This window comes from Anaerosacchariphilus hominis (assembly GCF_014290175.1).
GTDB classification, from domain to species: Bacteria; Bacillota; Clostridia; order Lachnospirales; family Lachnospiraceae; genus Laedolimicola; species Laedolimicola hominis.
This window is the reverse complement of the sequence record NZ_JACOOR010000012.1, coordinates 1-52310: the sequence shown is the minus strand read 5'-3', so window position 1 is coordinate 52310 and position 52310 is coordinate 1. Positions and strand designations below refer to the sequence as shown.

Genomic DNA, 52310 nt, shown 5'->3' with positions numbered 1-52310 from the left:
GTGGTAGATGGTTGCCTTGGCAACCATCTACCACTGCGCCGAGTGCGCATTTTTGCAAGCTCTGCTTGCTTTTATGGAATAGGGAATTCTATCGGAATTTCCTATTCCATAAGAAAGCCCTTTGTCCGTTCTGGAAATTCCGTCTTCGGACAAAGGGCTGATTTCTTACTTTTTATGCAACACTTACTTATCTCTCCAGATAATCCGTCCCTTAGACAGATCGTAGGGAGACATTTCGATGGTTACCTTGTCACCCGGCAGAATCCGGATGAAGTTCATGCGGAGCTTTCCGCTGATGTGGGCAAGAACCTGGTGTCCGTTCTCCAGCTCTACCTGAAACATTGCGTTCGGCAGCTTCTCCACTACTGTTCCTTCGATTTCAATTACATCCGCTTTTGACATGTTCTTCCTCCTTTTCGTGCAGCCTGATGGCCCGCTTTACGTCAACATCGGTTATTTTCGTCAGGTCCCGGCCTTCGGGTGTCCTGTACATGGGCTGGATATGCTTTACCTTCTTCTTTTTCGGGTTCGCCATGGGGCGAAGCTTCCCGTCTGTCAGATATACATATTCGCCTTCTGTTTTTAATATGATATATAATTTACCTTTATCATGTCCGGCCTTTGATCTGGCGAACATTCCTGTCTCCACTCTCTCCATAGATTTCTCCATTGGTCACCGGCTTACAGTGTCAGAGTCAGAATTTCCGGCTCACCCTCGGTAATCAGGATGGTGTTTTCGTAATGAGCGGAAAGGGAACCGTCATCGGTAACTACAGTCCAGTCGTCGTCCAGCCAGGATACCTCCCAGGTACCCGCATTGATCATGGGCTCGATGGCCAGGGTCATACCCGGCACCAGCTTAATCCCTCTGCGGTGCTGACGGAAGTTCGGAATCTGCGGATCCTCATGAAGGTGCGTTCCGATTCCGTGTCCTACCAGATCCCGGACAACGCCGTAGCCGAACTGGTCAACGTAATCATTGATTGCTGCAGAAATCTGATGAAGATGATTTCCGGCTTTCGCCATTTTGATGCCCTCGAAAAAGCTCTGTCTGGTCACGTCAATCAGCTTCTGGGCCTCGGGACTTACCTTGCCTACCGCATGGGTCCGGGCCGCGTCGGAATGATAGCCCTTGTAAATCAGGCCCGCGTCCAGGCTGACGATATCGCCCTCCTGAAGAATATGCTCCTCATGGGGAATTCCATGTACGACCTCGTCGTTTACGGATACACAGATGGACGCCGGATATCCGTTATAATTCAGGAAGTTCGGAATACATCCTCTCTCCCGGATGAGCTTCTCACCCAGACGGTCAATGTCCATGGTGGAAATGCCCGGCTTTACAAAAGCCGCAAGCTCATTGTGAACCTCTTCCAGCAGCTTGCCTGCTGTGCGCATCAATTCAATTTCTCTGGCAGATTTAATTGTAACCGACATCATTACGCTCCTAAAATCTTTACAATGGCGTTAAACACGTCTTCCATACTCTGAGTTCCGTCTACCTCGGCCAGCTTGCCCTGCTTCGTGTAGTAGTCGATCAGGGGCTGGGTCTGATTGTGATATACATTCAGACGGTTTTTTACAGTCTCCGGCTTATCGTCGTCACGGAGAACCAGCTTCTCGCCGCAGCGATCGCAGATACCCTCGACCCTGGTCGGTGCATATACAATATGATAAGTGGAACCGCAGGCCAGGCAGGCTCTTCTGCCGCCCATACGGTTGATGATATTCTCATCGGGTACTTCCACATTGATTGCGTAGTCAATGGTCTCGCCCTTCTTTGCCAATGCCTCGGTCAGTGCCTCAGCCTGGGGAATGGTGCGGGGGAAACCGTCCAGCACATAGCCGTTCTCGCAGTCCGGATTCTGAAAACGATCCATAATAAGCTCCAGTGTCAGCTCATCCGGTACCAGCTGTCCCTGATCCATGTAGGACTTTGCCTTCTTACCCAGCTCTGTGCCTTCCTTTATATTTGCTCTGAAAATATCGCCCGTTGAAATGTGCGGAATCTGATATTTGTCAGCTATTTTCTTCGCCTGTGTGCCTTTTCCGGCGCCCGGTGCTCCCAACATGATGATCTTCATAATGTAACTCCTCCTCAGGAACCATATAATTCCGTTGTATTATTGCCATAAAGCCTCCGAAAGCCTGCGCGAAACATAGCCCGCACAGGCCGGAAGCTTAATTTTTCATCTAGTCGTTCAAAAAGCCCTTGTAGTAACGTACTGCCATCTGAGATTCGATCTGCTTGATGGTCTCCAGAACAACACCTACCACGATGATGATGGATGTTCCTCCGAAGGAAACGCTCGCTCCGAATACTCCGTTAAAGAAGATCGGTACGACACATACGATAATCAGGCCGATTGCACCGACAAAAATAATGTAATTCAGAATTTTTGTCAGATAGTCTGAGGTGGGACGACCCGGACGGATACCCGGGATAAAGCCACCCTGCTTCTTCATGTTATCCGCGATCTCCAAGGGATTGAAGGTAATGGATGTGTAGAAGTAAGCAAAGAAGACTACCAATACAATGTAAAGCAGCAGTCCCAGCGAATAAACAGGCTGCTGGGGATTGCACCAGCTGCTGGAGCTTAAGCCGGTGATAATCTTGCCGCCGACTCCGGTTCCTGCGCTCTTGCCCATGAGAGCAAGAATGATTCCCGGAAATGACATCAGGGAAGAAGCGAAAATAACGGGGATAACTCCTGCGGTATTGACCTTCATGGGGATATTGGTGCTCTGTCCGCCCATGACCTTTCTGCCCTGAAGCTTCTTGCTGTACTGAACGGGGATTCTGCGCTCTCCGTCCTGAAGAATGATAACAAATACAACCGTCACAACGATAACAAACAGGATAATCAGTGCTGCCAGAACTGCCATCGCCACGCTCTTGCCGCTCATGAACTTGGTATACAGAGATACGAAGTCATCCGGCATACGGGATACGATGTTGATCAGCAGGACGATGGAGATACCATTGCCCACGCCGTTCTGGTTGATACGCTCACCGACCCACATCAGGAATGCGGAACCGGCTGTCAGCGCTACGACTACCACAGCCATGTTGTACCAGGTCGCATTTTCCAGAAGACCCTGATTACCAAAACCTACGGTCATGGCAATACCCTCGATGAGAGCCAGCGCTACGGTCACGTAACGGGTGATATTCTGGAGCTTCTTCCGTCCGTCCTCACCATCCTTCTGCATTTCCTCAAGCTTCGGAATCGCGATGGTAAGGAGCTGGATGATAATGGAAGATGTAATGTACGGGTTGATACCTAACGCAAAAATGGACATGCTGGCCAGAGAGCCGCCGGTGAAAGCATCCAGAAGGTTGAATGCATCACCGGTCTGAGCTGCAAGCCAGTTCGCAAAGAAGGTGCGGTTCACGCCCGGAACCGGCAACTGGGATCCCAGTCTGACGACAATCAGCATCAGAAAGGTGTAGATCAGCTTCTGCCGGATATCCTTGATCTTAAATGCGTTCTGTAATGTTTTGAACATTAGATCACCTCTGCTTTTCCACCAAGAGCCTCAATTTTTGCTTTTGCTCCCTCGGAAAAAGCATTTGCCTGTACTGTGAGCTTCTTTGTAAGCTCGCCGTTTCCAAGGATCTTTACGCCATCCTTCGGGTTCTTAACGATTCCCTGCTCAAGCAGAGTCTCTACAGATACAACTGCGTCGTTCTCGAATACTTCCAGTGCGCTCACATTGATTCCAACGATAACCTTGGAGTTTCTGTTTGTGAAGCCTCTCTTCGGAAGTCTTCTGTATAACGGCATCTGACCGCCCTCAAAGCCCGGTCTCGGTGCTCCGGAACGAGCCTTCTGACCCTTATGACCCTTACCAGCTGTCTTACCGTTTCCTGAACCGTGTCCACGACCTCTACGGAAGCTTCCGCTCTGCTTGGAGCCTTCTGCATACTGTAAATTTGATAAGTCCATTGTGACACCTCCTATTCCGTAATTTAATTAGATCTCTTCTACCTTTACCAGATGTCTTACATGCCAGATCATTCCTCTGACTGCCTCGTTATCCGGCATCTCAACTGTCTTGTTTACCTTACGAAGGCCAAGAGCCTCTACAGTTGCACGCTGCTTCGGGATGGCTCCGATCGGGGATTTTACCAATGTAATCTTTAACTTACCTGCCATGTCCGTATCCTCCTAGTTCGTAATCTCTTCAACGGATTTGCCACGGTTCTTAGCAACCTCTTCCGGAGTCTTCAGTGCCTTCAGACCCTCGATAGTAGCAAGAACTACGTTCTGCTTGTTGTTGGAACCAAGAGACTTGGTACGGATATTCTTGATACCTGCAAGCTCCAGCACGTTACGGGCCGGGCCTCCAGCGATAACACCAGTACCTTCCGGTGCTCTCTTCAGCAGTACGGATGCGCTGCCGAACTTTCCGATATAATCATGTGTAATACTGTTGTTCTCGTCAATTGCAACGGTTACCAGCTTCTTCATGGCATCCTCTTTGCCCTTGCGGATTGCTTCCGGAATCTCAGTCGCTTTTCCAAGACCGGCGCCAACATGTCCGTTGCCGTCACCGACAACTACCAGAGCGGTGAAACGCATGGTACGACCACCCTTGACAGTTTTGCTTACACGCTTAATTGACACTACCTTGTCAGTTAACTCAAGCTGACTCGGGTCGATAATCTCATGTCTCATCTGTCTTTTTCCTTCCTTTCCTAGAATTCCAATCCAGCCTCACGGGCTGCGTCTGCCAGTGCCTGAACCTTGCCCTGATAGATAAAGCCGCCTCTGTCAAAGACAACGGTCTTGATACCCTTTTCCAGAGCCTTCTCTGCGATTACTTTTCCAAGGTATGCTGCTGCATCAACGTTGTTGGTTTTCTCAAGCTCAGCCTTTACACTCTTTTCCATAGTGGATGCTGCTACCAGAGTATTTCCGACTGTATCGTCAATAATTTGAGCATACATATGATTATTGCTTCTAAACACAGCCAAACGCGGTCTCTCAGCAGTTCCGCTGATATGATTACGTAATTTTCTATGCTTATTTACGCGAACTTCGCTTCTTGACTTCTTACTAACCATTTTTATACTCTCCTTACTTATTTTTTACCAGTCTTACCGACTTTACGTCTGATAACTTCATCAGCATACTTGATTCCCTTGCCCTTGTACGGCTCAGGTCTTCTCTTGTCGCGGATCTCTGCTGCGTACTGGCCAACCTTCTCTTTGTCGATACCCTTAACGGTAATCTTGTTGCCATCAACTACAGCCTCGAGGCCTTCCGGATCGATCATCTCTACCGGATGAGAATAACCAAGAGACAGGGTCAGCTTATTGCCGGACTTCTGTGCTCTGTAACCTACACCGTTTACCTCAAGAGTCTTCTGATAACCCTCGCTCACACCAACTACCATGTTGTGAATCAGAGTTCTTGTCAGACCATGTAAGGATTTCATCTTCTTCAGGTCATTCGGTCTTGTAACGACTACCTGACCATCTTCAAGCTTAATTTCCATCTCTGCGGGCAGTACTCTTACCAGTTCGCCCTTCGGACCTTTAACGGTCACCTTGTTGCCTTCCTCGATGGTTACTGTAACACCAGCGGGAACGGCTACCGGATGTCTACCAATTCGTGACATGCCTTTTTCCTCCTAAAACTTAGATTTTCGGAGAAGCTGCTTATGGCTTCTCTGTTTTCAGTTGCATTGAGCACTTAGTGAGAGCGAGCCTCACGGCGACGCTCGAACTTAGTGCGAAAGTACACCCGGACACTTGGCGGGGTATTTTCGAGCCTAGTGACCGTGGTGTTTCCTATTGAAAGGTTCTCAGCCAACTACAGTACTGATTACCAAACAAATGCAAGTACTTCTCCGCCTACGCCCTGTGCGCGAGCTTCCTTGTCTGTGATTACGCCCTTGTTTGTGGAGATGATAGCAACTCCCAGGCCGCCCAGTACCTTCGGCAGCTCCTCTTTGTTAGCGTATACACGCAGACCCGGCTTGGAGATTCTCTTCAGACCGGAGATGATCTTCTCGTTCTTATCCTTGCCATACTTCAGGGTAATGCGGATGGTCTTGAAGTTTCCGTCTTCTACGAGATCGTATTTTGCAATGTATCCCTCGTCTACCAGAATGTTCGCAATCGCGATCTTCATCTTGGAAGCGGGTACATCAACGGTATCATGTTTAGCGGTGTTTGCATTACGAATTCTTGTAAGCATATCCGCGATGGGATCATTCGTTGTTAATGCCATGACTTGTTTTATACCTCCTATTCTTGTTCATACAAGCGGTAAATCGGTAACAGCTGCAAGGAAGTTCGCTCCACTAACCTCAGGCTGCGGCTATCGCCTTGCCTTCGTTAAGGGTCGCGAACGACCTCGCACTAAGTTCAGCCTTCGCCCTGCGGGCTTGGCTTCACTAAGTTGCTATCGGTCACCAGCTTGCTTTCTTAACGCCAGGGATCTGGCCCTTGTATGCTAACTCACGGAAGCAAATTCTGCAGATTCCGTATTTTCTCAGATATGCATGCGGACGGCCGCAGATTCTGCAGCGATTGTACTCTCTGACTGCGAATTTCTGTTTCCGCTGCTGCTTAATCTTCATTGCTGTCTTAGCCATGAAATTTTCCTCCTATCCTATTTTGTGAACGGCATATTGAATAATGTCAGTAACTCGCGTGCTTCTTCGTCTGTCTTAGCAGTTGTAACGAAGATAACATCCATACCTCTTACCTTGTCTACCTTATCGTATTCAATTTCGGGGAAAATTAACTGCTCTTTGATACCCAGCGCATAGTTTCCGCGTCCGTCAAATGCGTTCGGGTTTACACCACGGAAGTCACGCACACGGGGAAGTGCCAGGTTGATCAGACGGTCAGCAAACTCGTACATTTTCTCGCCGCGAAGTGTAACCTTGCAGCCGATTGCCATACCCTCTCTGATCTTGAAGTTCGCAACAGAGTTCTTTGCTCTGGTCAGAACTGCCTTCTGTCCGGTGATAGTCTCCATATCCTTTACAGCAGATTCCAGAACCTTCGCATTGTCCTTTGCCTCGCCAACGCCCATGTTGATGACGATCTTGTCGAGCTTCGGAACTTCCATAATGTTCTTGTATCCAAATTTCTTTGTCATTGCGTCTACGATTTCATTCGTATACTTTTCTTTCAGTCTACTCAACTTTCTGCGACCTCCTTCCTTGATTAATCAATTACTTCGCCAGTTGCTTTCGCATAGCGGACTTTCTTGTCTCCATCCATCTTGAAGCCAACTCTTGTAGCTTTGCCCTTCAGGCTGTACATTACGTTAGACAGATCGATAGGAGCCTCCTGGTGAATAATTCCGCCATTCTGGTTTGCCATGGAAGGCTTGGTGTGCTTTGTAATCATATTAACGCCTTCTACGATTACAGTGTTGTTTTTATGATTGACGGCAATAACTTTGCCCTCTTTATCCTTGTCTGCGCCGGCGATAACCTTAACGGTATCACCTTTTTTAATCTTAACTGTAGACATTTGGCACCCTCCTATAATACTTCCGGAGCAAGTGAAACAATTTTCATAAACTGCTTTTCACGAAGCTCTCTTGCTACTGGTCCAAAAATACGGGTTCCTCTCGGGTTCTTGTCATCCTTGATGATAACTGCCGCATTCTCGTCAAACTTGATGTAAGATCCGTCTTTACGACGAGCGCCCTTTACTGTACGAACGACTACGGCTTTCACTACGTCGCCCTTCTTTACAACTCCGCCGGGTGTTGCATCTTTGACGCTGGCAACGATGATGTCACCGATGTTTGCATATCTTCTGGTGGAACCGCCCATTACGCGGATGCAAAGAAGCTCTTTTGCACCGGTATTGTCTGCCACCTTGAGTCTGGTTTCCTGCTGTACCATTCCGGTAACCTCCTTACCTTATTTCGCTTTCTCCATGATTTCAACGAGTCTCCATCTCTTGTCCTTGGACAGCGGTCTCGTCTCCATAACCTTTACGGTATCACCTACGTGGCACTCATTGTTCTCGTCGTGAGCCTTCAGCTTGTAAGTATCCTTTACAATCTTCTTGTACAGCGGATGCTTAACGTGCTCCTCAACAGCAACAACGATGGTCTTGTCCATTTTATCGCTTACGACCTTGCCAACACGTGTTTTTCTCAGATTTCTTTCCACGATAATTCTCCTTCCGCCTTATTACGCATTCGCCTGCTGTGCGATAACAGTCTGAATTCTGGCGATGTTCTTGCGAACTTCCTTAATTCTGCTAGTGTTATCAAGCTGATTGGTTGCGTTCTGGAATCTCAGGTTGAACAGTTCCTTTTTCGCAGCTACTAATTCCTCATTTAATTCCGCAGCAGATTTTGCCTTTAATTCTTCAACATACTTATTACTCTTCACTGTTATCACCGCCTTCTAAGTCTGCTTTAGAAACGATCTTACACTTGCAGGGCAGCTTGTGCATTGCAAGACGAAGTGCTTCTCTAGCTGTTTCCTCCGGTACGCCTGCAACCTCGAACATTACACGGCCCGGCTTAACGACTGCTACCCAGTACTCCAGTGTACCCTTTCCGGAACCCATACGAGTCTCGGCAGGCTTTGCTGTAACCGGCTTATCCGGGAAAATTTTGATCCAGACTTTACCGCCACGCTTCATGTAACGGGTCATGGCAATACGGGCTGCCTCAATCTGGTTTGATTTAATCCAACACGGCTCTGTAGCGACGATACCGAACTCGCCCATGGTGATCTTGTTGCCTCTCAGGGCCTTACCAGCCATGGAACCGCGGAACTGTTTACGACGCTTTACTCTCTTCGGCATTAACATTATTTATCGCTCCCTTCCTTGTTTCCTTTCGTCGGAAGTACCTCGCCTTTGTAGATCCATACCTTTACGCCAATCTTGCCGTAGGTGGTATCTGCCTCAGCGAATCCGTAGTCAATATCTGCTCTCAGTGTCTGCAGCGGGATAGTTCCCTCGCTGTAAAACTCGGTACGAGCCATATCGGCTCCGCCAACACGGCCAGCAACAGCCGTCTTGATTCCCTTAGCGCCTGCCTTCATGGTTCTGCCCATGGTGGACTTCATAGCGCGGCGGAAGGACACACGGTTCTCCAGCTGAAGTGCGATGTTCTCAGCAACCAGCTGTGCGTCGCGGTCCGGTCTCTTAATCTCTTTGATGTCTACGATAAGCTTCTTATCGGTATACTGAGCAAGCTCAGCCTTAACCTTCTCAATTTCAGAACCGCCCTTGCCGATAACAACGCCCGGCTTTGCGGTATAGATGATGATCTTTACTCTGTCAGAAGCACGCTCAATCTCAATCTTAGCTACTCCTGCGCTGTAGAGCTTCTTCTTCAGGAATTTACGGATGTTGTAGTCCTCTACAAGATAATCAGCGAAGGAATCTTCTGCATACCATCTGGAATCCCAATCTTTAATAACGCCGACTCTGAGGCCGTGCGGATTAACTTTCTGTCCCATGCTTTACCTCCTATTTCTCATCAAGCACGATAGTGATGTGGCTCATTCTCTTCTCGATTCTGTAAGCCCGGCCCTGTGCTCTCGGTCTGATTCTCTTCATTGTCGGTCCCTTGTTTGCGTAGCACTCTGCCACATAAAGGTTATCACGGTTCATTCCGTTGTTGTTCTCAGCATTTGCGATTGCTGACTTTAATAATTTCTCTACCAGTGTGGAAGCGTAACGCGGATTGTACATTACAATACCAAGTGCTGTCTCCACATCTTTGCCACGAATGGCATCTAATACGAAGCATGCCTTCTGAACAGATACGCGAGCGTAGGAAAGCTTTGCTGACGGTCTTGTATCCTTCTGGGCATTTCTTTCTCTCTTAATCTGACTTCTATGTCCCTTAGCCATTTGGATGAGTCTCCTTTCTTTCCTGATAAACGATTAACGCTTAGATTTCTTCTCGTCTTTTCCGTGTCCACGGTAGGTTCTGGTCGGAACGAACTCTCCGAGCTTATGTCCTACCATATCCTCTGTGATGTATACCGGAACGTGTCTTCTTCCGTCGTGAACTGCGATTGTATGACCAACCATCTGCGGGAAGATAGTGGAGCGGCGGGACCAGGTCTTGATAACTGCCTTGTCGCCTGCTTCATTCATTGCGTCTACCTTTTTCAGTAAGCTCTCATCTGCAAATGGTCCTTTTTTTAATGAGCGAGCCATGTGTTTTCCTCCTTACTTGAATGTTCTGCCGTCTCTTCTTCTAACGATCAGCTTATTGGACTTCTTGTTCTTCTTTCTCGTCTTCAAACCAAGAGCGGGCTTGCCCCACGGTGTGCAGGGACCAGGACGACCAATACCGGTCTTTCCTTCTCCACCACCATGCGGATGGTCGTTCGGGTTCATTACGGAACCGCGGACTGTCGGACGGATACCCATGTGACGCTTGCGTCCAGCCTTACCGATGTTGATCAGGTTGTGCTCTGCATTTCCTACAACTCCGATAGTAGCTCTGCAATTTAAAGGAACCATTCTCATCTCACCGGAGGGCAGACGAAGTGTTGCGTACTTGCCTTCCTTAGCCATGAGCTGTGCGCTGTTTCCTGCGGAACGAACCATCTGTCCGCCCTTGCCCGGATGCAGCTCGATGTTGTGTACCTGTGTACCTACGGGAATCTCAGAAAGGGGCAGGCAGTTTCCTACTCTTACCTCGGCTTCCGGTCCGTTCATGACCTTCATGCCATCCTTCAGGCCCTGAGGTGCAAGGATATATGCTTTCTCGCCGTCTGCGTAGCAGATCAGTGCGATGTTTGCTGTACGGTTCGGGTCATACTCTACACCGATTACAGTTGCGGGGATACCGTCTTTATTTCTCTTGAAATCGATGATTCTGTATTTTCTTCTGCTTCCGCCTCCGCGGTGTCTTACAGTGATTTTACCCTGGTTGTTACGACCTGCGTTCTTGCTCAGGGATACCAGCAGTGCCTTCTCCGGCTCCTTCTTGGTAATCTCAGAGAAATCAGAACCAGTCATGTGTCTTCTGGAAGGTGTATATGGATTATATGTCTTGATACCCATTACATTTCTCTCCTTTCGTTCTGTTCAAATTATTAGTTGTCAGGCGGTTGGAGCCGCCTATAATCCACAGTTTATCGGGGACGTTCGCTCAACTAGGCTCGAAAACACCTCGCCAAGGTTCGCGAACAGGGTCCGACTAAGGCTCAACTATCGCCTTCGGCTCTGTTTCGCCAAGTCTTATAACCCTTCGAAGATCTCGATATCTGCGCTCTCTGCGGTCAGCTGTACGATAGCCTTCTTGGTCTTAGCGGTCTTTCCTACTGCTGTTCCACGTCTCTTCTTCTTTCCGTCCAGGTTCATGGTGTTGACGCTCTTTACCTTTGTGCCGGCAAACATCTTCTCAACAGCCTCTTTAATCTGGGTCTTGGTTGCATCTGTGTGAACCAGGAAAGTATACTTCTTATCGCCCATAGCCTCCATACTCTTCTCGGTGATAACCGGCTTCTGGATGACATCATAGTACTTTACGTCTGCCATTATGCGTACACCTCCTCGATTGTTGCTACAGCTGCCTTGGTTACGATAACGGTGTTGTACTTCAGGATATCGTATACGTTGATGGTATTGGTCAAAGCAGTTTTAACTGTAGGAATATTTCTTGCGGATAATACTACGTTTGCATCGTTCTCGTTCAGAACTACCAGAGCTTTAGAAGCCTTCAGGTTGTTCATTACGTTTGCGAAATTCTTTGTCTTAACTTCGTCGAACTTCAGCTCGTCTACTACGATAAGCTTGTTCTCAAGAACTCTGGAGGTCAGAGCAGACTTAAGTGCCAGTCTCTTCTCCTTCTTGTTCAGACGAATGGTATAATCTCTCGGTGTGGGTGCGAATACAACGCCGCCGCCAGTCCACTGGGGAGCTCTTGTTGAACCCTGTCTTGCATGACCGGTTCCCTTCTGTCTCCAGGGCTTTCTTCCGCCGCCGGATACTTCAGAACGGGTCTTTGCTTTCTGCGTTCCCTGACGCTTATTTGCAAGCTGTGCTACAACCGCCATGTGTACCAGGTGCTCGTTTACGTCTACACCGAATACAGCATCGTTTAAGTCGATTGTGCCAACTTCATTTCCTTCCATATTGTAAACAGATACTGTTGCCATCTGTAAGTCCTCCTTTCCGCTAAAGATTATCTATTAACCTTTACTGTTTCCTTGATAGTAACCAGAGACTTCTTGGGGCCCGGTACTGCGCCTTTTACCAGAAGCAGATTCTTCTCTGCATCTACGCGGACAACCTCAAGGTTCTGGATGGTGATCTTCTTGTGACCCATCTGGCCAGGCATTCCTTTTCCCTTGAATACCTTGCTCGGATCGGAGCAGGCACCATTGGAACCAGCGTGACGGTGGAACTTGGAACCGTGAGCCATGGGTCCTCTGTGCTGACCATGTCTCTTGATAGCACCCTGGAAACCTTTACCCTTGGAAATAGCGGTTGCGTCAATCTTGTCGCCAGCGGCGAAGATGTCAGCCTTAATCTCCTGTGCCAGAGCGTAGCTCTCAGCATCCTCAAATCTGAACTCTCTCACATATCTCTTGTAAGATACGCCTGCTTTGTTGAAGTGACCCTTCTGAGCCTTGTTCACAAGCTTCTCTCTCTTGTCTGTGAATCCGACCTGTACTGCGCTGTATCCGTCGTTCTCAACAGTCTTAACCTGAGTTACCACACAGGGGCCTGCCTGAAGAACTGTAACCGGTGTCAGTACGCCGTCTTCATTGAAAATCTGCGTCATTCCGACTTTTGTTGCTAAAATAGCTTTCTTCATTTCTTTTCCTCCTTATTTCTCTACAGCGGAACGCTTAAGCGTTCATTCTAGCTGAAGGATTACTTGTTTTTCATTTTGATATCGATGTAAACACCAGCCGGCATCTCCAGTCTGGACAGTGCGTCTACTGTCTTCTGGGTCGGGGTAATGATATCAATCAGTCTCTTATGAGTTCTCTGCTCGAACTGCTCTCTGGAGTCTTTGTACTTGTGTACAGCTCTCAGAATGGTAACTACCTCTTTCTTAGTGGGAAGGGGAACCGGTCCGCTCACCTGTGCTCCATTCTTCTTTACAGTTTCGATGATCTTCTTTGCGGATGCATCCACCAGCTGATGGTCATACGCTTTCAGTGTGATTCTCATTACTTGACTTGCCATAAAAAAAGTCGCCTCCTTTTCGTACTTTTAAAGACCAGTACGACAAGCGGTGACTGTACACTCTCCCGTGTGTATCCTAACTCTTAAAGAAAACATCACGTTGTTTCCGTGGCTCTGCACGGACAGTTATTTTGTACAGTGACTTGTCGCCAGTTTCCTAACTTGACATTCGCTCCACGGAAAACCTGCCTCATGGGCAGCAACCTCACGCTTCACAGCTATCAATGTCACAACAGTTGCAATTATACAGGATGTTCCGGGGAATTGCAAGGTTTTTTTCAAAAAAAGTGGAAGAAAAGTTTTTATAAATTTCACAAACTTTTCGCCCACTTTTTAGTGATTTTAACCAATTTCCAGTTTCCATTTTTTGTTCTGCCGCCAATACATCACGCCCAGGCAGACAGCCGTAGTCATCCAGGTGATCGGATAGATTCCTGCCACTCCTTCCGCGCTGTGATAATGCCGCATCAGGAACCAGAGACTCAGCATACGGATTCCGCACATATTTACAAGGATAACCGCCATCGGCCCCATTGTTTTTCCCGTTCCCCGCAGCGCTCCGGAAAAACCCTCCAGAAATACATATATAAAATAGAAGGGAAAGGTTACCTGCGCAATGCGGATCCCCAGCTCTATCACTTCCGCATTTTGGGAAAACAGGCTGAATACGCCATATCCGTGCGTCAGAAGGAGCGTGCTTACGGTCACGGTAACAAGGATTCCCATCAGAATGCTGACTCCCGTTCCCTTCCGCATTCTTTGCCATTTCCCCGCTCCGTAGTTCTGTCCGCAGAACGTTGTGTTGGCCTGCCCGAACGCCATGATGGGAAGATATACAAAATTTTCCACCTTGAAATAATCAGTGAAGGCCGCAATGCTTACGATTCCGAGGCTGTTGATCTGCGCCTGGACAATCAGGTTGCTCAGCGTAATCACCATAGACTGAATTGCCGCCGGAATCCCGATTTTCAGGATTCTTCCGCAGACCTGCTTCTTAAGCGCAATATCCCTGATCCGCAACCGGCATTCGGAATCCGGCTTCATCAGATGGCCTACTGTAAATACAGCCGCCATCATCTGCGATACCAGGGAGGCCAGCGCCACTCCTTCCACTCCCATGTGCAGCACACACAGGAAGAACGCGTTTCCCGCCACATTGGCAATTCCGCCTATCAGCTGATAATTCATCGGCGAGCGCGAATTTCCGAAAGCTCTTAAGATTCCGGAACCGATATTATAAAAAACCATGGGAAGCATACTGAGAAAATAAATTCTGATGTAGGCAACGGCCAGCTCCATAATATCTTCCGGCGTATTCATCAGACGCAGCACAGCCGGCGTGAGAAATATCCCGAACAGAATCAGCAGGGCAGAAGCTGCCAGCGCCAGTCCCGCCGCGCAATGAATCAGATCATGCAGTTCTTTCTGATTTCCTGCTCCGTACGCATGGGATACCGACACGCTTACTCCCACGCTCATTCCGGTAAAGAAGCCCAGGACCAGGGTAATCAAAAGACTTCCCGCGCCGACGGCCGCCGCCGCGTCCGTGCCCAGAAGCCTTCCCACAAATATCAGATCGACGGTATTATACAGCTGCTGAATCAGGCTGCTCCCCAGAAACGGCAGTGCAAACAAAAGCATTCCTCTTCCAATGGAGCCCTGTGTTAAATCTCCCCGCTCAGCCTGCCTCATCTGCTATCATATGCTCCCTTATTCCATACGCGACCAGGGCTGTACCTTCTTCCACAGACAAGCCTGTATTATAATAGAAGACAACCCCATCCTCTTCCGCGTAATACTTCTTGATTACTTCTCCGTAAAAATCCATACAGTACCCCAGAAGCTCTCCCCGGGCCACTTCCATATTTTCATGGAGATCCGTATGCCAGATTCCCCTGGTATCCGAGGTAAGATAGGTGGTTCTGGGAACTACCGTCTTTTTACACACCTGTTCCTCTGTTTCAATATCTCCATACATTTCCAAATGCTTTAAAAGCAGGAAGATATCTCTGTAATAAGCGTCTACCCACTCTTTTTTACAGAATCCGCCATATCCGCGCTCCACCAGAAGTCCGGGAACCTTATGATAATTCGCGGCATAAGAATACTGCCCCGCCGTAGCCGTCGAAGCTATCAGCCATGGGATATCCAGAGCGCGCGCCGCAGCCAGCGCTTCCTCCGTCACAGCCTCCGCCAGCGGATAGAAGAGACAGGGCGTCAGGGGCTCCTGCTGCCCCCCGGAATGCATATCCATCATAAAATCAATCTCATCGAAAAAATGGCGCACAAAATAATCCGCAATCCGTTCTCCCGTGGTTCCGCCCTCTTTTCCCGGATACTGTCCGTTCAGATTGAAGTCGTCCTCCGGAATCAGGCCAAAGGTTCTCTTAAAAAATCCGCTGGTATTGACGCAGTGAATAAAAATCAGGTTTCCGTTCAGCTCCTCCGGCTGAATCTCCCCTGCTGCCCGTATCACGGCCGGAATAGCCGGGTATTCTCCCGCATGGATTCCCGCTGTAATCAGAACGGTCTTTCCTTTTCCGCAGCCGCAAATCAATGTCGCCGGCATGGGATACATTTTTTCCTCTCCTGCTTCTTCCACCGGGATTTCTATCGTCACTCTTCTTTTTTCTCCCGTCTGCAAAGAAAATCCTGCAATCTTCCACATGATATAGTCCTCTCTTTCTTGTCATGCATACAGATGACAGGCAATCCAATGCCCTTTCTCCACCTCCCGGAGCTGCGGCCTCTCTGCGGCGCAGATCTCCATGCATTTTTCACAGCGGTTCCGGAACGGACAGCCTGTCGGACGCTCCAAGGGGCTTGGAATCTCGGAATCCAGGCTTTCTATCTCTTTTTCAAAATCCATATCCAGGGAAAATACCGCGCTTTTTAACGCCTCTGTATAAGGGTGGCAGACGCCGCGGCCCAGCTTCTTTCCTTCCGCAAGCTCCACCACAAAGCCCAGATACATAATTGCCGTTCTGTGGGACACAGAGCGGATCAGCGCCACGTCATGGCAGATAAAAATAATCGACGTATGCTTCTCTCTCTGAAGCTTTACCAGCAGCTCCACGATACTTTTCTGAACCGATACGTCCAGCGCCGATGTGGCTTCATCGCAAATCAGGATTTCCGGCTCCAGGGCCAATGCGCGCGCAATCGCCACACGCTGCTTCTGACCGCCTGACATACTGCGCGGATACCGCTCTGCAAATTCCTCCGGAAGCTCCACCATCTTCAGAAGCTCCCTCGCCTTCGCCGCTTTTTCCGACGGTTTTATAAGCCCATAATTTTCCAGCGGCTCGCACAAAATATCCTTTACTTTCATTCTGGGAGAAAATGAGTCCGTAGGATCCTGGAATACCATCTGAATATGACGGCGCATTTTCCGCTTCTTCTCCCCCTTCAGACCGGCGACATTTTCGCCGAACAGGAGAAGCTCCCCATCGGTGGGCGGCTCAAGCAGCGACAGCACGCGCACCAGCGTACTCTTGCCGCATCCGCTTTCCCCGGCAATTCCCAGGGTCTCGCCTTCATAAAATTTCAAAGATATATCGTTGTTTGCGTACAAAGGGCGTCCGTCTGGGGCTGTAAATACCTTATTTAAATGACGGCTCTCCAAAATTGGTGTTTTCTCCTTACACATAGCCTTCTCCATACATATTCGGAACCGCAGCCAGCAGTTTTCTGGTGTATGCGCAGCCCGGCTGTTCCAGTATTGTCTTCCGGTCTCCCTCTTCCACAATGCTTCCATTCTGCATAACCACAATCCGATCTGACATATATGCCGCCACGCCCAGATTATGGGTTACCAGGATAATGGAGGTTCCGTGATTTTTCCGCAGCTCCATCATCTGACGCACGATCTGCGCCTGTGTCGTCACGTCCAGGGCCGCCGTAGGCTCATCAGCCAGCAGCAGCTCCGGCTCAAAGGTCATGGCCATGGCAATTCCGACCCTCTGACGCATACCGCCGGACAGCTGGAAGCCGTAGCTCTTCATAATGCGTTCCGGCTCCGACAGCCGCATGGCTTCCAGCATAGCCACCGCCTTTTCTTCCGCCGCTTTATGGCTCAGCTTTTCATGCTTCTGAATGTATTCTATATACTGCGAGCCGATTTTTCGTATCGGATTCAGCATGGCTCCGGAATCCTGGAAAATCATGGATATCCTGGAGCCCCGGAGTTTCTGCATTTCCTTTTCGCTGTATTCAGGAAGAGACTTTCCCTCAAACAAAATATCGCCGGATACCAGCTCTCCTTCCTGTGGCAGAAGTCCCAGAATGGAACGTATCGCCGTAGTCTTTCCGCTTCCGCTTTCACCTACCAGGCTGATAATTTCCCCTCTTTTCATATGTAGGGAGAAATCCTGCAAAAACGGCTGTCCATGATATGCAACTGTTATGTTCTGTATATCCAGCATGGGAAAGTCCCCTTTTCTATATATTCTTCTTTATGACGCCGGTGTGATATCCTTTGTTACCCAGTAGTAATCGCACACATAGCTGTGAACGCCTTCTACGGAAGCCGCGGAGCAGAGATTGAAATTATAGGCGCCGCTGCAGATGGTCGCCACGTCTTCCATCAGGATTTCCTGCATCTGTGTAAAGATTTCCGTCCGCTTTTCCGTATCAAATTCACCAATCAGCTGTTCATACAGCGCGTCGTATTCTTCATTATGATAATTTCCGTAATTAAAGCTTGTATCGGTAATCTTTCCGTACCAGTGCTTCAGGAAGTTCTCCGGATCTCCGGTAGGTGTGGTTACTTCATTGTTGAACATCAGATCAAAGCCCTGGGACACCCGCAGGTCTACCGCGTTTTCCGGCATGGAAATCGTGGTCTTGATTCCGATTGCTTCCAGCTGAACCCCATACGCCTGCGCAATCACGTCCTGCTGACGGCTGGTTGTCGCTACAATATTGATGTCGATATTTTTGCCGTCCAGTTCGCGGTATCCGTCTCCATCGCCGTCTACGATACCGGCCTCGTCCAGCATGGCCTTGGCAGCCTCCGGATCGTAGCTGTACGGGTTATCCAGATCATAACCGGGCACTGGCACATTGTTGGTGTAAGTATAGGACCCGCCTGTGGATACATCGCACACGGTCTGGCCGTCAATTGCCGTTATCACTGCTTTTCTCAGGGTATCATTGCCCAGCACTCCGTCAAAATTGATAAACCAGTTGCAGACACGGTTTCCACCGGTGACGTCAATCTGATAGGTACCCGCATTCTCCAGAACCGCTCTGTCAGACGCCGCAATGTTGATTCCCATGTCTGCAGAACCGTCCTGCAGGGCCATTGCGCGGGCAGAAGCCTCCCCAAGCTTCATGACATTGACCGTCTCAAAGGGTACTTCGCCGTCCCAGTAATTGTCATTTTTTACCAGCTGAATATCATGCTCCGGATCATTGGATACAAAGCAGTAGGGTCCTGTACAAATCGGTCCGTCCGCAGCAATATCGCGATCCGCAGAGCCAGCCACATCGATAATGCCATACCAGGGATACGCAAGGCAGCCCGGCAGGTCTACGGTCGGCTCACTTGTTACAATCGTCACAGTCCAGGCTTCATCGTCCGCACTGATGCTGTCATACGTGAAATAATTCCAGGGGTTTCCATTTCCGCCCTTATTGGGATCGGTCACCTCGAATAATCTCTCCAGGGATTCCTGAACCTTTGTCGCGGTCATAGGTTCTCCATTGGAGAAGGTTACATTTTCTTTCAGCTTTATGGTCCAGGTCAGCTGATCGTCCGCTACAGACCAGTCTTCTGCCAGCCACGGCGACACGGTGCCGTCGTCCTCAAAACGGGTCAGCGTTTCCAGCGCTCCCCAACGCATTACAAACCAGCTGTTCCAGTCATCTGCCGGATCCAGAGTTGCGCTGGTCAGCTCTGTCGCCACATTCAGCTGTGTTTTCGCGCTTCCTCCGTCTGCCGCCGCTTTCTGCTCTGTTCCTGTGCTGCCGCCGCACGCTGTGATACTGCCCGCAAGGCACAGGCTAAGGGCAAGGGCAATCAGTTTTTTTCCGTTCATCTTCTCTTTCTCCTCTTTTTTCTTCGTTTTTCTGTTGCATTTGGATCTATCATATCTCTAATACAGTCACCCCAGAGATTAAAGATGACTACCGTAATAAAGACCGCAAGTCCCGGACAAAACAGCAGCCACGGGCTGCTCAGTATATAAGTTCTTCCCTCGCTCAGCATATATCCCCATTCCGGTGTGGGGGGCTGGATTCCAAAGCCAAGGAAGGACAGGCTTGCCAGCGACAGCATGATGGTGCCGATATCCGTCGCCGCCGTAATGATCATCGTAGGAAGCGCGTTGGGCAGCATATATCTCATCAGGATTCTGCTGTGTCTGGATCCCGATATTTCCGCCGCGGATATATAAGTCCTGTTCCGTATCTTCAGCACCAGGCTTCTGGATAGTCTGGCGTATCTGGTCCAGCTTACTGCCGCGATTGCAATCATGGAATTTTTCAGGCTTGGCCCAAGAATTCCCGCGATTGCCATAGCCAGAATCAGATCCGGGAAGGCGATCATCATGTCGCCCACTCTCATGATTACCGCGTCTGCCGCTCCGCCGAAATACCCGGCTATGATTCCAAGAAAGGTACCCACAACCAGGATTACCGCCACAAGAATCAGCACGCTGTATACGCTGGTGGTCGCCCCGCAGATTACCCGGGAGAACACGTCCCGCCCCAGCGCGTCGGTTCCAAAATAGTGTTCTTTTCCGGGCGCCTGGAATGCGTCGCTCAGTGACGCGCTCAACGGATCATAGGGAACGATTTTGTCCGCCAGGAACGCCACTGCCAGAATAAGGAAAACCAGAATGGAAAGCACCGCAAATCTTGTATTCTTTTTCATCCGTTCTCCCCCTCCCTGGTCCTCGGATCAATATAATGATAGGATATATCCACCAGCAGATTTACCACCATATAGATCAGGGCTATCCATAACACGAAGCCCTGGATCAGCGGATAATCCCGTGCCTTCACCGCTCCCACCGCCAGGATACCCAGTCCCGGGTAAGAGAAAATAATCTCCACCACCGAGGTTCCTCCGAGAAGCGAGCCAAAGGAAAGCCCCAGCATGGTAACCAGCGGAAGCATGGCGTTGGGAAGAACCTGGCGGAACAGTATTTCCCACTGATTCATTCCCCGGGCTCTCGCGCCTGTCACGTAATCCTGGTGCAGCTCCTCCAGTACCGCCGTGCGCACCTGTCTGGAATATTTGGACGCCATGGCAATGGCCAGCGTGATGCCCGGCAGCAGCATCTGTTCCATTCCGACGGAGCTGCTCGCCACCTTTACCAGTCCCAGCTTTAAAGCGAAGACATATAATAAGATCAGGCCAATCAGGAAGCCCGGAAGCGAAATACCCAGGAAAGAAAGAAAGCGAACGATATAATCCGCTATCCCGTCCTGTCTGACCGCCGAAAGGATTCCAAGGGGAACCGAAACAATTAACATCAGTCCCAGGGAAAACAGGGCCAGCCGGAACGTTGCCGGCAGCCTTTTCATCAGCAGATCCAGTACCGGGGCGCTTTTACTGAATGAGGTTCCAAAATCTCCGTGAAAAATACCGCCTATCCAGTCCACATATTGCTGTAAAAAGGGTTTGTCCAGTCCCATGGACTGCCTGGCCTGCTCCAGCATTTCCGGACTCGGGGTAATTCCCAGGGAATCATACATGGCTGTGGCCGGATCGCCCGGCGCAAGGTAGGTTAATAAAAAGGTCAGAAAGGAAATGCCTATCAGCACTACGCACATCTGGATAAGTCTGGATACGAGCCTGTTCTTTTTCACTGTTTTCCTCCATTTCAATAAGAAAAGCGACTTAATTACACAAAAAAAGCCATGGATGCTTTTGCATCCATGACCGATTTTACATGGGAAATAAGCCTTCGCAAATAGATCGTTCGCTAAGGGTGCTGCATAGCAGTTCTCCTGACTCACATATTCAGGGAAGAAGCCCAGCGAACTCTCCTCGCCTTCTCAGGTTTACCCCAATGGCGGACTTTCATCTAAGGATCATTCTTTATGTATACAGTGGCGGTACCGTCCATGATTTCCACATGATTCTCTATTCTTTATCAGCCGCCGTACGCGACTGACAACACTATGCTTGTCTATTTTACTTGATTCCTCTATATCTGTCAAGATTTTTTCCCATTTTTTGTCTGCCAAGGGAATATGCAGCATAAAAATAGGAATGCAGAAGCCGAAACGATTTCTGCATTCCCATTTTTCTATAGATTCAGAAGGTATCCGATAAAATTAATATTCAGGTACTATCCATCTACCTTCAGCCGCACCGAAGTCTCGATTTCCCGAAGACACTCCTCCACCTGCCCCTTATCCAGGCGTTCCACGCCCGGGTTCCAGTACTCCATGCCCAGATAGCGGTATTTGTTTTCCGCGTAGCGGTGGTAGGGCAGAAAATTGATTTCTTCTATATTAATAGTTTCCGCGAAACGGAGGATTCCCGTCAGACTCTCCCTGTCAAAATTAAATTCCGGGATCACCGGCACCCGAATAATCACCTGTTTTCCTGCCTCCCGCAGTCTTCTGCAATTCTCCATGATCCGCTCGCATCCTGCGCCTGTGTAGACTTTGTGCTTCTCTGTATCCGTGCTTTTGATATCATACAGATACAAATCCATGGAATCCAGCACCGCCTCAAAGTTCTCCCAGGGCACATTTCCGCAGGTCTCTACGGCCGTTCCGATGCCCTCCGCCTTACAAAGCCGCAGAACCTCCGCCACAAACTCCTTCTGAAGCAGGGCCTCTCCGCCGCTGAAGGTGATACCGCCGCCTGTGCGTTGATAAAAGGACAGGTCCTTCCGTACCTCCTCCATCAGCTCTTCGGCTGCCAGAAACCGGTCTCTTTTGTATTTCGCCTCGGCGTAACATACCTCCGCGCAGCTTCCGCAGCCGGTACATTTCTTCCGTTCCACGCCGATATGCTTTTCCGTTCCGGACGCCCCCGTGGGGCAAACGGAAATGCAGGCCCCGCAGCCGATACAGAGCTGTGGGTTAAACATCAGAACCGGCTGAGGCAGCATGGCCTCGGGGTTACAGCACCACCGGCATCGGAGAGTACAGCCCTTTAAAAATACCACGGTACGGATTCCCGGCCCGTCGTGGACTGAGAATCTCTGTATATTTGTAATCCGACCTTCCATAGGCTAAAGTTCCATCAGGCTGGTACGGTCAATGATATCGTCCTGCACTTCTTTGCCCAGAGCTGTGAAAAAGGCGCTGTATCCGGCCACACGCACCACCAGTCCACGGTACTCGTCCGGATGCTCCTGGGCCCGCCGCAGATCCTCTTTGGTCACCACGTTAAACTGCGTCTCCCAGACGCCGCAGTCCACGATACTACGCATATATTCTCCGAATATCCTATCACAGCCCTCTCCCTTGAAAATGGACGGATGCAGCAGTTGATTCAGGACAGAGCCGTGTCCTGCCCGGACATTGCAGAGCTTTCCAGCTGATTTGAAGATGGCCGTAGCTCCCATCTTATCGTCCCCATGGGTGGGAGATACGCCTCCGTCATTCAGGGGCTCTCCCGCGTGGCGGCCGTTGGGGGTCGCCGCCGTATGCTTTCCGTTGGGTACATTAGCGGTCAGATAATAGATGCCTGCAGTGAAGATGCCGCCTCTGGCGTTCCGGTAGCCCTCCAGGGCGTCGCAGAATACCGACACCGCGAAGTCGCTCATCTGATCCGCCTCATCGATATCATTTCCGTATTTCGGCGCCCGATTTTTCAGCATGAGACGTAAGGGCTCTTTTCCTGCAAAATCGCTCCGAAGGGCCTCCACCATTTCCTGCATGCTCAGCTTTTTCTCGTCAAATACAAATTTCTTCAGGGCCATCAGGGAGTCGCCCACGGTAATGGGGCCCACGCCCAGCGGGGAGGAGAAGTTATATTCGGCTCCGCCCTGCTCGAAGTCCTCGCCGGTCTCCAGGCAGTCCTGAATCACGCTGGAGCAGAAGGGCAGATGCAGGTACATCTTATGGCACATATCCAACACCCGATCGTATTTCACAAGAACATCCGTAAAGTAGTTCACCTGGGCCCGGTATGCTGCCTCTACCTCTTCGATGGAAGTAAAGCCTGCCGCATCACCCGTATGAGGACCCATCTGCACGCCGGTCAGCATACACGATCCGTCGTTCAGGGCCAGCTCCAGACATTTGGACAGGTTGATGTGACCGCTATTGCCCCAGCTGTTGGTCTTTCCGTCGATGACCGGCTCGCTGCAGCCCAGGAAGCTGAAATTGTATACATCCTCTTCCTTCACGCCGATGCCCCGTACTGCCCGTGTAATCAACTCGTCATTGTAGATCTTCACCTTATTCAGGCCCATCTTTACATTCTTTGTCACTTCATCAATCAGACGCTGGGAGGTTCCCGCGTGGATCCGCACCGCAATATCCGGCTGGGCCAGAGCAATTCTCCGATCCGCCTCCAGAACCAGGATTGACACCTCGTTAGTGATGTCGCTTCCGTCCGCCCGGACGCCGCCGATGGTGATGGTCTGTCCGTGGGCCGGTCCCGTATTGACCGCCGTAGATTCATTGGATGAGATCTTGTCGATCTCGCCCAGCTTCAGATACAGGCATTCCATCAGCTCCAGAGCGCTCTCATGGGTCAAAAGTCCCTTTTCCTCATCCGCCTTATAATAAGGATATAAGAACTGATCCATTCGTCCGATGCTAATGGCCAGGCCGTTGCCCTCCATCTGGATAGCCAACTGAACGAAGTATAAGAACTGCAATGCCTCCCAGTAGGAAGATGCTGGTTTTGCCGGAACATTTCTACAGTTGGACGCGATCTGCAAAAGTTCTTTCTTCCTCTTCCCATCCGGCTCCTTCTCCGCCATGGTCTCCGCCAGATTCGCAAAACGGTTGGCATAGAGAATCACCGCACCCATAGCCTCCGCACAGGACATATAGAATTCCCGCTTTTCCACGTAATCGTCTTTTTCAATATCCAGATTCTGTAGCTTCTCCTGACAGCGCGCAATCAACGCCTCAAAGCCGGTTCCCAGAAGTCCCATGTAGTCCGGCACCAGATGGCCCGGGGACTTGGACGCGTAGCTGGCATTATAGACTACGCCGTAGCCAATTACCTGATCCAATTCTTTCGGGATGCAGGAAGCCACCCGCTCATCCAGGGCGCGGCCTTCCCAGTATTTCAGGCATTCCCGTAAGGTCGCTTTCTGCTCCTCGGTGATGGCAAACCGATCGCCCGGTCTGGTGGCAAAATCATCCATCTGTTTGGATATCCAGCCTGCCGCGTACTCCGGAAACAGCGGCGTGCTCCGTACCTTTTGGGCATGGCAGCCCACGATCAGTTCGTTATCATGAATGGCAATGGTCATACGCTCCAGCACATGGCGCAGCGCCAGCGCCTTTTTCATGGCCTCGGAACGATTCTCGTTCAGCTTATAGCTTTCTGTCACCAGAACCGCCCTCTCCGTATCTGCCGCCCGGGTGGCCTGCAAAAACGCGTTTCTGAGTTTTGTAATTCTGTCTTCCATCCTCTGCCTCCTTATCCACTTCTGTTACGATTCTTTCTGCCCTCATTATAGGAAATTCTCCTGTTTTCTAAAAGTCACAAAGCTGTCCGTCCACGTGGAAAGAAATTGCACAAAAACAGGACCCCGTCCGGGGTCCCGTTTCGCATACACTGTCTGTATTTACCACTGTGCCGGAAGGAAGTCCTCCACGTTGTCCGCGTTGATGACTGCCGGCTCCATGAACACATAATCGTCGATGGTCTCACCGTTGAACCATTTTGCTGCCAGAAGCACCGGAAGCGCGCCATCCTGCATGGGCGGCTGATTGGTCGCACAGGTGAGCTTGCCCTCTTTGATATAGTTTAACGCTGTCTCGCTGTTGTCGATTCCGCCGATGAGGATATCGCTGCGGCCTGCTGCCTCGCACGCCTCGATGGAACCGGTGGCCTGTACGGTGGTCTCAGAGGTGAAAATCACATCCAGATCGTCGCCGTATTTTGTGATCCAGTCAGATACTACCTGCTTTACATTCTCTGCTGAATCCGTTCCCGGAGACTGAATATCCAGGCATACCATATCCGGAGCAATCTTTGCCAGTTCGGTAATCACGCCGTAAGCTCTCGCATAGTATGCAGATCCGCCCGGATTGTGGGTAATCACGCAGTAGTTTCCTTTGTAGCCGGCCTTCTCTGCCATGTACTGTGCCAGCAGCTTACTCTGATCCCAGTCCGCCGGTCCGCAGAAACTCAACAGATACTGGAAGCCCTCGTTGCTGGGCATAACGTTGGAGCCAATCACCGGGATTCCCGCGTCATACATTTTCCGCAGATGTGTTACAGAGGTCTCCTGGTCAACCGGGTTGTAGATAATCAGATCCGGCGCCTCGTTAATGGCCTGATCCACCTGCTGGGTCTGAATATTCACATCCCAGTTGGCAGACATGACTTCCACTTCCATGCCGAAGATCTCAGCTGCCTGCTTGGTAGCCTCGATATATGCAGTATGGTAGGGATGATCGCCGTTCTTCAGAAGAATCAGCTTCTTACCGATACAACCGTCCGCCGGTGACGCAGGCTGCTCCAGCTTCTGGATCTCCGCGTAAGGATACTCGAAGTTGAACCAGTGAAGCTCGTCCGTCTCCGGAAGCGAGTCCGGATCTGCAGGCTTCTCCGGGGTATCTGGAACAAAGGTATCGATGAATAAAGGATTGCCCGCATTATCCTTTGCGGACTGCCAATCGATGGCTTTGCTCTTCTCCAGATTGTCTCCTCCGGCATCCGCCGTCTCGGTACCGGTGGCTGTCTGCGTATCCGAAGCAGCTCCTCCGCCGGAGCCGCAGCCTGCCAGCAGACTCACTGCCAGCGCTCCTGTCAGCAACAGACTTGTCAGTGTTCGTTTCTTCATGTTGTAAAACCTCCCTTTTTGATTTTTAGTTTTGCGCTTGTTTAAATAAATCGCTTTTTGATCCAGCGAGCTTATTCTTCCGATACAGGCTGACCGCTTCCATCAGCACCACGATCATCAGTACGATTCCGTTTACAAAGATCTGCATCTCATACCCCAACTTAAAGCAGGTGAGACCGTTATACAGGGCAGTCAGCGTCAGCACTCCGAAAAAGCTGTGAAGTATGCTTCCCCTTCCGCCCGCCAGGCTGGCTCCTCCCAGTACAGAGGCCGCAATCAGCATGTTCAGTGGGCTGACGCCCATGGCTCCGATGTCCGCCATGGCTGAAGCCAGATAGCAGGCATACAACGCGCCACCCAGAGCCGCGAAGGCTCCGTTCAGGGAAAAGGCCCCGATCAGGTAATGCTCCGGACGGATACCCGCGTACCATGCGGATTCCACATTGCCTCCCACCAGATAAAAGTTCTTTCCCATGGTGGTACGGCTCATGAAGAAATGTACCAGCAGCACGATGATAATCGCGATCAGCGCCCGGTTGGGCACAATAGGAATCAGCTTTTTATCCAGAAAATCCGTCATGGTAAAATCCGTGATGGAACGGGTGGCCGCATTGTTGGAGTAGCTTACCAAGCCCTGCAGCAGGGTGGACATACCCAGGGTGGCAATGAAAGAGTTGATCTTGGCCCTTGTCACAAGCAGGCCATTTACGATTCCAATCACAATGCCTGCCACCACCGCCGCCAGGATGCCTGCTCCGAAGCTTCCGGTCTTCTGTACCATATAGATGGCCAGATTTCCCGCCACATTGATAATCGCCACCGTGGACAGATCCAGATGTCCGCAGATGAGTACAATAGTAAAGCCGATGACCACGATTCCGTTCAGCATGGCTGTTCCCAGAAGCGTCCCGATATTATAGGTATTGAAAAACCTCGGAGCAAACAGGCTCATCAGTACAAAGACTGCCGCAAATATCAGATAAACCCGATTGGCGCTGCAAAACGCCATCCATTTCTTTCTGTCCTTATCCATTGAGCGCCTCCAATTTCGTCTTCGTGTAGTTTGTAAACCAGACAATTACGATAAATACGATTCCAGTTACCACATCCTGCAGGAAGCTGTTCAGACCCAGCAGGGTCATGATGTTGTTCAGAAGTCCGATGGCCAGAACGCCGCCCAGAACTCCCGCGATACTTCCCCGGCCTCCGTCCAGGACCATTCCACTTAATACCACCGCCGTAATCGCCCGGAACTCGTAGCCGGTTCCGTAATTATAGCAGGCTGATTTGGAAAGGGACGCGATAAACAGTCCCGTGATGGCCGCTGCCATGCCGCTTCCCACAAAGGAAAGGGTGATAATCCGCAGCACATTGATTCCGCTGTAGCGGGCCACCAGCTCCGAACAGCCCACCAGCTTCAGCTGCCGTCCGATTCTGCTCCGGGATACGAAGATATGAAGTCCTATCATCAGAGCTACCATCACCACCACGCCCAGAGGAATCCTGCCGCTGATCCGGTAACGGGATATCTGTTCAAAAGCTCTGGTGTTGCCTGTGGTCACGTAGATATTGGCGCTTCCGAAAATCACACGGATCAGTCCGGCGAATACAAAGCTGACTGCCAGAGTCCAGACCACCGTGTTAATCCGGAACTTTCCCACAATCAGTCCGTTGAAAAGTCCGATCAACGCGCCGCTCAACAGGGTACACAAAATCATCGGAATCATGCCGAACCGCAGGGTCAGGATTGACACGAAGCTGGCCACCGCGATGGTGGAGGGTGTGGACAGGTCCACGCTCTGGCCGCAGTAGGTCACCAGGGCCATGCCGCTGGCCAGAATTCCCAGATAGGAAACCGCGTCCAGAATATTGATCAGATTGGTGGTACTCAAAAATTTATCGGATATGACACAGCCAAGTCCCACCAGAATAATTACTATCATATAGGTTCCGAACCGGCTGACAAATTCCAGTATATTAGCCTTCTTCATACGCTTTTCCATCCCCATTCGCCAGCATCAGAAGCGATACCTCTGAGCAGTTATCTTTGTCCTTTTCTATAATGCCACGCTGCCTGCCGTGATACAGCAGCAGAACCCGGTCGGACAGACCGCCCACTTCCATCAGATCCGAGGAAATGATAATAGCCGCGTTTCCTTTGTCCACATGGCGCTTGATGGCCTCATGAATCATACTCTTCGCGCCCACGTCCACGCCTCTGGTGGGCTCGTCCAGAATCAACAGCTTCGGATCCGTCAGCAGCCATTTTGCCAGAAGCACCTTCTGCTGATTTCCACCGGAGAGCTGACCCACAATCTTCTTCACATTTCTCGGATTCACCTGAAGCTCTTCCATCAGCCCGTCCACGGCATTCTTTTCCTGTTCCTCCTGACACCAGAAGCTTCTGCTCTGGCAGATGGCCTTTGCGCTTGTGATATTTTCACCTATGGGAAGATTCAGCATCAGTCCCTGCAGCTTCCGATCCTCCGCCAGATAAGCGATATTCCGCCGGATGGATTCGGTATAGGAATGATTCCGGATGGACTCTCCCTCATAGAAAAGCTCTCCCTCGTCCCACTGGTCGATTCCCACCAGGGCTCTGGCCAGCTCCGTTCTTCCGGCTCCCGACAGTCCGCAGATTCCCAGGATCTCTCCCTCATGCACATCAAAGGAAATATTCTGAAAGAAACCGTATCTGGTCAGGCTTTTGGCTTCCAGAACGGTGCTGCCCACCGTCGTCTTCCGCTCCGCATAAAAATCCTTGATATCTTTTCCCACCATATGGTAAATGACTTTTTCCGGCGTGGTCTCTGTCTTTGCCTCTGTGGCCACATGGCGGCCGTCCCGCATGGTAGTGATATAATCGGATACTTCAAAGACCTCGCTCAGGAAATGGGAGATATACAGAATCGCCAGTCCCCGCTTCTTCAGATCCTCGATAATCGAAAACAGACGTTTTCCCTCTTCTCTGGAAAGGGCCGATGTGGGCTCGTCCATAATCAGGATTTTTGGATCGTTGGACAGGGCCTTGGCGATCTCCACCAGCTGGGCCTCGTGCTGACTTAAAGCGGAAACCAGGGTCTCCGGTCTCACGTAGGACAGGCCTACCATTCCGAGATATTTCTTCGCATCCTCATAAAGCTTCCTGCGATCCAGCAGGATTCCCTTTTTCCGCGGCAGGTTCCCGGCAAAAATATTCTCCGCCACCGAGATGGGGCCGGCCAGTCCCAGCTCCTGATGGATAATGGCGATTCCGCATCTGCGGGCTGTGGTGGGGCTGTCCAGCTTCACCTCTGTTCCGTGAATGGAAATCCTGCCCTCATAATCCGGATACTCTCCGGCCAGCACCTTCATCAGTGTGGATTTTCCAGCTCCGTTCTCTCCGCAGATGGCGTGTACTTCGCCCGGGCGAACCTGGATACTGATATCATTGACTGCCAAAAAGGAAGAAAAGCGTTTTACAATATGCTGCATTTCCAGTGCATATACTTTATTCCCCATATTCTTCTCCTTCTCTGCCTTTCATCTTATTATCTTAAATAGATGGTATCACAAGTCTATTTTTTAAAAAAGTAACAAAGCATTCCCCTTTTATCGTATATTTTTTCACTTTTATCACAATAGTTTGATGTTTTCAGGCATTGGAAATGTGTTTCAGCAGATAAGAAAGCTTCTCCGCGGCGTCCTTTTCATCCCTGCCGGATACCCGAAGCTCCACGCTCTCTCCCGCATCCACTCCCAGAGCCAGGATACTAATACTCCGCTTGGCGTCCGCGCTCTGGCCATGGTATAAGATCTGAATATCTGACTCATACTTTTCCGCTTCCATGGCAATCATCCAGGAGGGATGCGCGTGTAGGCCGATATGATTCCGAATGATAATGGTCTCTGTAATCATGCTTTTCTCCTTTATTCTGTTATTTTATGACATTCAATACCACGCTCAGCAGACAACCCAGGATCCCGTACTCCGTCTCTCCCAAAGCCATGCCGTATCCGACGCCCATTCCCGACAGAAGCACCAGGCCGCTAGTCAGAAGAATCACCGCGATTCCGGTCACTGCCCCTGCAAGGGCTGCGCCCTGTTTTCCGCCTTCCATATTGCCGAATACACCTGCCACACCTCCTGCGAAATAGAGACTCGTAAAGCCCGGCAGCGCCGCAAAAGGACTGCCCGTGACAAACAGAAGCAGCGAGGCTATGGCCGCTGTCACAGACGCCGCACAGAATCCGGCCTTCCAGGCTCCCGGCGAATAGGACACTATCGCCGTAGAGTCAAGCCCCGTCACCAGATCCGGCACATACCGCTTGCCAAGTTCCCAGAACATCTGAATCACATTTCCCAGCAACATCCGTAACCCGTACACGATGGCCGACAGTGCTGCTCCGTACATGAGCGCACAGCGGGCCGCTTCCGAAAGGCTCTTCCCCGTTCCCGGCATCACAAGATACAGCACAAATACCGTAATCACGCCAATCGAAGTCACAAAGCTTGTATTTCGTCCCTCTTTTCCATAGTACTCCAGCTTCTTTTTCTTCCGAAAACAGCGGCCCGCCACCGTTCCTATGACGGCCGCGCCGGAAGCGGAATTTCCAAGGCCCGCCCTTGCTCCGGGCTTCAGCTTTTCCATACAGCCCGCGCTGGCCCCTACGCAGAACCAGATATAGATTCCGGTAATCATACCGCCCAGCGCTGCCGCTGCCAGCGGTGACAGCTGTATTTTTTCCCGGATCACGAAACAGGTCATCAAGCTCAGAAACAGTAAATGATGGCCTGTCAGAAACAGATATCCCTTTTTCAGTTTTCTTGCCAGCAGAAGATTCACGGCGAAGGCCAGCAAAAATGTCAGAAATCCTGCGTTTCCGCTCTTTTCAACCAGCACCGCTCCCATCAGCTCCGTATTCAGGATCCCCACATGGGTCCCGGTGGCACCATATATCCGGGCGTCCAGCGGCGACATCGCCTCTATGGCCAGATAGGCTCCCGCGCAGATCAGATAATAGCCCAGCATGGCCTTTACGGTATTTTCTATGATCTCACTGGGACTTTTTTTCTTTACCGTCAGATAAGCTGCCGTCGTGATCGCCGGCAGCCAGGGTATCGTTATAAACCAGTTCACTTCCATGGATATCCACTCCGTTTCATATTTTCAAAGCTCTCTTGCAGCTTCTTTTCTATCTCCTCTGTATCCAGCACGTCTTCAATGACCAACACCCCAAAGCCGCCCAAAGAGTTCACATCGACATCCAGGCCGTAGGGCACCACATACAGATCCGCCGCCTCAAGAAAGCCGCTGCTCAAATCGCAGGGAAGCACCTCGCAGCTCAGCCCCAGACTCTCCAGTACCTCTTCCACCTTTATTTTCAATGCAAAGCAGGTTCCCAACCCACACGTACACAGTGTTACTATCTTCACGTTTTCCTCCTGTCTGTCTCCTGAAGCCGTATCTGATGCACGATTCTCAGAATCTCTTTTTCATTCTTCGCCTCAAGGACTTCCTGCACTGCTTTCTTGTTGCTGATAAACTGTATCAGACGGGACATTTCCCGCATATGCTCCTTTTTATTCACGGTCGCGATGCAGATCATCAGTTTTACCGGATCGTTCATCTTATTGCCGAAGGAAACCGGTTCCTTCAGCGTAGCCAGACTAATGCAGGAACGGTTTACTCCGTCCGTAGACGGCGCATGCGGCAGAGCGATCCCCTTGGTAATCACGATATAGGGACCCATCTTTTTCACGGTCTGCACCATACTGTCCACGTATCCGCCCTCCACGCTTCCCTGCCGGACCAGGGGCTCCGCGCTCTTTCGGATAGCCTCTTCCCAGTCAGACGCCTGCACCCCCGTCTGTATCACCTCTTCCGTCAGCATGTCCAGCAGCTCCGGGGACCGCTCCTCCTGGGGGAACAGCCGTAGCAGCTGGCGCTCCAGGGTCTCCGCATCTCGCACCTCACAGGTCGCCCTTATGACGTCCATCACCCGGGAATAGAGATCCGATACCGGCACTCTTTTATTCTGCCGCGCGTTTCCCGTAAGGAACTGACGGATTTTCTTCAGATCATCCTCTGTGGGCAGCGTATTGACATGAATCACCGGAATATTCGGATGCTGAAAGGGAATCGTAGAGATCAGGAAATCCGGCTGTTCCTCCTGAATCTCCCGGGCCGCGTTCCGGGCTGCCGTGGTGGTGATAATCCGAATCTGCGGAAAATACTGCTTGATCCGTGCTGACGCGATCTTGGCCGTTCCCACTCCGTTGTTACAGATAATCACCGTACTGTAGCCTGTGGTCGCTTTCAGGATCCTCCTCTCGTCTGCCGCCAGGAAATGTAGCATCAGAAGGGCGCTTTCTTCCTCCCGGTTCCCGTAAAATTCCGCCTCCGGGTACTGCTCCAGGCAACTCAGGATGCACTCATACAGGGCACGGTTTTCCCGCACGATATGCTCCATTCCCTTCTGTTCCATACCGCAGCCCATAAAGCTGTTCTCAATCAGGGAAATCAGATGCTTCTGGAGACTGCTCCGCAGTTCCTCGTCCCCGAAATAGGGTTTATCCAGCCGTTCGCTGGTCTCCAGCAAAAGCTGTTCCGTCATGGCCATGGAAAGGCTCTCGGAACGCTCCATATTCTCCAGGTGGAAGATGCGGTCCAGCTCATTTAAGATCCAGACCTGTTCCTCCAGCCCGAAGCCCGGAAGGATCTCTTCCAGCTTTTCATAGTATGCCTTCAGGTACCGGGGCGCTTCCATACACGCCGTCTCCGGCAGGGCCTCTTTTCCCCGTTCCCTTCTGGACAGCACAAAGGCAGACAATCCGATGACCATATAATACTGGGCATCAGTGACCGTCTGCTTCACTTCGTTTTCCGCTTCCCGCAGGCATTTTTCGCACAGCACCACATGCTCGCTGCCGGCAATCTCATTCCAGGTTTTCTCGATGATACTGCTTTTATTGGGGTAGATGTCCCGCAGGATCTCCCACAGCTCCAGTGGGGTGAACATACCAAGAAGGCTGTCTGTCAGGCAGCTCCTCCTGGCGTTTTCCGTTCCCAGGCTTTTCAGCCCTTTCTTCGTTCCGGTCACCCGGATCTCCCAGGCCTCGCAGTCCTCCTTCACCTGATGGACATCGTCGATAACGGTCTTTCTGCTGACAAAGAGAGTCTCCGACAGTTGATCGTAGGTCAGATAATCCTCCGCCTCGAACAGCAGCATTTTCAGGTACAGGATGCGCTCTTCCTTGGAAAACACATAGGTTTCCCGGTTCATCTGCAGTAGCTTCTTTTTGGCCGCCTCCAGCTCCTCCCGGGGGATTCCAAGCAAAATGCCGAATTTCCGATCCCTCTCCAGGATCGGAAATCCGTTGTTTTTCAGGTAATCATCTATCCGCTCCAGATTGTTGCGCACGGTCCGCACCGAAAGTCCCAGCCGCTCTGCCAGTTCTTCTATGGAAACCCGTTTTTCTTTCTCCGCCGCTTCAAGCAGGAGGACTAATATCTTCAGATCCTTCTGGCTAATCATTTCTTATCCTCGATATGGTTTCGTAATGCCGCTTTACATCCCCGTATAATTCCCGGTACACCGCAAAGTATTTTTCGTAAATCTCATGCTGCGCCGCATCCGGATGATGGGTCTGATCCACTTTGATAAAGTTCTTTGCCACATCAAAATCCGGGAACAGTCCCACTGCCACACCTGCGTTGATCACATTTCCCATGGGCGCGCCCTTGGCGTTCTTCATGTAATCCAATTCCACATTCATGATATCGGAAGCGATCTGCCGCCACAAGGGGCTTTTGGAACCGCCCTCGCTGACCAGAATCGGCTCCTTCAGAACCAGATCATTTTCCTTCATGATCTTCAGGCAGTGATAGATGGCGTAAATGCCGCCCTCCATCATGGCCCGCACCCAATGTCCTCTCGTATGGGAAAAAGACAGGCCGAATACCAGGCCTCTGGCCTTGGGATTCCAGATGGGGGTCCGCTCGCCAGACAGATAGGGAAGCACGATCAGGCCGTCTGAGCCTGCGCGGATCTTCCCTGCCTCCTCAGAAAACAGATCGTAGATATCCCTTCCTTCCGCCTTCATCCGTTCACTCTCTTCTCTGGTAAAGGTATCTCTCAGATACCGGAGCAGTCCGCCACAGGTGGAGGTTCCGGCCAGTGTGGTGTACAGATGCTCCGAATCCGCTGTGTGGATGATCGTGGTCAGACCCCGGGTAAACTTCGGTTCGCTGTGAACTACGCCGAGAGCTCCCGCGGTTCCCATGACCAGACTGGCGTCTCCCGGCCTGGTGGAACCATTCCCCAACCACGCCGCGTTACAGTCCACAGTTCCTGCTGCCACCGGGATTCCCGGGCAGAGTCCGCACTCCTCAGCCGCCTTTTTCGTCACCTCTCCGGCGATCTCATGGCAGGGGGTCAGCCGGGCAAATTTATCCAGATCAATCCCCAGCTTTTCTGCCATGTCGCCCCGCCATTCCCGCTTCACGATGTCGAAGACGATTCCGATGAGGGAAGCGTTGGAATAGTCGGTGACAAATTCGCCGGTCAGCTTCATCGCGATATAATTAGCCGGATTCAACATCTTATAGGTCTTCCGGTACAGCTCCGGATTATGATTTTTCTCCCAGAGCAGTTTCACCGCTCCACTGTGTGGATCCAACGGATTAGCTGACACTTGAAAGATTTCCTCATCGTCATAGATGTTTCGAATTTGCTCACATTCCTCCTGGGCCCTTCGATCCATCCAAATTGGGCTTCTTTTCAGCGCATTTCCCTCCCGATCCACCAGAACACAGCAGGGTGAGCAGGCACTGACGCTGATTCCGGCGATTTCATGGGGATCGATTTCTGATTTTTTCAGAATCTCCGCCATGTTCTTTTTAAATACTCTCCAGTAATCCTCGGGATCATGCTCGAACCAGCCCGCCTTAGGAGAATACAAAGGATATTCCACATAGTAGTCCGCATATACCTTTCCCTCTGCATCCGCAAGGATTGCCTTCGCACCGCTTGTCCCAATATCACATCCTATCAGAAATTTCGCCATATTACCACCTATTTGTCTGTTTTTTATGATATTTAAATTATATCCGCCCGGGGTTTTAAAGAAAAGTCACATCCCTTTCCCGGGAAAATGCAGTTATTTGCCATTTCCCTGAACCGTGAGATTCCGCCTACCACTTTCCTACCATCTGACACTTCTTTTCCTGCTGATTTATATTGACCCCGCATTCCCCCGCAGTTATAATATCCATAGACTATCGCGCAGAGCCGCCCTCCGGGCGGCGCTGTGCTGTGAGGGACGATTTTATGGATTACAAACTTCTGCTGGATACTGCCGTTATGGCAGGAGAACTGATGCTGGCCAATGGGGCCGAGACCTACCGGGTAGAGGACACCATGCACCGGATGCTTTCCCTGTCGGGACTGAAAACTGCCGAGGCCTTCGTGATGGTCACCGGCTTTCTGGTAACCCTGGACGACCCTTCCATCCAATCCATGACGGTGGCCCGCCGAATTCAGAGCCGAGAGACAAATCTTCGTATTATCAATGAAATTAACGCCATTTCCCGCAGCTTCTGCAGCGGGGAAATCGAACTGCAGGAGGCCTTCCGGCAGATCAAGCGGCTGAAAAAGGAACCTCATCCGCCCCGGGCCTTTCTGCTGGCCAACGCAGGCGTGGCCGCGGCCTTTGCCCTGACTTACGGAGGAACCCTCCAGGAGGCCTTTGTAGCTGCGGTAGCCGGATTTTTCATGGCCATCTGCCTGTATGTGTGCAACCGTATGAAGCTGCCGTCCTTTTTCGGAATTCTCTTAAGCGCCGTGGTTATTTCCCTGTTTGCGGGCGGCCTTCTGAAGTTTCTTCCGATCATCGGGAATCTGGATTCCATTATCGTGGCGGCCATCATGCCTCTGGTTCCCGGCGTGGCCATCACCAATGCCGTCTTTGATACCCTCCACGGAGATTACATCTCCGGCACGGCCCGGATGATGGAGGCCTTCGTCACCGCTGCTTCCGTGGCCATGGGCATCGTCATCGGACTTCGTATTCTGAATTAAAACTTTCTGAATGAAAAGGAGGCTTTTATGCTGCTGCACGTTATGGGCGCATTCTTTTCCGTCGTGGCTTTTTCCTTTCTGCTACACGTACCGCGCAAATATATCGTCTGGGCCGGCTTTACCGGCGCTGTGGGCTGGTGGCTTTACCTGTTTTTGCTGAAACTGGATTTTTCCATGGCCATGGCCACTTTCCTGTCCGGTTGTCTGATCTCCCTCTGCGGACAACTCTTCGCGAGGATTCTGAAGACGCCGGTTACCATTTTTGTCATCACGGGAATCTTACCGTTAGTTCCGGGAGCCGGTATGTTCCGGATCGCCCGCTCGGTCATCCGTTCCGACGGCATGACTTCCTATAATATTACGCAGACACTGATTGTAGCCGGAATGATCGCCCTGTCCATCATGGTAGTGGACAGTATCTTCCGCTTATTTTTAAAGAACAAAGGAGATTATCATGTGGATCGCAGATAACTGGACTGATTATGAAATACTGGATACTTCGAAAGGAGAAAAGCTGGAGCGCTGGGGCAGCTACCTGCTGGTCCGTCCGGATCCTCAGGTTATCTGGGACACGGAGCGGAAGCTGCCGGGCTGGAAGCATATGAACGGCCACTATCACCGCAGCAAAAAAGGCGGCGGCGAGTGGGAGTTCTTCGACCTGCCGGAGCAGTGGACCATCCAGTATCCCCTGTGCCATGGTAAAAACAATCTGACCTTTAATCTGAAGCCCTTCAGCTTCAAGCACACAGGCCTTTTCCCAGAGCAGGCTGCCAACTGGGACTGGTTCGGGGAAAAGATCCGGAACGCCGGACGCCCCATCAAGGTACTGAACCTCTTCGCCTACACCGGCGGAGCCACCCTGGCTGCTGCTGCTTCCGGCGCTGCCGTTACCCATGTGGACGCCTCCAAGGGCATGGTGGGCTGGGCCAAAGAAAACGCCCGCTCCTCAGGTCTGGGCGACGCGCCTATCCGCTGGATCGTGGACGACTGTGTAAAGTTTGTAGAGCGTGAGATCCGCCGCGGAAATCATTACGATGGCATCATCATGGACCCGCCCTCCTACGGCAGAGGACCCAAGGGCGAGATCTGGAAGATCGAGGAAGCCATTCACCCTCTGATCCGTCTCTGCGCCCAGCTTCTCAGCGACGACCCGCTGTTCTTCCTGGTGAATTCCTACACCACCGGCCTTGCCCCGGCGGTGCTGACTTATATGATCGCCACAGAGCTGAAAAAGTTCAACGGAACGGTAGACTCCCAGGAGGTGGGACTGCCTGTGACTGCCAGCGGACTGGCGCTTCCCTGCGGAGCCAGCGGACGCTGGGAGCGAAAATGACTTTCAAAATATACCGGAGGATTTTATTATGAGTAGCATTTTTATCGATCCGCAGATTTACACCGGCCGTCCCGCCAGCGCCGAGGGCCGTCTGGATAAAGAAATGGCTGTCTATGACCTGCTGGATAAACTGGAGATCCCCTTCACCCGCGTGGATCACGAAGTGGCCATGACTATCGAGGACTGCCAGGGCGTGGATCAGCTTCTGGGTATCGAGATCTGCAAAAACCTGGTACTCTGCAACACTCAGAAAACCAAATTTTATCTGTTGCTGATGCCCGGAGACAAGCAATTCAAAACCAAGGATCTGTCCAAACAGATCGGTTCCTCCCGTCTCTCCTTCGCTCCGGCAGAGTACATGGAAAAGCTGCTGAACGTGACGCCCGGCTCTGCCACCGTCATGGCGCTGATGAATGACCTGGAAAACCAGGTCCAGCTTATCATTGATGAAGATGTGACGGCCCAGGAGGAATTCGGTTGTCATCCCTGCATCAATACCTCCAGCCTTAAGATGAAGACTGCCGATGTACTTCAGAAGTTTCTGCCTGCGGTACATCATGAGGCGATTTTTGTAAAACTGTAGAGCCCATGCTCCGCTCGCTGCGGAAAAACTTTGAAAACTGCAAAATAGCGTCACAGAATCCTTTCGCCGCGATTCTGTGACGCTATTTTTATGCCTTTTCTATTCACTCTTTACCGCAGAATGGTCTGTGCTTTCCGCCGCGGTGCTGTCCGGGCATAACTGATATTCGGATAACCCAGCAGCATACAGGCTTTGATGGTCTGTCCCTCCATGCCCAGCCATTTCTTCAGCTTTTCATTTTTATCGGAAATCCGCTGGAGATAGCCGTTAAACAGAGCTCCCAGCCCCTGGGACACTGCCATCAGCTCAATATTCTGAGCTGCCAATCCCGCGTCCAGATCCCAGTCGGAGGTGAGATACAGCACCGCCGGGGCGTTCCGGAACAGGAAATCATCCTTCGGATCCGCCTTCCTGTGACGATTGAAGCTGGCAAAGGGCACCAGCTCCTTCGGCAGCTCCGCTGCCGGAACGCTGACCTCCTCGTCGATATACTCCCACACCACCTTTTTCAGGTTCTCCAGTTCCTGCTGCACCAGGATAAAATGGCAGTTCTGGTTATTCTTCGCCGTGGCCGTATAACGTCCTGCCTACACCAGCATTTCTATCTTCTCCGGTTCAATCTTTCTGTCCTGATAGTCCCGGATACTGCGTCGGAACTGAATGACATGGAGCAGCGTCTCCGGCTCCAGCGCGAAGCTATCCTTCTGATACTCTTCCACTTCAGCCATATCATATTCCGGAATGACTATGGCAGCCTTCGGACAGACAGCCACGCAGTGGCCGCAAAGAAAGCATTCCCGTTTTGGCTCCGCCTTTCCGTCCTTCAGAATGATATTGTGGGCCACACAGTCCTTCACACATTTGCCACAACCCACACAGGCTTCCTTCTTTATCTCGATCATAATCTTCCTCCCTTTGTTTCCCCAATATGCGCCAGCAGAGCTTCGCACCCCTCTTTCACGTCGTTGTAGGTCGCGTCAAAATTACCGGTATACCAGGGATCCGCGATATCCCGCGGATGATCCGTATAATCCAGAAGCAGGGACACCTTTCCTTCCGGATCCTTTCCCAATATCCGCATCATATTCCGGCGGTTCCAGTTGTCCATGCCGATGATGTAATCGTATTTGTCATAGTCAGATCGCTGCATCTGCACCGCCCGATGGTCCCCGCAGGGAATTCCCACCTCTTTTAACTTCGCCCTGGTTCCCCGGTGTACCGGGTTTCCGATCTCCTCCATGCTGGTAGCGGCGGAATCTATATAGAAATGGTCCGCAAGACCGTGGCGGGTTACCAGATCCTGCATGACGTATTGGGCCATGGTGCTACGGCAGATATTGCCGTGGCAGATGAAAAGTACTTTTATCATAGTTTTGATTTACTCCTTTTTGCCCTGAAATGCCCTGCTTTGCAAGGGTTTCCGGGGTTTGTAAAATGTGTGTATTGGCTGACATCTTAGCAAAATAGGGCAAGATGGTGCAAGTTATTGCGGGCTGTTAGTAGTAAAATTGGTAGTAAAACGAAAATTCTTACTACCAAGGATTTTCCTCCATCTTTTCAACCGCTGAAAGCATTGTCTTTTTCATCCAACCAATTATTTCAATTCGTACTTATTTTTGTAATAATCTTTTGCCAGTTTACGTTGAATACCAAAAGCGTTCCAATATAACGCTTTATTATCTATTGCTATTTCCAATTCAATTTTTTCACGCACTGTCTTATCTCTACTCATAGCTCTGTCCTCAACTATCAAATATACCAATATCTCCTCAACGTTTTCTGCAATAGTTCTGTATTTAGCTGTCGTTCTATTCTTATCGCATGAAAGAACATCAAATTTTTGATTGAATTCAAATAATCTTCTTGCTGTATATCTTTTTTGCAAATCCCCATCATGTGAACATTTCTTCAGTAGCCATGACAAATCATAAGCCAATTCTTTAAAAACATCCGTAGTCTGTGCCACCTCTAATAAATGATTATGGTTATCGTACATTACCCATACACCGCACACACCTTTGTACCTTGATATTTCGTTTGTAATAATCTCATATTTTCCAAAAGATTTCTGTAATTCTAACACTTTTACTTTTTTCATTATTTGTCTTTTCCGAGTTATTCACCACATTTTATACATAATAGTTTCCCAAACAATTCCTGATTGTTCATTACAACAATACATAATTTTTCTCTTGCTCTTGATATATTTTGATAAAACAATCTTGGAAACAGATATTCCGGATTGGGGTGTTCTCTAGCTGTCAAATCCCCATTCGTGTCATACCTGAAATTATTATCTATCACAACCAAAACATAATCAAACTCCTGCCCTATTACCTCATGAGAATTTATATACCTTGAATAATGATCAATAGAACTCGATACATAATGCGATGGAGTAAATGTAATTGGGATATAGCCTTTTCCTTTATAAATTTCTACAAGTCTATCCGCTTCATCAACATCATTGGCATACAATATATCGACATTCTTATACTCTATATGTTGTTTTGCTTTATCTCCCAATCTTAATAAATTTCTTATAAAAGAATACAATTCTTTGTTCGTTCTAATTCTATCAGACAATTTTTCTTCTCTAAAGCCAACTACTTCCTTCAATCGTTTAGGATTGTTCCTTGCAAATTCTGTTCTCGATAATACTTGGGCAAAATCATACGCAAAAATTACGCCTCTAATAACACCCACTTCATATGCAGTTAAAATCATGTCTACGCTGCTCTTGTAAAGTCTTTGTGCCTCATCAACACAGATAATATCATATTGACTAATAAGTTCCTCACTTATTGCTTTAGCCTCAATTACCGAAACATTCTGCAAGCAACTATTCAATATTTTATGCCCTTCACATATAATTCCACTATGTATAACACACACTCTAAACTCCGATGAAACTGTCTTTGCTATATCATATAATAAAAGAGACTTTCCTGTGCCTGCTGCCCCCTGTATCCCCCATATTTTATTGTTTCCATTAATTCCATTAATAATCTTCCTCTTTATCTCATTCTGCTGAACATTCAAAAAATATGTTCCGTGAATAAATTTCTTAGGAGTATTTAACGGAGATACCAGATAATCTCTCGGCTTGAAATAATCTTCCAATTTATCATTTATAGGATTCTGCACCTCACATATTTTGTTAAGAATATCTTGAAATGTAGTTGCCTTAAGTTTCCCATCTAATACATACAATTTGCTATTACCATCCGCTCCTGCAACCAAAGAAAAACTATATATATTATCGGCAATATGGGATAAATAATATCTGTTCTGCAATAATTGATATTCAATCTTTTCTGCAGGTACTTCTTGACTTTTTAATTCAATATTTACAGCAATTTTGTTAGTTCCAATTTTAAGCAAATCAAATTCCTTTCCAATATGAGGTATTGAAAATGAATAAAACCAATTATCAAAACATTCCGCCGTTGCTCTATGAAAGATAAAGTTATTTACAAGCCCAGCTATCTGGTTAATTTCTTCAATTCTTATCCTTATTGGTTCTTCTCTATCTGACAAAGCACTTTCGTACATTGCATAAATCTCATCATCTATTTTTCTAGTAAGAGTGTATAAATTGACTGCTCGCATTTGTACTTAAATCTCCATTAAAACATCTTATCTACATAGAATTGAAAATAACCCACTTGTGAAAAGTAGGTTATCGAATGAGCGTGTTGGGATTCGAACCCAAAGGTACTCCTTCCTATTTTCAACGCATTCTTATCTTTATATTAACCACACACCACCGAGTCACGCCCAAGAATACCAATACTCACCATGAATGTTGCAAATACAATTGTCATTTTACTTACCCCTTTCCATCTAACAAATAATCTCTTACTGTTTTTTTCGTAGCTCTGTTTCTTGCATTTTTTCGTTTTACTTTCATACAAATTTGAACCACTTTTTACGGAAAGTGACATCGTTACTGCTGTTGCTAATACTCCAATTACAATGCTCCATATAGGCAAAAAATATATTTATATTATACCACTAATCACCTATTTCCACAATCAAAAAGTGCCTCGTCTAGCCGGAGCATCATCCCTTTTCCATATTAAATTGCCTTGAACCTTTTCTGCGACATTGGTTTCTCTTTCTTCTGTTCAACCTCCGCCTGTGCCTTCCTAAACTCTTCCATTCGTTTCAGTTCTTCCTTGGCATCATCAAATCCGATATGCGTGTACACATTCATTGTGACTGATATATCCGAATGCCCCATGAGGTACTGTAGTGTCTTGGGATTCATTCCCGATTTTGCCATATTGCTGCAATAGGTGTGTCGGCATACATGAGGCGTGATGTTTGGCATCTGTACTCGGTAGATATCATTGTATCTGCCGACCATATGATTGAATCGATGCTGCCAGTGCATTGCCACAAGTGGCATTCCATTATCATCATAAAATAGGAATCTGCTATATCCATCTATGGACTTCTCCACTTTCGGTGCATTTCTGTCCTCAATATAGGCTTCAATCGGAATCAGAATTCTTGCTCCGATTCGTATTGTTGGAAATCCCGATGCCTTTACAAGTTCATATGCCTTTGGCAGGCTGATTCCCATCTGTGCAGATAATTCCTGTACACTCATAGTCGTTTTCTCCATATGATATTGCTCCTTCCGTATAGTTTGTTGTGTCCGTCTCTTCAACGATTGTTTCTCTGCTACCGCTCTTGGCGGTTACCGGTCCACGCAGTAACAGAGGCTTGTTCATTGAGAACGGGATGAAATTGTCAATGTACAAATCCGTTACATCATTTTGTGTAACTTTTTATTGTTTTCAAGAATATTTTAAGCTATAATGTAACCGAACTCCAAAAACTGACGGTAACGCTAACGGTTACGAATTAACGATTGGGATGAGGTATGATATGCCATTAAACTGGAATGATGAGGTGATCCCATCAGAAGCAGATAAAACAACAGATATATTAGGTTTTAAAGAAATCGGTGGTATCGGGCAACTGATTTACCACCCTTTCCGATTCAAGAAATATGAACTTGATATTGATAAAAGCGATGATTATTGTGCAACACCATTTTGCCGCCCCGGATATGAACCCATCTTTCCTAAAGAAGATTTTCTTTCCGGACAGGGACTGCTTACCAGCCTTTGCAATCTGGCAATGCAGATAAACAGCTTTGATAATAAAATTCCATATACACAGCTCATCATGGAATGGTGTACAAATAATATGCATCCATATAATATTGATTTCATCTATTCTGAATTGAATAAATCTTTTGATATAAATAGCTTCGATGCAGAAATGGTAGAAAGAGACGGAACATTTGAGATTAACACCTTCCTAGATGATCTTGGTAAATTATATAATGCAGTCATGTTTTATGTTGCTCTCGAAGGTGTCTGTATTGCCAATGACGAAGCTGCATATGATTTATCCAAAGAAGGAAAATACTTTGAGGGCTACTCTTTCTTTGATAAATATAAGCATCCTATCGTTGCAATACCGGATGATTTAGATTATGGGGATGCAAAAGGAAATCTCATAGAAGAAATGCGAATTGATAATGAGTACATTAAAAATCATCCGGCAGAAAAACCTCCAACCAGAGAATTTGCAACCACACCATATGACGATTACGATGAATTACGGAATGCACTTATTGACATCATCCCGGAATTTACCATGAAATTAAAGGTAGATCCACGTACTAACCGATTGGAATTTTCTACCAATATTAATTCCGTGTTTGATATTGCATGGCTGACACTTGCAAGAATGCTTTCCGAAGACCCTGCACCAGAAGATAAAGGCAAATCGGATAATCGTCCAGAAGGCATTATGATTCGTTGTCGGAACTGTGGTAAATTCATAATCCGAAAAAGTAACCGACAGGAATTTTGTGATGCCGAAGAATGCCAGAAGGTTCGGAATGCCCGAAAACAAAAAGCCTATCGTGAGCGAAAAGCCATTGAAAAGGCTCAAAAAGGTAAGAAAAGAACACATTAATTTGTATGATTTGGCGGAAAGGCAAATAGATTATTGTATCTAATGTCAGCCAGCTACATGCAATTATGTGCTATGATATTATATAAAAAATGTTAAAAGACACCGGAATTCCCCCCTATGCAATTTCGCGAAAAAACGTGTGTAAGGGGGCATCGGTCTTTAGGATGAATAGTTACAGAGATAATACTCCCCCATGGGGTTAACGGAGGACATACATAATGGCAGATTTAGAAGTACAAGAAAAAGACGGGAAAATATATTGTCCCTTAAAGAAAGCATGGCACGTATCAACACCAGAAGAAAGAGTTCGTCAATATTACATCGCTATTCTTGCTAACAAATATGGGTACTCTCTTGAACAAATGGATCAGGAACTTAAAGTAAATAACTCCAAACGTGGTCAAGGTAAAGCTCGCGCAGATATTGTAATTTGGAAAAGTGAGCAGGACAAAAAAGACAAAAAGGCTGCTTTTATTGTAGTAGAGTGCAAAGCTGAAAATGTTAAGGTTCGAGTTGAAGATTATTACCAAGGATTTAATTATGCTTCTTGGGCACATGCAGAATTCTTTGTAACAACAAACGAAAAAGAAACAAAATATTTTAATGTAGACCCTGCATATTTACCTCAAAAATTAGATGAAGTTGTAGCTATTCCTACTGCTAAAGATTTAGATGATGCTGCAAGAATTGAACAAATCAAAAATCAAACCAAGCTTTTTACACGTGATGAATTCACAAAGACGTTACGCGCTTGTCATAACATAATTAGGAATAATGATAAGCTATCTCCAGAGGCTGCGTTTGACGAAATCAGCAAACTACTTTTCATGAAAATTAGATTCGAGCGTGACAATAAGGGTATGAAAGTATTCACAAAACAGGAATACCTTGATGCTGCCCAAAATCACGAAAAAAATGTTAGACCGGGTCTAAAGGGCACTGACTTATACGCACTCTCTTACATGCAGTTTTTATTTAGAACTACTAAAGAGTTCTTTAAAGATGACAGATTATTTGATGATAAAGACGAAATAAATATCAGAGAGAATAGTTTCATTCAAATCTTGGAGAAACTTGAAACATTTAATCTATCCGATACGCAAGATGACGTTAAAGGAATAGCATTCGAAGAATTCCTCGGAACAACATTCAGAGGCGAATTAGGACAGTTCTTCACCCCTAGAACTATTGTTGATTTTATGACAGAGATTCTTGACCCTCAAGAGGGTGAGGTAATTTGTGACCCTACCTGTGGCTCTGGTGGATTCTTAATTAAGGCTTTTGAATATGTAAGAGAAAAAATAGAGGCAGATATCCGTTCAAAAAAGGATTCCTTAAGACTTTCCATTGAAGGGAATGACTACGATGCTCTTCCAGAAGATAAACAAGTAAAGATAAGTCATTCCATAGATAAAATGCAAGCAGCATTAAATACTGAATTAGATACTGGCATTGAGGATAGTCGAATGTATCAGCTTTCTAGGAATTGCATTTATGGTACAGATGCTAATCCACGTATGGCTCGTACATCTAAAATGAACATGATTATGCATGGCGATGGTCATGGTGGTGTGCATCATCATGACGGGTTGCTTAATGTTAATGGTATTTTTGAAGAGAGATTTGATGTTATCTTAACAAATCCACCTTTTGGTCAGAATGTGGATAGAGGTCAGCTCATTTCAGAAGCAGATAAATTCACTGACGAAGAAATGAAGAAAAAATATAAGAAAAAATATGGTGCAGCTTACGATGAAGCCCTAAAGCAGGTTGATGACCATATCGGCGAGTCATTACTATCTCTTTACGATTTAGGTAATACTTCTACACTGACAGAAGTTTTATTTATGGAAAGATGCTTACGACTTCTAAAAAAAGGAGGTCGTATGGGGATGGTACTCCCAGAAGGCGTTCTAAACAATAAAAACCTGCAGGCTGTTAGAGAATATTTTGAAGGAAAAGCAAAAATTATTCTGATTTGCTCTATCCCACAGGATGTATTTATAGCTGCAGGCGCAACTGTAAAACCAAGTCTTGTTTTTATGCGAAGATTCACAAATGATGAAGAATCTGAATATGCAAATTGCAAGTCTGAAGCACTTGCTGAAGTAACAGCTTTACACCAAGCAGAAATTGACAAATTAGAAGCCACTATTGCTAAAGCAGATGCTCTCACGGAATTACTTAAAGATGACCTTAAGAAGGCACAGACAAAGCTTAAGCAGGCAAAGAAGGACAAGAAAAATACAACATCAGTTGAGACAGAAATAACAACAATCAAAAAAGAGCAAGCTGACAATAGGCTAAATAAGAAAACTGCTGAAAAAGAATTGAAGGAACTTTATAAGCAGATTGATGAAGAGACCAAACCGGTTGTTAAGAAGAAGTTTGATTATGATATTCCTATTGCAAAGATTGATGATGCTGGAATCACAACGACTGGTGCTGCATCTGAAGGAAATCAGTTACCGCAGTTAGTAGATGAATACTCAGCTTATAGAATACAGAATAATTTATGGCCAGTTTTAAACAATGAAATAATCTATGCCATGAATACCGACGGAAAATATTGTAGGTATATTGGTAGTCAGGAGGTGGTGTTGAATGAGCAATAAACCAGCACTACTTTCAACTGTTCCTTTTTCTTCATTTTCCCAATGGGATGTGAAACAGTTCTTTTTTGCAAAGATACTTTCAAAATATCCCGTGGAGGAATTAGGAAAACATTTAATTCATCAAACAGAAAAAATACAACTATCTGATGAGCCTACCAAAGAATTCACCATATTAGGCGTGTCAAATAAAATCGGTATGTTTGATGGTTCTACTGAAAAAGGAAGCAAAATTAAACAAAAGTACCATGTTGTAAAAGATAATTGGTTAGCCTACAACCCATATCGAATTAATGTAGGTTCAATAGGAATAAAAACACCTAATTTGAAAGGTAGTTATATAAGTCCTGCATATGTTGTTTTTAGTTGTAAGGATACTATTCTACCTGAATATTTGTGGCTGATGATGAAAAGTGATTTCTTCAATAAGCTTATCAAGGATTCGACAACTGGTTCAGTTAGACAAACATTGCATTTTGAAAAACTAGCAGCTATAAAAGCCCCCGTTCCTAACGTGTCTGACCAACAGATAATTCTTGACGCATATCATGCTAAGCTTAATGAAGCAGAAGAAAATATCAAAATGGCTAATGATTACAGCGATGGTTTATTGCTAAGTATTCAAGCTGACGTTTCAAACTTAAAAGATGAGCCTCCGAAGACCACAGAGATTGCAAATCTAATACAGACCATATCATTTTCTGATATGAACAGGTGGGAAGTTGCTTACATTCTCAAGGAAGGAAAACTTGAAAAAGTGTATAAAAGCTTCAAATATCCTTCTTATGAAATATCACAATTGCAGAAAGAATCTTTGTTTGGCCTATCCTCAAAGGCTTCTTTAACACAAAAAGATGGCATGATTCCGATGTTAAGAATGCCAAACATTGTAAACGGTGAAATAGATTGTAGTCAGCTAAAATACTTACCCAAAAGTAGTGCCACAACGGCTAATGAACCAGATAAATGGTTGTTAAAAAAGGGGGATTTTCTAATCAATCGTACCAATAGCAAAGAGCTTGTTGGCAAATCTGCGATCTTCAATCTAGATGGAGATTATACTTATGCTTCTTATCTTATTAGATATAGATTTGATACAAGCCTTGTGCTCCCAGAGTATGTGAATATTCTATTTATGCTGCCATTAGTAAGGAAGCAAATAGATGCTGTAAGTAGACAGACAGCAGGTCAGTGTAATATTAACAGTGATGAAATTGGTGCCATTCGCATCCCTGTTCCTTCCATTCCTATTCAGCAAGAAATAATTAAAAAATACTTTGATGCCAAAGATGGTGCTAATAATTATTGCGCTAAGGCCGATGAATGTAAAACCAATGCTCTTATCAATTTTGAAAAAGAAATATTTTAATAAACGGATAAAACCACAATCCCGGTAGTCTTACTACCAAAGATTGTGGCTTTATCTGTTCAAACTCTTGTACATCTGCCATCGCTTAGTAGTAGGTTACTACTAAGGAATATTTCCAATTTCTCCCACTATTCTGGCTTATCCGACCATGCGCCTTAGTAGTCGAAACAGTAGTAATTCCAAGGCTTTCCGCCCTATTATGCCATACTCTACCCCAGTCTGCGAGGGTATGCATTATCATAAAACTTGAGTGCCGTGGCAGATAAAAAGCACTTTTATCATAAGTATTGAGTATAACATTCATAATAAGTAGCATCCAAATCGTTACATAATTTGGAATATAGGTCTAAATAGCTTTCCATTAATATATCAAAAGGGCTATTTTCCTGTTGCAGGTCAAAATACACCTGGTCTTTATCCTTGTGTTTTTGAACCATATTGAATCTATACAATTCCGCTATACTTTTCCATTGGATACGTGCTGCGAATATCCAATAGGTCTCGCTGTATTATCAGATGTTCTATACTGACGTTCTCCCCAAACTTCCCAAGATGCATCTCTCGTCACGCTAATTTCGTCTTCGTAATTATAAGCCCTACCCATTTTGTTCTAAATAAGGATCCATAAGAGCAATGGTTGCTGGCTCATTATTAAAAGAACCTATATTCATAATTTGAACGCATAATCCCTCATCAATCGTAAAATACTCTGCTAACGAACAATCAAGTTTCTTCTTTTGAAGTCAGGCAGGCAATTAATATACCACCTAGAACACCAACAATCTAATTCTAGATGATTAAATCACTGTAATGAATATGTATATCTTCCCAATCTATAAACATTACATAAAACACCCTGCCATATTGAGGTGTCTCCACAATTCTTCCATGGTCAAGAACAGAAATATAAGAACCGTCACTTTTTCTCATATGAAAATAAATATAGTCATTTTCATTGCCACCGTCAATCTGTTTCCAGATGCTGGATTCCATCTGTTTTTGTTCATCCTCTCGGATCAGGTTTCGAAAACTTTTCTTTGTATGTGAAAAGAATTCATCCAAATTTTTGTATCCTATCATATGAAGAAATTCACGGTTGGCGTAAAACAATTCATCATCTTTTTTATCCGCTTTATAAATAATAAATGCACCCGGAAGATGTTCTGAAACATCTTTAAGCGCAAATCCCAGTTGTTTACGGACTCCTGATTGAAGTCCTTCCCGATATGCCATACATCCATTTTTTCCATGTAGTTTTATTTCATAAAGTGCTGCATCTGCACATCGCATGAGTTGAGAACGATTTGATCCACTCCGTGGATATTCCGCATAACCGAGAGAAATATAAAAAGAATGTTCTTCCCCTTTACACAAAAATGTTTTCGGTGTCTTTGTAAATTGCGTTAACTTTTCTTTTGCATCTTCATAAGTACAATTCGGTATAAGGACGCAGAACTCATCTCCTCCATTTCGTCCCAACAATACATCAGATGGAAAAAACTTTTTCATGCTGTCAGCCAGATTTTTTAAGGCACGGTCTCCGTATGTATGTCCATAAACATCATTGATAAGTTTAAAATCATCTACGTCTAGTAATGCAGCAATATAATGATTCCTTGGATTTTTTGCAATCATCCTATCTGCCAGTGTATCAAAACCATAACGATTATAAATATTAGTCAGAGCATCCATATTCGCCAAAGTTTGAAATTTAATCTTATTTTCTCTGTATATAAGGATCACACAGGTAAGACCTGTCAGTAGCAGGACGATAACACTAAGAATTCCTCCAAGCAGAATTACAGACTTTTTATTTTCCCAGCCTCCCTTCGGCATTAATTCAAATTTCCATTTTTCCTCACCTATAGTAAATCCATAAGAAATGGGAGAAGTTAATTTATCATCTGACTGAGAAACGATTTCATAAGTATCATCCCATGGAGCAACTGTTTTGGAAAGCCTATACTCATATCCAAATTCTGATACTGCACTGAGCGACCCTGAAAAAACATCCTGAACACGCAGAATAACAATCGTAAATCCCCAGAAATATTCCTGTCCCGTTCCATCTTCCAAATAAACCGGATTGCGAACGGCAATTCCTTCTCCACCCTGTTTTAATTCGAATGGTCCCTGTGTAATCAGTATATGATTATCTCTTGCATAACAGGATATTTTTCCTCGCTCCTTATCATTAAGCAGAGCAATCTTCCCTGCTTCGTTTCCCTCTTCCGGATATATATCAGTCACAACACCATTTGGAGCAAGCTGTATACTTTCTACAGAATCATTCACTAAATTGTTCGCAATCATATCAAATTTGTTAATGGTCCCATTTCCGTCAATCAGCAGTTGCTGTAACGTATGAGTAATCTCAATTCCATCAGAAATTTCCTGTTTGATACGTTCACCATAGGTTGTTGCATTCAATTGCGTTATTGTGAGTTTATTTTCTTTTTCATGAAGATTTGTTTTGTATACGATTAGACCTGCAAGACACGTTCCTATCAAAAAAACAACAAGAGAAATAAATATTTTTTTTCTTCACTTCACACACTCCCAGTATTTTTTGAATATTGCAAACATTTTAGTCCTGAAATGCAATAGAAATATTAAATCAGATTATCGCCCTTAAAGACATATTCACAACATCAACAGCGGGTATTCCAACTGCAACAAAATCTGATGTTTTTGCAATACCGCCCTTTTCTATAATTACATATTTTGAATTCCCTCAAAAATCTGGTTCAATCAAAAAATAGCAGCATTCGCTTCGCAAACCCAATTACGTATTTTGCGTATTTCCACGCTGGTATAACCCGGGATTTTAGTATATATGTCAAAATATCTCGCGGAATAATGGATATAAACAGTAATATCGCCAAAATATCAGCTCGAAAAAGCTCTTTTTCTCTTGATTTCAACATAGGAACGTGTTACACTTTAATAAGTAATAATTTGTCAAAACATGTACGATTTGATACCAACCTATATGCTTTAGACTATATCATGAAATCTTTATACGTCTATAAAAGGTCGATTTACTGATTTGGCTTTTCTGCAGAGCTTTATCTATGGTGATGCAGCCTTTTTTCCATTCCTGTACAATGGCGGCGAAATCTTCCGGTACTTCTGCCCTGGGCCTGCCGAACCGCACGCCCCGCTTTTTGGCTGCCGCTATCCCCTCGGCCTGCCGTCTGCGGATGTTTTCCCTCTCGCTCTGAGCCACAAAGAATAAAATCTGCAGCACCAGATCGGCGATAAACGTTCCCATCAGCTCCTTGCCGTTGCGGGTGTCCAACAGAGGCATATCCAGCACGCAGATGTCTATGCCAATCTCTTTGGTCAGAATGCGCCACTGGCGTTGAATTTCCTCATAATTGCGGCCCAGACGGTCGATACTTCCTACATAAAGCAGGTCGCCGCTTTTCAGCCTGTGAACCAGCCTTTTGTACTGCGGACGGTCAAAATCCTTGCCTGACTGTTTGTCCATATAGATATTTCGTTTGGGGACGGCCGCCCGCTCCATCGCCAGCCGCTGTCGATCTTCGTTCTGGCCCATCGTCGAAACCCGGATATAGCCATAATCCATTGTGTCTTCCTCCTTATAACAGCATCCTGCATCCTCATTTTGGGGATGTACGGTTCTTTTCCTATTATAAGGTAAGGCAATGACCCAATCACAATCATATAAACAGAAAGCACCCTTCTTTGCGAATTTATCGCATAAAAATAGATGTATAAGCTTTGATTTCACTTATACATCTATTTTTATGCCTGCAAATTCCAGTTGCACACCTCTATTTTGGGTTATAGGACAAAACGTGTTGATGGCTAATCCCAGCCATCAAACGTTCTATCCATTTTATGCAAATCACTCCAAACAATTGCATCACCCCAGATAGAGAGACTCTTTTCCAATCGGTTCTTCTCATTCATCCTCTGATATATAGCTGCTATGCTCTGCTCTGTGGGCATCACTTTTACGATTTCAGATAATGGAAGTGGTTCTGGCGAGTGTATGTAGCACCACCAGTAAACCGCTTTTATTCTTCTTTCAATCGACAGACCTCTATGGTTTCTCAACATTTCTCTGAGTCTCGAATTAACGCCACCTTCCATTCGATTATTCGTAAATGGTGCTGAAAAATCATCTTTCAATTCTTCATCAAGGTATGTAAAGAGTGTTCGTTCTCTAATTAACTTAAGCAGCGCTCTTTCTGCTTTCAGTAGCCGCTC

General features: G+C 47.5%; 57 protein-coding genes, 3 pseudogenes and 1 riboswitch. Of the genes and pseudogenes, 7 read left to right on the top strand and 53 right to left on the bottom strand.

Translation table 11 applies throughout. The features are described from left to right. Nucleotides 1-183: 183 nt before the first annotated feature. The 44 genes from infA to H8S44_RS15460 form a co-directional block, all read right to left on the bottom strand. Nucleotides 184-402, bottom strand: coding sequence for a translation initiation factor IF-1 (gene infA, locus H8S44_RS15675; protein WP_158363570.1), 219 nt, complete (start codon nt 400-402; stop codon nt 184-186). Further along, entirely contained in the window at nt 380-658 is a 279-nt protein-coding gene (locus H8S44_RS15670; RefSeq protein ID WP_186872293.1) for a KOW domain-containing RNA-binding protein, read from the bottom strand. Before H8S44_RS15670 ends, infA begins: the two co-directional genes overlap by 23 nt. Nucleotides 659-681: 23 nt before the next feature. Next, entirely contained in the window at nt 682-1437 is a 756-nt protein-coding gene (gene map, locus H8S44_RS15665; RefSeq protein ID WP_186872292.1) for a type I methionyl aminopeptidase, read from the bottom strand. Nucleotides 1438-1439: 2 nt separating this feature from the next. Further along, entirely contained in the window at nt 1440-2084 is a 645-nt protein-coding gene (locus tag H8S44_RS15660; protein WP_186872291.1) for an adenylate kinase, read from the bottom strand. A 109-nt stretch (nt 2085-2193) separates the two neighbouring features. Then, nucleotides 2194-3510 carry a preprotein translocase subunit SecY gene (gene secY / locus H8S44_RS15655; protein ID WP_186872290.1) on the bottom strand — a complete coding sequence of 439 codons (1317 nt, stop codon included), beginning with the start codon at nt 3508-3510 and terminating at the stop codon, nt 2194-2196. Further along, on the bottom strand, nt 3510-3950 hold the full coding sequence (rplO, locus tag H8S44_RS15650; protein WP_186872289.1) for a 50S ribosomal protein L15: 441 nt from the start codon (nt 3948-3950) through the stop codon (nt 3510-3512). The genes secY and rplO overlap by 1 nt, the downstream gene beginning before the upstream one ends. A 27-nt stretch (nt 3951-3977) precedes the next feature. Beyond that, on the bottom strand, nt 3978-4160 hold the full coding sequence (rpmD, locus tag H8S44_RS15645; RefSeq protein WP_186872288.1) for a 50S ribosomal protein L30: 183 nt from the start codon (nt 4158-4160) through the stop codon (nt 3978-3980). Nucleotides 4161-4172: 12 nt separating this feature from the next. Next, nucleotides 4173-4682: a 30S ribosomal protein S5 gene (rpsE, locus tag H8S44_RS15640; protein ID WP_158363577.1), complete on the bottom strand. Its 510-nt coding sequence runs from the start codon at nt 4680-4682 to the stop codon at nt 4173-4175. Between the two features lie 20 nt (nt 4683-4702). Continuing rightward, nucleotides 4703-5071 (bottom strand): 50S ribosomal protein L18, encoded by a 369-nt coding sequence (gene rplR / locus H8S44_RS15635; RefSeq protein WP_186872287.1) that lies wholly within the window; start codon nt 5069-5071, stop codon nt 4703-4705. A gap of 17 nt (nt 5072-5088) precedes the next feature. After that, nucleotides 5089-5628: a 50S ribosomal protein L6 gene (gene rplF, locus H8S44_RS15630; protein ID WP_186872286.1), complete on the bottom strand. Its 540-nt coding sequence runs from the start codon at nt 5626-5628 to the stop codon at nt 5089-5091. A 206-nt stretch (nt 5629-5834) separates the two neighbouring features. Next, entirely contained in the window at nt 5835-6242 is a 408-nt protein-coding gene (rpsH, locus tag H8S44_RS15625; RefSeq protein ID WP_158363580.1) for a 30S ribosomal protein S8, read from the bottom strand. Between the two features lie 181 nt (nt 6243-6423). Beyond that, nucleotides 6424-6609: a type Z 30S ribosomal protein S14 gene (locus tag H8S44_RS15620; RefSeq protein ID WP_087163512.1), complete on the bottom strand. Its 186-nt coding sequence runs from the start codon at nt 6607-6609 to the stop codon at nt 6424-6426. 17 nt (nt 6610-6626) lie between these two features. Beyond that, entirely contained in the window at nt 6627-7166 is a 540-nt protein-coding gene (gene rplE / locus H8S44_RS15615) for a 50S ribosomal protein L5 (RefSeq protein WP_158363582.1), read from the bottom strand. 23 nt (nt 7167-7189) lie between these two features. Further along, the gene (gene rplX, locus H8S44_RS15610; protein WP_158363583.1) at nt 7190-7501 is read right to left on the bottom strand and encodes a 50S ribosomal protein L24; all 312 of its coding nucleotides are present in this window, start codon (nt 7499-7501) and stop codon (nt 7190-7192) included. A gap of 11 nt (nt 7502-7512) precedes the next feature. Next, entirely contained in the window at nt 7513-7881 is a 369-nt protein-coding gene (gene rplN, locus H8S44_RS15605) for a 50S ribosomal protein L14 (protein ID WP_158363584.1), read from the bottom strand. Nucleotides 7882-7899: 18 nt separating this feature from the next. After that, a complete protein-coding gene (gene rpsQ / locus H8S44_RS15600; RefSeq protein WP_158363585.1) occupies nt 7900-8154 on the bottom strand; it encodes a 30S ribosomal protein S17 in 255 nt (84 codons plus the stop codon). A gap of 21 nt (nt 8155-8175) precedes the next feature. Continuing rightward, the gene (gene rpmC / locus H8S44_RS15595) at nt 8176-8379 is read right to left on the bottom strand and encodes a 50S ribosomal protein L29 (RefSeq protein ID WP_186872285.1); all 204 of its coding nucleotides are present in this window, start codon (nt 8377-8379) and stop codon (nt 8176-8178) included. Further along, nucleotides 8369-8806: a 50S ribosomal protein L16 gene (gene rplP, locus H8S44_RS15590; protein ID WP_158363587.1), complete on the bottom strand. Its 438-nt coding sequence runs from the start codon at nt 8804-8806 to the stop codon at nt 8369-8371. The genes rpmC and rplP overlap by 11 nt, the downstream gene beginning before the upstream one ends. Further along, nucleotides 8806-9462: a 30S ribosomal protein S3 gene (rpsC, locus tag H8S44_RS15585; RefSeq protein WP_158363588.1), complete on the bottom strand. Its 657-nt coding sequence runs from the start codon at nt 9460-9462 to the stop codon at nt 8806-8808. Before rpsC ends, rplP begins: the two co-directional genes overlap by 1 nt. A 10-nt stretch (nt 9463-9472) precedes the next feature. Then, on the bottom strand, nt 9473-9859 hold the full coding sequence (gene rplV / locus H8S44_RS15580) for a 50S ribosomal protein L22 (protein ID WP_178039247.1): 387 nt from the start codon (nt 9857-9859) through the stop codon (nt 9473-9475). Nucleotides 9860-9892: 33 nt separating this feature from the next. Continuing rightward, complete coding sequence (gene rpsS / locus H8S44_RS15575) at nt 9893-10171, bottom strand: 30S ribosomal protein S19 (RefSeq protein ID WP_178039248.1); 279 nt, start codon at nt 10169-10171, stop codon at nt 9893-9895. Nucleotides 10172-10183: 12 nt separating this feature from the next. Continuing rightward, nucleotides 10184-11026 (bottom strand): 50S ribosomal protein L2, encoded by an 843-nt coding sequence (gene rplB, locus H8S44_RS15570; RefSeq protein WP_178039249.1) that lies wholly within the window; start codon nt 11024-11026, stop codon nt 10184-10186. A 177-nt stretch (nt 11027-11203) separates the two neighbouring features. Beyond that, entirely contained in the window at nt 11204-11503 is a 300-nt protein-coding gene (rplW, locus tag H8S44_RS15565; RefSeq protein ID WP_186872284.1) for a 50S ribosomal protein L23, read from the bottom strand. Beyond that, nucleotides 11503-12123, bottom strand: coding sequence for a 50S ribosomal protein L4 (gene rplD / locus H8S44_RS15560; protein WP_186872283.1), 621 nt, complete (start codon nt 12121-12123; stop codon nt 11503-11505). Before rplD ends, rplW begins: the two co-directional genes overlap by 1 nt. A gap of 26 nt (nt 12124-12149) precedes the next feature. After that, complete coding sequence (gene rplC / locus H8S44_RS15555; protein WP_186872282.1) at nt 12150-12785, bottom strand: 50S ribosomal protein L3; 636 nt, start codon at nt 12783-12785, stop codon at nt 12150-12152. Between the two features lie 59 nt (nt 12786-12844). After that, complete coding sequence (rpsJ, locus tag H8S44_RS15550; protein WP_087157539.1) at nt 12845-13162, bottom strand: 30S ribosomal protein S10; 318 nt, start codon at nt 13160-13162, stop codon at nt 12845-12847. A gap of 342 nt (nt 13163-13504) precedes the next feature. Beyond that, nucleotides 13505-14797, bottom strand: a complete 1293-nt coding sequence (locus tag H8S44_RS15545; protein WP_330593457.1) for an MATE family efflux transporter — start codon at nt 14795-14797, stop codon at nt 13505-13507. 43 nt (nt 14798-14840) lie between these two features. After that, the gene (locus tag H8S44_RS15540) at nt 14841-15830 is read right to left on the bottom strand and encodes a M14 family metallopeptidase (RefSeq protein ID WP_186872280.1); all 990 of its coding nucleotides are present in this window, start codon (nt 15828-15830) and stop codon (nt 14841-14843) included. A 21-nt stretch (nt 15831-15851) separates the two neighbouring features. Then, nucleotides 15852-16712, bottom strand: coding sequence for an oligopeptide/dipeptide ABC transporter ATP-binding protein (locus H8S44_RS15535; protein ID WP_330593456.1), 861 nt, complete (start codon nt 16710-16712; stop codon nt 15852-15854). A gap of 91 nt (nt 16713-16803) precedes the next feature. Next, the gene (locus H8S44_RS15530) at nt 16804-17586 is read right to left on the bottom strand and encodes an ABC transporter ATP-binding protein (RefSeq protein WP_186872278.1); all 783 of its coding nucleotides are present in this window, start codon (nt 17584-17586) and stop codon (nt 16804-16806) included. A 30-nt stretch (nt 17587-17616) separates the two neighbouring features. Then, complete coding sequence (locus H8S44_RS15525) at nt 17617-19203, bottom strand: ABC transporter substrate-binding protein (protein ID WP_186872277.1); 1587 nt, start codon at nt 19201-19203, stop codon at nt 17617-17619. Then, on the bottom strand, nt 19200-20039 hold the full coding sequence (nikC, locus tag H8S44_RS15520; protein ID WP_186872276.1) for a nickel transporter permease: 840 nt from the start codon (nt 20037-20039) through the stop codon (nt 19200-19202). The genes H8S44_RS15525 and nikC overlap by 4 nt, the downstream gene beginning before the upstream one ends. Next, nucleotides 20036-20980 (bottom strand): nickel ABC transporter permease, encoded by a 945-nt coding sequence (gene nikB, locus H8S44_RS15515; RefSeq protein ID WP_330593455.1) that lies wholly within the window; start codon nt 20978-20980, stop codon nt 20036-20038. The genes nikC and nikB overlap by 4 nt, the downstream gene beginning before the upstream one ends. A gap of 114 nt (nt 20981-21094) precedes the next feature. Continuing rightward, a riboswitch (cobalamin riboswitch) is annotated at nt 21095-21312 on the bottom strand. 153 nt (nt 21313-21465) lie between these two features. Continuing rightward, nucleotides 21466-22359, bottom strand: a complete 894-nt coding sequence (locus H8S44_RS15510) for a glycyl-radical enzyme activating protein (protein WP_186872275.1) — start codon at nt 22357-22359, stop codon at nt 21466-21468. 3 nt (nt 22360-22362) lie between these two features. Next, nucleotides 22363-24726, bottom strand: coding sequence for a glycyl radical protein (locus tag H8S44_RS15505; RefSeq protein WP_186872274.1), 2364 nt, complete (start codon nt 24724-24726; stop codon nt 22363-22365). Between the two features lie 159 nt (nt 24727-24885). Further along, entirely contained in the window at nt 24886-26109 is a 1224-nt protein-coding gene (locus H8S44_RS15500) for a sugar ABC transporter substrate-binding protein (RefSeq protein ID WP_186872273.1), read from the bottom strand. Nucleotides 26110-26134: 25 nt separating this feature from the next. Next, on the bottom strand, nt 26135-27142 hold the full coding sequence (locus H8S44_RS15495) for an ABC transporter permease (RefSeq protein WP_186872272.1): 1008 nt from the start codon (nt 27140-27142) through the stop codon (nt 26135-26137). Next, nucleotides 27135-28100 carry an ABC transporter permease gene (locus tag H8S44_RS15490; protein WP_186872271.1) on the bottom strand — a complete coding sequence of 322 codons (966 nt, stop codon included), beginning with the start codon at nt 28098-28100 and terminating at the stop codon, nt 27135-27137. The genes H8S44_RS15495 and H8S44_RS15490 overlap by 8 nt, the downstream gene beginning before the upstream one ends. Further along, nucleotides 28087-29610 carry a sugar ABC transporter ATP-binding protein gene (locus H8S44_RS15485; RefSeq protein ID WP_207724109.1) on the bottom strand — a complete coding sequence of 508 codons (1524 nt, stop codon included), beginning with the start codon at nt 29608-29610 and terminating at the stop codon, nt 28087-28089. The genes H8S44_RS15490 and H8S44_RS15485 overlap by 14 nt, the downstream gene beginning before the upstream one ends. Before the next feature lie 133 nt (nt 29611-29743). Further along, nucleotides 29744-30007: an HPr family phosphocarrier protein gene (locus H8S44_RS15480; RefSeq protein WP_186872270.1), complete on the bottom strand. Its 264-nt coding sequence runs from the start codon at nt 30005-30007 to the stop codon at nt 29744-29746. Between the two features lie 19 nt (nt 30008-30026). Continuing rightward, nucleotides 30027-31235 (bottom strand): PTS transporter subunit IIC, encoded by a 1209-nt coding sequence (locus H8S44_RS15475; RefSeq protein WP_186872269.1) that lies wholly within the window; start codon nt 31233-31235, stop codon nt 30027-30029. Next, on the bottom strand, nt 31226-31525 hold the full coding sequence (locus H8S44_RS15470; RefSeq protein ID WP_186872268.1) for a PTS sugar transporter subunit IIB: 300 nt from the start codon (nt 31523-31525) through the stop codon (nt 31226-31228). Before H8S44_RS15470 ends, H8S44_RS15475 begins: the two co-directional genes overlap by 10 nt. Beyond that, nucleotides 31522-33627: a BglG family transcription antiterminator gene (locus H8S44_RS15465; protein ID WP_186872267.1), complete on the bottom strand. Its 2106-nt coding sequence runs from the start codon at nt 33625-33627 to the stop codon at nt 31522-31524. Before H8S44_RS15465 ends, H8S44_RS15470 begins: the two co-directional genes overlap by 4 nt. After that, a complete protein-coding gene (locus H8S44_RS15460) occupies nt 33620-35158 on the bottom strand; it encodes an FGGY-family carbohydrate kinase (RefSeq protein ID WP_186872266.1) in 1539 nt (512 codons plus the stop codon). The genes H8S44_RS15465 and H8S44_RS15460 overlap by 8 nt, the downstream gene beginning before the upstream one ends. 263 nt (nt 35159-35421) lie before the next feature. Here H8S44_RS15460 and H8S44_RS15455 point away from each other — a divergent pair, with 263 nt between their 5' ends. From H8S44_RS15455 to H8S44_RS15440, 4 genes are read left to right on the top strand one after another with little or no spacing between them, the layout of a single operon-like run. Continuing rightward, nucleotides 35422-36171: a threonine/serine exporter family protein gene (locus H8S44_RS15455; protein ID WP_186872265.1), complete on the top strand. Its 750-nt coding sequence runs from the start codon at nt 35422-35424 to the stop codon at nt 36169-36171. Nucleotides 36172-36198: 27 nt separating this feature from the next. Next, nucleotides 36199-36642, top strand: coding sequence for a threonine/serine exporter family protein (locus tag H8S44_RS15450; RefSeq protein WP_186872264.1), 444 nt, complete (start codon nt 36199-36201; stop codon nt 36640-36642). Then, nucleotides 36626-37504, top strand: a complete 879-nt coding sequence (locus tag H8S44_RS15445) for a class I SAM-dependent methyltransferase (protein ID WP_186872263.1) — start codon at nt 36626-36628, stop codon at nt 37502-37504. Before H8S44_RS15450 ends, H8S44_RS15445 begins: the two co-directional genes overlap by 17 nt. 28 nt (nt 37505-37532) lie before the next feature. After that, the gene (locus H8S44_RS15440) at nt 37533-38087 is read left to right on the top strand and encodes a prolyl-tRNA synthetase associated domain-containing protein (protein WP_186872262.1); all 555 of its coding nucleotides are present in this window, start codon (nt 37533-37535) and stop codon (nt 38085-38087) included. Between the two features lie 110 nt (nt 38088-38197). Here H8S44_RS15440 and H8S44_RS16535 read toward each other — a convergent pair. The 6 genes and pseudogenes from H8S44_RS16535 to H8S44_RS15415 form a co-directional block, all read right to left on the bottom strand. Beyond that, nucleotides 38198-38662 (bottom strand): annotated as a pseudogene (locus tag H8S44_RS16535) (nitroreductase family protein); the annotation flags it as partial. Nucleotides 38663-38674: 12 nt separating this feature from the next. Further along, the gene (locus tag H8S44_RS16530; RefSeq protein WP_243167632.1) at nt 38675-38989 is read right to left on the bottom strand and encodes a DUF362 domain-containing protein; all 315 of its coding nucleotides are present in this window, start codon (nt 38987-38989) and stop codon (nt 38675-38677) included. Continuing rightward, nucleotides 38986-39456 carry a low molecular weight protein-tyrosine-phosphatase gene (locus H8S44_RS15430; RefSeq protein ID WP_186872261.1) on the bottom strand — a complete coding sequence of 157 codons (471 nt, stop codon included), beginning with the start codon at nt 39454-39456 and terminating at the stop codon, nt 38986-38988. The genes H8S44_RS16530 and H8S44_RS15430 overlap by 4 nt, the downstream gene beginning before the upstream one ends. A gap of 225 nt (nt 39457-39681) precedes the next feature. Further along, the gene (locus H8S44_RS15425; protein ID WP_186872260.1) at nt 39682-40185 is read right to left on the bottom strand and encodes a hypothetical protein; all 504 of its coding nucleotides are present in this window, start codon (nt 40183-40185) and stop codon (nt 39682-39684) included. 17 nt (nt 40186-40202) lie between these two features. After that, entirely contained in the window at nt 40203-41699 is a 1497-nt protein-coding gene (locus tag H8S44_RS15420; RefSeq protein WP_186872259.1) for a DNA/RNA helicase domain-containing protein, read from the bottom strand. A 469-nt stretch (nt 41700-42168) separates the two neighbouring features. Further along, nucleotides 42169-42651 (bottom strand): annotated as a pseudogene (locus H8S44_RS15415) (tyrosine-type recombinase/integrase); the annotation flags it as partial. A gap of 335 nt (nt 42652-42986) precedes the next feature. Here H8S44_RS15415 and H8S44_RS15410 point away from each other — a divergent pair. From H8S44_RS15410 to H8S44_RS15400, 3 genes are all read left to right on the top strand, one after another. Further along, nucleotides 42987-44090: a hypothetical protein gene (locus H8S44_RS15410; protein WP_186872258.1), complete on the top strand. Its 1104-nt coding sequence runs from the start codon at nt 42987-42989 to the stop codon at nt 44088-44090. A 218-nt stretch (nt 44091-44308) separates the two neighbouring features. Then, nucleotides 44309-46705, top strand: a complete 2397-nt coding sequence (locus tag H8S44_RS15405; protein ID WP_186872257.1) for an N-6 DNA methylase — start codon at nt 44309-44311, stop codon at nt 46703-46705. Further along, nucleotides 46695-48071, top strand: coding sequence for a restriction endonuclease subunit S (locus H8S44_RS15400; protein WP_186872256.1), 1377 nt, complete (start codon nt 46695-46697; stop codon nt 48069-48071). The genes H8S44_RS15405 and H8S44_RS15400 overlap by 11 nt, the downstream gene beginning before the upstream one ends. Before the next feature lie 789 nt (nt 48072-48860). Here H8S44_RS15400 and H8S44_RS15395 read toward each other — a convergent pair. From H8S44_RS15395 to H8S44_RS15385, 3 genes and pseudogenes are all read right to left on the bottom strand, one after another. Then, entirely contained in the window at nt 48861-50501 is a 1641-nt protein-coding gene (locus H8S44_RS15395) for a diguanylate cyclase domain-containing protein (protein WP_243167631.1), read from the bottom strand. 577 nt (nt 50502-51078) lie between these two features. After that, on the bottom strand, nt 51079-51663 hold the full coding sequence (locus H8S44_RS15390) for a recombinase family protein (protein WP_186872255.1): 585 nt from the start codon (nt 51661-51663) through the stop codon (nt 51079-51081). 242 nt (nt 51664-51905) lie between these two features. Continuing rightward, nucleotides 51906-52310 (bottom strand): annotated as a pseudogene (locus tag H8S44_RS15385) (IS256 family transposase); the annotation flags it as partial.

Excerpts from the sequence above, each read along its gene's own strand:
- infA (WP_158363570.1), bottom strand. The coding sequence starts at position 402 with ATGTCAAAAGCGGATGTAATTGAAATCGAAGGAACAGTAGTGGAGAAG.
- H8S44_RS15670 (WP_186872293.1), bottom strand. The coding sequence starts at position 658 with ATGGAGAGAGTGGAGACAGGAATGTTCGCCAGATCAAAGGCCGGACAT.
- map (WP_186872292.1), bottom strand. The coding sequence starts at position 1,437 with ATGTCGGTTACAATTAAATCTGCCAGAGAAATTGAATTGATGCGCACA.
- H8S44_RS15660 (WP_186872291.1), bottom strand. The coding sequence starts at position 2,084 with ATGAAGATCATCATGTTGGGAGCACCGGGCGCCGGAAAAGGCACACAG.
- secY (WP_186872290.1), bottom strand. The coding sequence starts at position 3,510 with ATGTTCAAAACATTACAGAACGCATTTAAGATCAAGGATATCCGGCAG.
- rplO (WP_186872289.1), bottom strand. The coding sequence starts at position 3,950 with ATGGACTTATCAAATTTACAGTATGCAGAAGGCTCCAAGCAGAGCGGA.
- rpmD (WP_186872288.1), bottom strand. The coding sequence starts at position 4,160 with ATGGCAGGTAAGTTAAAGATTACATTGGTAAAATCCCCGATCGGAGCC.
- rpsE (WP_158363577.1), bottom strand. The coding sequence starts at position 4,682 with ATGAGACATGAGATTATCGACCCGAGTCAGCTTGAGTTAACTGACAAG.
- rplR (WP_186872287.1), bottom strand. The coding sequence starts at position 5,071 with ATGGTTAGTAAGAAGTCAAGAAGCGAAGTTCGCGTAAATAAGCATAGA.
- rplF (WP_186872286.1), bottom strand. The coding sequence starts at position 5,628 with ATGTCACGAATTGGTAGACATCCGGTAGCCGTTCCCGCTGGTGTTACA.
- rpsH (WP_158363580.1), bottom strand. The coding sequence starts at position 6,242 with ATGGCATTAACAACGAATGATCCCATCGCGGATATGCTTACAAGAATT.
- H8S44_RS15620 (WP_087163512.1), bottom strand. The coding sequence starts at position 6,609 with ATGGCTAAGACAGCAATGAAGATTAAGCAGCAGCGGAAACAGAAATTC.
- rplX (WP_158363583.1), bottom strand. The coding sequence starts at position 7,501 with ATGTCTACAGTTAAGATTAAAAAAGGTGATACCGTTAAGGTTATCGCC.
- rplN (WP_158363584.1), bottom strand. The coding sequence starts at position 7,881 with ATGGTACAGCAGGAAACCAGACTCAAGGTGGCAGACAATACCGGTGCA.
- rplP (WP_158363587.1), bottom strand. The coding sequence starts at position 8,806 with ATGTTAATGCCGAAGAGAGTAAAGCGTCGTAAACAGTTCCGCGGTTCC.
- rpsC (WP_158363588.1), bottom strand. The coding sequence starts at position 9,462 with ATGGGACAGAAAGTTAATCCGCACGGCCTCAGAGTCGGCGTTATTAAA.
- rplV (WP_178039247.1), bottom strand. The coding sequence starts at position 9,859 with ATGGCTAAGGGACATAGAAGTCAGATTAAGAGAGAAAGAAATGCCCAG.
- rpsS (WP_178039248.1), bottom strand. The coding sequence starts at position 10,171 with ATGGCTCGCTCATTAAAAAAAGGACCATTTGCAGATGAGAGCTTACTG.
- rplB (WP_178039249.1), bottom strand. The coding sequence starts at position 11,026 with ATGGGTATCAAGACATATAATCCATATACACCTTCCAGAAGACACATG.
- rplW (WP_186872284.1), bottom strand. The coding sequence starts at position 11,503 with ATGGCAGACGTAAAGTACTATGATGTCATCCAGAAGCCGGTTATCACC.
- rplD (WP_186872283.1), bottom strand. The coding sequence starts at position 12,123 with ATGGCAACAGTATCTGTTTACAATATGGAAGGAAATGAAGTTGGCACA.
- rplC (WP_186872282.1), bottom strand. The coding sequence starts at position 12,785 with ATGAAGAAAGCTATTTTAGCAACAAAAGTCGGAATGACGCAGATTTTC.
- rpsJ (WP_087157539.1), bottom strand. The coding sequence starts at position 13,162 with ATGGCAAGTCAAGTAATGAGAATCACACTGAAAGCGTATGACCATCAG.
- H8S44_RS15540 (WP_186872280.1), bottom strand. The coding sequence starts at position 15,830 with ATGTGGAAGATTGCAGGATTTTCTTTGCAGACGGGAGAAAAAAGAAGA.
- H8S44_RS15530 (WP_186872278.1), bottom strand. The coding sequence starts at position 17,586 with ATGCTGGATATACAGAACATAACAGTTGCATATCATGGACAGCCGTTT.
- H8S44_RS15525 (WP_186872277.1), bottom strand. The coding sequence starts at position 19,203 with ATGAACGGAAAAAAACTGATTGCCCTTGCCCTTAGCCTGTGCCTTGCG.
- nikC (WP_186872276.1), bottom strand. The coding sequence starts at position 20,039 with ATGAAAAAGAATACAAGATTTGCGGTGCTTTCCATTCTGGTTTTCCTT.
- H8S44_RS15510 (WP_186872275.1), bottom strand. The coding sequence starts at position 22,359 with ATGGAAGGTCGGATTACAAATATACAGAGATTCTCAGTCCACGACGGG.
- H8S44_RS15505 (WP_186872274.1), bottom strand. The coding sequence starts at position 24,726 with ATGGAAGACAGAATTACAAAACTCAGAAACGCGTTTTTGCAGGCCACC.
- H8S44_RS15500 (WP_186872273.1), bottom strand. The coding sequence starts at position 26,109 with ATGAAGAAACGAACACTGACAAGTCTGTTGCTGACAGGAGCGCTGGCA.
- H8S44_RS15495 (WP_186872272.1), bottom strand. The coding sequence starts at position 27,142 with ATGGATAAGGACAGAAAGAAATGGATGGCGTTTTGCAGCGCCAATCGG.
- H8S44_RS15490 (WP_186872271.1), bottom strand. The coding sequence starts at position 28,100 with ATGAAGAAGGCTAATATACTGGAATTTGTCAGCCGGTTCGGAACCTAT.
- H8S44_RS15485 (WP_207724109.1), bottom strand. The coding sequence starts at position 29,610 with ATGGGGAATAAAGTATATGCACTGGAAATGCAGCATATTGTAAAACGC.
- H8S44_RS15480 (WP_186872270.1), bottom strand. The coding sequence starts at position 30,007 with ATGATTACAGAGACCATTATCATTCGGAATCATATCGGCCTACACGCG.
- H8S44_RS15475 (WP_186872269.1), bottom strand. The coding sequence starts at position 31,235 with ATGGAAGTGAACTGGTTTATAACGATACCCTGGCTGCCGGCGATCACG.
- H8S44_RS15465 (WP_186872267.1), bottom strand. The coding sequence starts at position 33,627 with ATGATTAGCCAGAAGGATCTGAAGATATTAGTCCTCCTGCTTGAAGCG.
- H8S44_RS15460 (WP_186872266.1), bottom strand. The coding sequence starts at position 35,158 with ATGGCGAAATTTCTGATAGGATGTGATATTGGGACAAGCGGTGCGAAG.
- H8S44_RS15455 (WP_186872265.1), top strand. The coding sequence starts at position 35,422 with ATGGATTACAAACTTCTGCTGGATACTGCCGTTATGGCAGGAGAACTG.
- H8S44_RS15450 (WP_186872264.1), top strand. The coding sequence starts at position 36,199 with ATGCTGCTGCACGTTATGGGCGCATTCTTTTCCGTCGTGGCTTTTTCC.
- H8S44_RS15445 (WP_186872263.1), top strand. The coding sequence starts at position 36,626 with ATGTGGATCGCAGATAACTGGACTGATTATGAAATACTGGATACTTCG.
- H8S44_RS15440 (WP_186872262.1), top strand. The coding sequence starts at position 37,533 with ATGAGTAGCATTTTTATCGATCCGCAGATTTACACCGGCCGTCCCGCC.
- H8S44_RS16530 (WP_243167632.1), bottom strand. The coding sequence starts at position 38,989 with ATGATCGAGATAAAGAAGGAAGCCTGTGTGGGTTGTGGCAAATGTGTG.
- H8S44_RS15430 (WP_186872261.1), bottom strand. The coding sequence starts at position 39,456 with ATGATAAAAGTACTTTTCATCTGCCACGGCAATATCTGCCGTAGCACC.
- H8S44_RS15425 (WP_186872260.1), bottom strand. The coding sequence starts at position 40,185 with ATGAAAAAAGTAAAAGTGTTAGAATTACAGAAATCTTTTGGAAAATAT.
- H8S44_RS15420 (WP_186872259.1), bottom strand. The coding sequence starts at position 41,699 with ATGCGAGCAGTCAATTTATACACTCTTACTAGAAAAATAGATGATGAG.
- H8S44_RS15410 (WP_186872258.1), top strand. The coding sequence starts at position 42,987 with ATGCCATTAAACTGGAATGATGAGGTGATCCCATCAGAAGCAGATAAA.
- H8S44_RS15405 (WP_186872257.1), top strand. The coding sequence starts at position 44,309 with ATGGCAGATTTAGAAGTACAAGAAAAAGACGGGAAAATATATTGTCCC.
- H8S44_RS15400 (WP_186872256.1), top strand. The coding sequence starts at position 46,695 with ATGAGCAATAAACCAGCACTACTTTCAACTGTTCCTTTTTCTTCATTT.
- H8S44_RS15390 (WP_186872255.1), bottom strand. The coding sequence starts at position 51,663 with ATGGATTATGGCTATATCCGGGTTTCGACGATGGGCCAGAACGAAGAT.